This is a genomic window from Bifidobacterium sp. SO4 (assembly GCF_018555355.1).
Classification (GTDB): domain Bacteria; phylum Actinomycetota; class Actinomycetes; order Actinomycetales; family Bifidobacteriaceae; genus Bifidobacterium; species Bifidobacterium miconisargentati.
In genome coordinates this window covers 230,686-288,356 of sequence record NZ_JAFEJP010000002.1, presented here as the reverse complement: position 1 = coordinate 288,356, position 57,671 = coordinate 230,686, and the positions used below count along the sequence as shown (strand labels likewise).

Below are 57,671 nucleotides of genomic sequence, written 5' to 3'. Positions count from 1 at the left end.
GAGCAGCAGCACGATCACCAGTCCCAGCAGCGTGATGCCGGCGGCCGCGTAGAAGGCCATGCGATAGCCATAGGTCTCGGAATGCAGGCCGGTGGCGAGCCTCGGGCCGATCCATGCGCCCAGCGCGTAGCCGAGGAACATGATGCCGTAGTTGACGCCGAGGTGCTTGGTGCCGAAGGTCTCGCCGGTCAGCGGCGGGTAGATGACCAGCAGGGCGCCGAACGCGAATCCGAGCACGATCACACACACCACGAAGAACGCCGCGTTGTACGCGAAGGACATGGCCACCATGGCCAGCGCCGTGACCACCAGCATGATGGACAGGCACTTGAACGCGCCGAACTTGTCGTAGAGCGCGCCGAAAGTCAGTCGGCCCAGGAAGTTGGAGATGGTGGAGATGGACACGGCCATCGCACCGAACGCGGCGGCGGTCATGGTGCCCACCGCACCCACGTGCTCCTGGGAGATGGAGGAGACGGCGCCCACGAGCATCGTGCCGGAAGATGCAGCCATCGCATACACGGCAAGCAGCACGTAGAAGCGCGGGGAGGCGAGCATGGCCTTGAAGTCGAAGCTGCCGTCGTCATCGGAGACGGCGGACGCACCGGACGCGCCGGACGCCGTCGCGGCGGCGGGCTTGTCGGCAACGGGCGGGTTCCAGCCCTTCGGACGGTAGTCGGCGGGCGCGGGCTGCACGAATAGCGAGCCCAGCGTGATCGTCACCCAGAAGGTCACGCCGAGGATCCGCAGCGCATTGGACACACCGAATGCGCTGGACAGTGCGTTGGCCACGGGCGCGAGCGTGGCCGGGCCGATCGCGGCGGCGGCCAGCAGGATGCCGCTCGCCTTGCCTCGGATGTCCGGGAACCAGCGTTGCGCGGTGGTGAGGGCCGGGTTGTAGACCAGGCCGTTGCCCACGGCGGCGATGAGGCCGTGGCAGATGTACAGCATGGGCAGGCTGTCCGCCATGCCGGTCAGGAACCAGCCCAAACCGAACACGAAGCCGCCCACGAGCATCACCGTGCGCGGGCCGAACTTGTCGGAGATGCGGCCGGAGAAGATGCCGGTGACGGCCATGACGGTCTGGAAGATGGAGTAGGACAGGCTCACTTCGGCCGGGGTCCAGCCGTGCTGTTCGGACAGCGGGTTGAGGAACACGCTGAACAGGGCGATCGAGGCCACGAAGAACATGACCACGAATGCGGCGGAGAGGACGCCGTAACGGTTCGGTTCGTGCTTGGCGCTCATGCCCGGGCTCCTTCCGCGCTGGTCTCCGGCTCGTCGTCCGGGTTGATTTCCGGTCCACCTTCCGGCAGTAGGCCGCGCTGTTTGAGTGAATTGATAGCAAACTGGCGGCGGCCACCCGGTTTGGGCGTCAGGTCGCCCATCATGAGGTGGAAGCCGCCGTCCACGCTCACCTCGTCGCCGTTGACGAAGTCGGATCGCTTGGAGGCCAGGAAGGCCACGGCGTTGGCGATGTCCTGCACCTCACCAATGCGGCGGGAGGCGATGAGCCGTTCGCGTTCCTCGGTCACCTTCGGATCGGCGTAGAAGGAGGCGCTCATCGGGGTCTTCACGAAGCACGGGCACACGCAGTTGGAGCGGATGCCGAACGGACCCCATTCGGCGGCGATCATCTTGGAGAGCATGCCGAGTCCGGCCTTGGCGCACGAGTAGGCGCCGGAGAAGGTCTCGGGCGAGTGGGAGGCCACGGTGGAGATGTGTACGATGCGACCGGCCCGGTGTTCCAGCATCACCTTGCCGAATGCTTGGGAGAGGATGAACGCGCCGGTCAGGTTCACGTTGATGACGTCCTTCCAGTCGGACAGCGGCAGGTCCTCCAGCGGGGCGAAGCGCAGGATGCCGACCGTGTTGACGAGCACGTCCACCGTGCCGAACTCGGCGACGATCCTGTTCTTGACGATCTCCACGTCGTCCGCATCCGAGACGTCGCAGCCGTAGCCGCGCGCCTCGACGCCGTATTCGGCGGCCAGCTGCGCCGCATATGCCGCGGTGTGTTCCTCGCTGATATCCACCAGTGCGAGCCTGGCTCCGGCGTGGGCCAGTTCCGCGGCGATGGCGGTGCCCATGCCGCCCACCGCGCCGGTGACCACGCATACGTCGCCGGCCAGGCCCAGCCAACCGTTGTCCTTGTGCCCGTCGACCATGACGAACCTCCTGTTTTCTTGGTCCGGCGCGCGCCCATGCGTGCCGTTGTTCACAGCCATGGTCCGCCCGGCTCGACAGCCCACCCACTTGGCTCCCCTTGTCAGGGGAGCTGGCGCCAAAGGCGACTGAGGGGTAGTCAATTCCGGTTTGACCAAGCTTTGTTCATTTGTTCCATCTCGCCCGTCTCGGGCGCGACAGCTGCGATGCTAGACTTTGCCCCGAGGGTAAGGTCAAATCGGCGCAATGGCCCGCCGACCGCCGAAACGATGGACGAAGGAGTGCCGTCAATGAGCGATGACGACGAGTTGCTGACCATCGGAGAAGTGGCCAAACTGGACGGCACGAGCGCCAAGGCGCTGCGTTACTACGATGCGCACGGCATCCTCACGCCGTTCGAAACCGATCCGCGCACCGGATACCGCTACTACTCCCCCGACCAGATGCTGGAGATGGACGTGATTCGTCTGTGTCTGGACGCCGGCGTGCCGTTGCAATCGTTGGAGTCGTTCCGCGGCGAGGATGGTTCGCTTGATTGGCGGGCGTTGATGGAGACCGGCCGCGACCGCGTGGCCCGCGAGGCCGCCCGTCTGCGCACGTTGGAAACGAGCCTCGATGATTATCTGGGTGAGGTGACGCGCAAGGCCCGCACTCCCGAGGATGGCGTGGTGTGTTCCGACCTGCCGCCCACATGGATGGTGGGCAAGCCATGGCCATATTACGGAGGCCCGTTCATGCTGAAGCCGTACCTGCGGGCGATGACCGCGCTGCGCGCCGCCGTGCGCGAGGCCGGTTTGCCACGACTGCTTCGCCGCGGCATCATCGTCGATTGCCGCGAAGGCAAGGCCTATGCCTATCAGCAGTTCGAGGCGAGCGATACCGGACGTTCCGCCGACGGCCGCTCCCCCGACACGCCCGACACGCCCGACACGCCCGATGCACCCGTCACCGGAACCGCCGGCGCCACCGATACCGCGGATTTCGGCTTCGACCCGTCGCTGACCGTATTCCACCCGACCGGCGGCCCCGCGGAAGGCCGGGTTATCGAGCGGGAATCGCTGTCGGCTTGTTTCGACGAGGCGCTGGCGATGGTGGCCCGCAACGATCCGGCCGAATGGCCCCATGCCACGGTCTGCGAGATCTGGGGCAGCCACACCGCCGAAGGTTCGATTCGGGTGCGTTACACCCGCCACCGCTGCGATGCGGGCGTAGTCGGGCGCTAACCATGCGCATTAACCACCGGTTATATCTATCAGCCGTTAGCCAATACAAGCTGATTCAGCCACATCGTCCCGCACGCGCAACGTCTACGGACGCGATTCCCCTAAGACCGCAATTCCGCTGCGCCGAAGTCACCGGCGCGCAGAGGATCAAGCCGTCAAGACTTACTCCTGGAACACGTCCGGGTGGTTCGGGTCGCCGGGGATGTCCGCGAGCAGACCCTCGAGGCCCAGGAACTCCTTCCAGAAGTCGAGCGGCTGGCCGTACGGGGTGGCTTCGCGGCCGTGGGCCTGCAGGTTGGCCTTGGCCTCGTACACCTCGGACTCGGTGATGCCTTCGAAGTAGCTTTCCAGCCGGTCGCGGTTCTCGGGGATGTAGAACAGCGAGGAGACGATCTCCGTCAGTCGTTCCGCACGTTCGATGGGCAGCGAATCCCAGTGGCGCAGCTCGATGAAGTTCTTGAGGCGCACGTCGTTGAAGTGCGTGGAGATGATGTGGTTGATCTCGTACGGGTTAAGCTCGCGGTCCGGGTACACGTCGCCCGCGTTCTCGCGGAAGGCCGGGCGATGCAGTTCCTTCGGCGAGGCGCCGGAAGCCAACGCTTCGGGCGTGTGGGTCAGGTCGGCGAACATGAGCGGCGTGGAGAGCACGTCGATGGCATAGTCCTCCCAGCCGTAGCGCGGGTCGAACAGGCCGGGCAGCACGTTGGTGCGCTGGAAGTCGAGGAAGTCCCACATGCGCTGGCGCAGCAGCGGGTACGGGTTCGGCTGGCCCTCGAAGTACGGGGTGTTACGGAAGTAGTACGCCAGAATCGGGCCGATCACGGTGCCCAGACGCATCTTCTCGATGGCGTCGCGCTCGTCCACGAAGTCGATGCTGACCTGGGTGGACGCGGAGCAGCGCATCATACACGGGCCGAACTGGCCCACGCGACCGAGGTAATCGGTCATCGCATCGTAGCGGTCCTTGGGATTCACCGGCACATCGGCGAAGCTGGACTTGGGCTGATAACCGTAGTTGACGAAACGGAAGCCGAGCTCCTCCAGAATCGGGTCGGCCTCGCGACGGAACTTGGAATACAGCGTGATGAGATCGCTGGGCTTCCTGAGCACGCCGATCGAAGTCTCCACCTGACCGCCCGGCTCCAGCGAGACGGACACGCCAGGGCGCGCGAGACCCACCAGATGGCCGTTCTCCCAGTATTCCTTCTCCGGGTCATAGTAGGGGGCCAGGCGCTTGAGCAGCGTCTCAATGCCGTTGGGCTCGTAGTAGCTGACGGCCGTGTCGCTGCCGTTGTGCACGGGCAGGTGCTCGATCTCCACGCCGAAACCGCCGGTGCCACGCTGCGCGCGACCGTTCTCGAAGAACTTCAGCAGGCTCTCGACATGCTTCGGATTCGGCTTGGCCAGCAAATGGGCATAACTAATTCTCGGAGTAACCATAATCGGTATGGTATGCGAGCTGGGGCATTGCCGCGCCCGAACGCCCGCCAATCGGCTATACGAAAAACCGATAGCGGGCATGCGGTCTCGAGCCATTCCACCATGTGGCGATTCTTCCACCGTGTGGTCAGTCTTCCACCGTGTGGTTTCCCGGAATGGCTTCATTCCGCCAAAACGGCTTTATTCCAAGCATCCTTTACACCACACGGTGCGCAAACAACCACACGGTGCGGGAATGACCACACCGTGTGAATGGCAACGCTATGCCCTAGTCGGCGGAGGTGAAGCCCTGCGGCTCGCCGGCCTCCGCGAACTTGGCGTTGTGCGCCTTCTTCGCCGCCGCAATCATGAGCTTGATGCGGTTGAGCTGGTTGGCTTCAGAGGCACCCGGATCGTAGTCGATGGAGACGATGTTGGCCTCCGGGTGCAGGCGACGGATCTTGCCGAACATGCCGCGGCCGGTCACGTGGTTGGGCAGGCAGGCGAACGGCTGAGCGCAGATCACGTTCGGGCAGCCCTGTTCGATGAGCTCCAGAATCTCGGCCGTCAACAGCCAGCCCTCGCCGGCCTGCACGCCGATGGACGTGACTTCAGCGGCCTTCTTGACCAGTTCCGGCATCGGATCGTCCTGCTTGAACTTTCCGTGGGCGGTGGCGATGGCAGCCTTGATGGGCGCGTTGTACCGGTCGAGACCCCAGCGCATGAGCGCGTAGAGCGTCTGGTTGCCGCCCATGCCGAGGTTATGCTCGTTCCAATCCGTGATGTACGGACGGGTGGTCATGAACTCCATGATGCCGGGCACCACGGCCTCGCAATCCTGCGATTCGATGACGTCGACCACATGGTTGTTCGCGTCCGGCTGGTACTTGACGAGGATCTCGCCCACCACGCCGACACGCACCTTGCGCGGGGTGTCTTTCAGAGGCAGCGCGTCGAAGGACTTCACGATCTCCTTGGCGAGCGTGGCGTACGGCAGCCAGCCCTTCCTGAGCCATGGGGTCTTGGCCGCGGTCTTGGAGTAGCCGTGGTGCTCGATGGTCTCGCGCACGATGGTGTCCCACTGCTCGTACAGGTGGTTGGCCGAGCCCTTCTCCACTTCGTAGGGGCGCACGCGGTAGAGGCACTTCATGAGCAAGTCGCCCAGGATCAGCGCCTTGACGGCACGGTGCAGCATGGGCACGGTGGCCTTGAAGCCCGGATTGTCCTCCAGGCCCTGCGTGGAGATGGCGATGACCGGGATCTGCGGGTAGCCGGCGTCGATCAGGGCCTTGCGGATGAGACCGAAGTAGTTGGTCGCACGGCACATGCCGCCGGTCTGGGTGATGGCCAGGGCCACGTGATCCGGATCGTACTTGCCTTCCAGGATTGCGTCGATGAGCTGTCCAATGACCATGATGGCCGGGTAGCAGGCGTCGTTGTTCACGTACTTGAGTCCGGTCTCCACGTCGCCGCGGCTGGCGTGCTTGAGCACGTCGAACTTGTAGCCACCGGAACGAATCACCGCCTCCACGAGGGACAGGTGGATCGGGCTCATCTGCGGGGCCACGATCGTGTAGTCCTTCTTCATGTTCTTGACGAACTTCTCTCGGTGGGCATAGCGGCTCATCGTGGCGTTGTTGTGCGCGGACTGCTTCTTGCCGGAGGCCTTGGCGGACGGCTGGTCGACGGTGCCGTTCGAGCTGGCGAGCACGTTCCCGGTGTTCCGGGTGTTCGCGGCGGCCTGGATGTCACGCTGGGCGGCCTTCTTGGAGGCTTCGCGCATGGCCTTGGTGAGCTTCGGGTTGGCGGCCATCGTGGTATCGAGCAGCACCTGGCGGCCAGGGGTCGGCGCCTTGGTGCCGGTCTTGCGGAAGCCCATCGGCTTGGGGCCTGCGGGCTGTTCATCGGCCGACTGTTCGGCCTTGACCTTGGCTTCGGCGGCCTCCACGGCGGCCTGCGCCTCGGCGAGTGCGGCCTTGGCGGCGGCCAGATCGGCTTCGGCCTTGGCCTGCGCGGCTTCACGGGCCTTACGAGCCTCGGCGGTAGCCTCGTCATCGGCTGCAGCAGTATCCCCGGCCGCAACCACCTGACCGGCAGCTGCGGCCTCACGGGCCTTGTTGGCTTCGCGCTCCTCGACTGCGGCCTTGAGCGAGCGCAGACGGATCTTGGCGGCGCCGAGGTTCGAGACCTCGTCGATCTTGAGCAGCGTGTACACGTCCGCCTTGTCCGCGAGGATCTCGGCCACCTGGTCGGTGGTGATGGCATCGAGGCCGCAGCCGAACGAGTTGAGCTGCACGAGTTCGAGGCCGGGATAGGAGGCCACGAAGTGCGCGGCGGCGTACAGGCGGGAGTGGTAGGCCCACTGGTTGGTCACGCGCAGCGGCATCCTGGTCACGGTACGGTCGCCCACGTGGCGGAATCCTGCGGCGTTCTTGGCGCGCGGGCTCTGCTCGCCTTCGGCGAGGAATTCGGTGAGATTGAGCTTCTCACCCGGCTGCAGTTCGCAGATGGAGTCCTCGGAAAGCACCACCATGCCGAGCGAGCAGATGGTCTCGGGGATGCCGTGGTTGATTTCGGGGTCGATGTGGTAGGGGCGGCCGGCGAGCACGATGCCGCGGCAACCGTGTTCCTTCATGTAGGCGAGCGCGGCCAGGCCCTCCTGCTGTACGTCGTGCTTGAAGACCTTGTCCTCGGCGTAGGCGGCCTTGACGGCGGTCTCGGCCTCCTCGCGGGTCACGTTGGCCCAGGCGAACTCCTCGACGATGCGGTCCACCATGAGCTCGTGGTTGGCGAGGTTGAAGTAGGGGTGCATGTAGCGCACGCCGTCCTCGCGCAGTTCGGGCATGTTTGCGCCGACCACGAGCGGGTAGTTGGCCACCACCGGGCAATTGTAGTGGTTGTCGGTGTTGGGCACCAGGTTGTCCTCGTACGAGACGCACGGGTAGAAGATGGTCTTGATGCCCTTGTTGAGCAGCCATTTGATATGGCCGTGCACGAGCTTGGCCGGGTAGCAGATGTTCTCGGATGCGATGGATTCGATGCCGGTCTCGAACAGTTCGTGGGAGCTGCGGCCGGAGATCATCACCTTGAAGCCGAGCGAGGTCAGCAGCGTGAACCAGAACGGGTAGTTCTCGTACATGTTGAGCGCGCGCGGGATGCCGATCTCGCCGCGGGTGGCCTTCTTGTCCGTCAGGCGACGGTAGGCGAAGCAGCGCTTGTACTTGTAGTCGTACAGGTTCGGACGGTCGGAGCGCTTCTTCTTGGCGTCGCCGCCGCGCTCGCAGCGGTTGCCGGTCACGAAGCGGGAGCCGTCGGAGAACGTGGTGATGGTGAGCTTGCAGTGGTTCTGGCACAGCTTGCACACGTCGCGCTCGGTGGTCATGGACATGTTGTCGAGCGCTTCGCCGGTCAGGATGGAGCTGGCGGTGTGGGTCACGCCGTCGATGACGACGGTGTGCGTTTCGGGCTCGGCGGCGGTCTTCTTGAAGCCGTCGGCCGGGGCCTTGGCAGCGTCGCCGGACGCGGCGGCATCGGCAGGAGCGGCGGCATCGGACTGCGCCGATTCGCCCACAGCCGGGGCCGCAGCCAGAGCGGCCGGCTCCTCGGACCCGTCGGCCTTGACGGCCACGTCCAGATGATCAGCCTCGTCCTGGTAGTGCATGCGTGCGGTCAGGGCCGCGCCGAACGCGCCCATGAGGCCGGCGATGTTCGGACGGGTCACCTTGCGATCGGTGAGCAGCTCGAAGGCGCGTAGCACGGCGTCGTTGAGGAACGTGCCGCCCTGGACCACCACGGTGTCGCCGAGTTCGCCGGAATCGCGCAGCTTGATGACCTTGTACAGGGCGTTGCGCACCACGGAATAGCACAGGCCGGCGGCGATGTCCTCGATGGAGGCGCCTTCCTTCTGGGCCTGCTTGACGGACGAGTTCATGAACACGGTGCAACGCGAGCCCAGGTCCACCGGATGCGTGGAGGCGAGCGCCTTCTGTGTGAATTCCTGGATCGTCAGGCCCATGGACATGGCGAAGGTCTGCAGGAACGAGCCGCAGCCCGAGGAGCAGGCCTCGTTGACGGCGATGGAGTCGATGACGCCGTCCGTGATGGCCAGGTACTTCATGTCCTGGCCGCCGATGTCGATGACGGCGGTGACGCCGGGGCTGACCATTTCGGCGCCGCGGTAGTGGGCCATGGTCTCGACCACGCCCTCGTCCAGGTGCAGGCCGGTGGTGATGAGACCCTCGCCGTAGCCGGTGGCGCAAGAGCGCGCGATCCACGCACCCGACGGCAGTTCGGCCTGGATCTTCTTGACGATGTTGATGGCCGCGGTCAGCGGGCTGCCTTCGTTGTTGGCATAGGAGGACCAGACGATCTCGCGGTCGTCGTTGACGAGCGTGGCCTTGATGGTGGTCGAGCCGGCGTCGATGCCCAGGAAGTGGGGGCCATGCGCGCCTTCGAGCGTGCCGATGTGGATGTGTTCGCGGTGGTGGCGCTTGTTGAACGCCTCGCGGTCCGCCTCGGTGGGGAACAGCGGGGGCATGGTGGGCGTGTTGGAGGGCAGGTTCTTCAGCTCCTCCAGCGTGTGCAGGATGTCGGCGCAGGTGCGGGCCTCGAAGTGATGGCCTTCGTCGTCCGAATCGATGTCCGCCTGGAGCGCGGCGCCGTACGCCACATACAGGTGGGCGTTGGTGGGCACGATGAACTCGTCCACCTTGCCTTCGAGCGCGCGCTGGAAGGCGGCACGCAGTTCGGACATGAAGAACAGCGGGCCGCCGAGGAAGATCACGGTGCCGTGGATCGGACGGCCGGAGGCCAGGCCGGCGATGGTCTGCGTGGCCACTGCGGTGAAGATGGATGCGGCGAGATCCGGTTTGGCGGCGCCGTCGTTGATGAGCGGCTGCAGATCGGTCTTGGCGAACACGCCGCAGCGGGAGGCGATCGGGTACAGGTTCTCGTAGCTCTTGGCCATCTCGTTGAGGCCGGCCGCGTCCGTGTCCAGCAGCGTGGCCATCTGGTCGATGAACGCGCCGGTGCCACCCGCGCACGAACCGTTCATGCGCTGTTCGGGGGTGGGCTTCAGATACGTGATCTTGGCGTCCTCGCCGCCAAGCTCGATGATGACGTCCGCGGCCGGGTATTCCTTGTCGATGGCCTCGGTTTCGGCGATGACCTCCTGGATGAACGGCACATACATGTTGTCCGCGAGGGCCAGGCCGCCGGAGCCGGTAATGGCGAGACGGATCGGTTCGTCGCCGCGACCGAGTTCATCGAGCTGCTTGTGGATGTCCACGAGCAGGCCTGCCACGGTGGCGCGAACGTTGGCATGATGACGGCGGTAATCGGAGAAGAGGGTGCTGCTCAGGGAGTCGGACTGGTCCAGCACCACGGCCTTGACGGTGGTGGAGCCGATGTCGAGTCCCACGCGCAGGGGCTTGGCGTTGCCCGATACGGCCGCCGTGGTCGCGCTCGTGCTCGTGTTCGGCGCGGCGTTCACGCGCGCGTTCGCGGTGCTGGCGGCGTCCGTGGTCACGTTCGATGCGGTGTCAACCATGTATTCCTCGTTAGCTTCGGCCTCCGGGATAATCGCCTTTCTCACGGCACCGCAAGGCATCCCAAACCGTTTCGGACGGCTGGCAGGCACCCTGCGGACGGCTTCGCCCGGCTACTTCTCGCCCTAAGAATAGTCCGACCACCTGCCCAACATGACGCCCCGCAGGGTGATTTCGCTCACGGGAAGCATGTTTCCCGACACTTTTCAAGACTTTGACGGGCCTCTGCGCAGAATGTCCATAACCCCGCCGTGATGCCGTTCGCCGTCAAACCATGCGGCATCACTCCCTTACGCGACGATGGCTTCGTCCACATCCACCACGGAACCCACCGAACCGAATCTCTGCCCCGACTTGTCGGTCCATTGCGGTACTTCGCCGGTGACTGTGACGGTAAGCACGTAATCATCCTCGGGCAGTTCCGGCGAGACGTACCGGTAGCCGCAATCCGGCGATTTGGCGTACCAGCTCACGAAAATGGGGTCCGCCGCCATCACGGATTCCCCGTCCGCCCCGGCTCTGCGAATACCGACCCTCGCGTACGACCCCCACGGGTCAGCCCGTCCGGTCAACGCCACCCGCGAGCCATGGAATGGAACGGAGACCGATTCGCCGGCCTTGTCCGAGCGGAAACCGACTTTGATGCGCCGCCCTTCGAACGGCTCCGCCTCGCCCGAGGCCGGCGACCATGCCGGCCGGTAGTCCGCCAACCGCAGCCGCCCATGGTTCACGGACAACCGCTGCCAGACATAGGTGGCGGCGGAGGCCTGATGCGGGAACGACCAGCGGTCGCCCATGTACATCGCGATCTCGCCATGCTCGGTGTGCACCGGCAGCACGTACAGCGTCTGCGAATTGCAGGTCATCGTGCCTTCCGGCGCGAACAGGCCCTGATAGGTCCACGGGCCGCGCATCGAGGGCGCGGACAGGCAGTAGTTGTCGTTGCAGTCCCACGAGGTCTTGCCGGAGAACAGCATCCAGTACCGTCCGCCGAGTTTGGCGACGGCCGGCGCCTCGCCACCCAGCGCGACGCCCTCGCACACCAGCTCTTCAGCACTTTGGTAATCGGCCGCCAATCGGTAGACATCGCCTTCATGAACCAGCAGATAGCCGGTGCCGTCGTCATCCTGGAAGACGCCCAGATCCCAGCGACGAATCGGCTCGCCGTGGAAGGTCAGCGGACCGCGGAATTCGTAGTCGCCATCAATCGTGTCGCAAACCGCGTAGCAGATGTACGGATCGCGGTATTCCAGATCGTCGGCGTGCATATACATCACGTACCGGCCGGTCGCGAGGCAGCGCATGACTTTGACTCGCTCGCCGATGCGTCCGGGACCCATCGGACCGTTCTTCTGCTGCGGCAGCACGATTCGCCGGAACGTCCAGTGCACCAAGTCCGGCGAGGAGTAGCAGGAGAAGCCGGCGAACCGGTTCTCCTCGTCGGTCTTGTACTCACCGAACAGGTAGTACAAACCGTTCTCCCCGACGATACAGCCGCCGTGCGCGTTGACCGTCCGGCCATGGTCATCGAACCACGGGACACCGCTGATGATGAGTAACTGTTGCGACATGGCTTCATCTCCTTGAATGCAAAGCCGCCTTTCCGGTAGCACCGTCGACACTGCCGGACGGCACGCACCGGAAAGGCACTGCTCAGAAATGGAATCGATCATGCGCAGGATGGTTTCGGAAAACCGCAAGGACCAATCCCGCCTCCCGAATCACCCCTTCACCGATCCAGCTACCAGACCGGAGACAATCCAGCGTTGGCAGAAGATGAAGAAAATCACCACAGGCACGAGGGCGATGACCGTGATGGTCATGAACGCCGGCCAATCGGTGGTGAACTGGCCCATCGCGTTGTAGACCTGCAGAATCACCGTACGCAGATCGGTGGAGGTCAGGAAGATGTTGGGCAGCATGAAGTCATTCCATGTGGACAGGGTCTGGAAGACCACCACGGTGGCCAGAATCGGGGTGATCATCGGCAGCACGATCACTCGGAAGATCCTGAACGGGCCGGCACCGTCGATACGGGCCGCCTCCAGCACTTCCATCGGCAGCTTGCGCATGTAGCCGACCGTCAGCATGTAGCAGAAAATCGAATTGGCCATATACAGAATGATCAGACCGAGCAGCGAGTCGACGAGGCCGATGCTCGCCTCCATCTTGTACAGCGGGATGAGCGTGGCCTGCACGGGAATGCAGAACGCGATCATGAGCACGGCACCGACGGCCGCGGTGAACCTGCTGTTCCGCAGAATCATGCCATATGCGGCAAGCGCTCCGATCATGACCTCGAAGAACACGGCGAAGACCGTCACGATGATCGAATTAACGAAGCTCTGCGCGATAGGCAGCGTGCCGAACACGTCGATGTAATGCTGCAGCGTCCAGTGTTCCGGCAGCCCGAATGGCGATTTGGCCATGTCGAGCGTGGTCTTGAACGTGTTGATGACGATGTAGTACAGCGGGATGGCCATGATGATGGCCAAGCCGTTGATGACGATGGTGCGGACGATCTTGCCGACCTGTGCACGCTGTGACGGTGTCATGCGAACCTCCTGGTAATAGCGTTGCTGATGAGCTGCTGGCCAAGCACGACGACCATGCAGGCGACCGTGAACAGCACGGCGAGCGCCGAACCGAGACCGTACTGGGACTGCGAGATGCCATTGACGATGATGGCTTGCGTGATGGTGTTGGTGGCATAGCCTGGACCACCCTTGGTCATGCCAAACGGCAGGTCATAGACCTTCAACCCGTTGGTGATGAGCAGGAATGTGGAGACCACGATGCCTGGCACCAGCTGCGGCAGTGTGATGTGGACGAACTGCTGGAATCCGTTTGCGCCATCGACGGCGGCCTGCTCGTAGAGGTCCTTGGGAACGGCCTGCAGGCAGGCCAGATACAGGGTGGCGTGCCAACCGACGGCGGCCCATATGGCCACGAAGATCACCGCGCCGCGCGCGAGGTTGCTATCGGCGAGCCACGGCACCGAGTCGAGTCCCATCGAGATAAGCACAGAATTGAGCGCACCGGTCTTGAGCGGCGAAAGGATATACTGCCAGACCAGGCCGAGCACGATCAACGAGGGCACGCCAAGGAAGAAGAACAGGGAGCGGGCGAATGAGCGGCCGTAGAACTTGGAGTTGAGGGCGACGGCCAGCGGGATGGCGATTGCGGTGGTGATCAGCGTGGTGGTTACGGCGAACAGCACGGTGAAACCCAACCCGACCAGCAACGACGGGTCGGTGAACACCTTGCGGTAGTTGTCGAGCCCCACGAAATTCGGATGCTGTTGCAGTCCGTTGAAATCGGTGAAGGAGTAGTAGATGGTCTGCACCAATGGCACGGCGGTGAGTACGAGAAACACCACGATGATGGGGAACAGAAAGCCGGTTGATGATGCGGATTCGGCGAACTGCCGGGTTTTGTACCACGGTGTTGCGGCATTGCCCGTACCAGCCGATGATGCACCGGCGGGCATGTTCCGCGACTGGTCATGAGTGGTCATGTCAGCATTGCCTTTCGTATTGCATGTGAGAAGGAAACCGAAATGAAGAAGAGGAAGGGCGGCCGGATCCGGTTGGAGGAACCGACCGCCCGGGATGAGGAGGAGAGGGAAGGTACGTCCGCCGCTCGCCGGCGCCTATGCGGAAGCTACATGGGCATGGGTTTCAGGCGCCGGCTTCATACGGATACGCGAATGCGAGGATGCGCTCGGATGACAGCTATGACTTCGATGGGTCCTACTTCGCGTTGTCCGCCCACTTGGCGTCGAGGTCCTTGGTCACGTCGGCCACGCTCGCCTGTCCTTGAACGAGCAGTTGGAACTGCGAAGCCATCTCCTGGCCCATGATCGTGCCGCTGCGCGTCCAGTTGACCCAGTAGAAGTCACCGTTGGTGATGTACTGGTCGTACAGGTCCTTAAGCTGCGGGGCCACATTGGCCTTGTAGGCAGGGGAAACGGAAATCTGGTTGATGTACTTCTCCTCAAGCTTGAGCCCGTCCGCGCTGTTCATGAAGGCGAGGAACTTTTTGGCTGCCTCGAGCTTGGCGCCATCGATCTTGGAACTGATCACGAACGGGGAATCGGGGCCACCGCCGACATACGGCTTGCCACCATCGACCGCGGGGAATGCCGCGACGCCGTAATTCACGCCGGAGGAGTCAAGGTCGGCGAAATCCCACGGACCGGAGCGGAACATGGCAAGCTGGCCGGTCATGAAGTTCTGCTTGATGTTGTCGGCGCTCACGCCTACGGACTCCTTGGGTAGGGTACCGGAATCGACCAGTTTCATCCATTGCTCGAGCACCGGGGTCCACTGCTCGGAGAAGGTGCCGCCCTGGTCCTGCTCGGGCCACTTCGAGGTGTCGATGCCCTGCTTGGAGTAGTAGCCGCCGAGCATAGGCTGGAAGGAACCGGAGACCACGCTCATGTCCTCCATGTACGGGGTGATGTTCGCCGCCTGGAGTTTCTTGCCAAGCTTGATGAATTCATCGAGCGTGTCCGGCACCGTGTCGTAGCCGACCTGCTTGAGTAGATCCTTGTTGTAGACGATGCCGCCCACCCATGCGGTCGGACTCATGCCGTATACCTTGCCGTCGCGCGTATAGAGGTCGGTCTGGGATGCAGGCAGGTTCTTGACGAAGTCCTCGTCGGTGATATCGCGGGCAAGGCCTGCGTCGAGCACTTCATTGCGCGTTTCGATGGACATATGGAACACATCGGGCAGCTGGTTGCCGGCGGCGCGTGTGGTGAGCGTCTGCGCGTAATCGTTGGCCTGACCTTGAGCAGCGCTCAATTCGACCTTGATATCCGGATTGGCTTTTTCAAAGGCCTGCACAATCGGGGTCATCATCTTCTCGTTGTTCCACGAGAAATACGTGATGGTGGTCTTGCCGGAGCCAGCCGATCCGCTGCCACACGCGGCCAGGGGAATGATCATCGTCGCCGCGGCTACGGCCGCGATGACGGTCTTTGAGAACTTCATGGTTCTTCTTTCCTTCCTGCGGCACCCGCTTCGGCGTCGCGAAGAACACGGCCAAGCCCGGTTCGAACCTCGGGGCCACCATGCCCCTCCATTGTGCACCGTCTTGATTTGTTAATACGTATTAGCAAATACGTGACTTCAGTATGCCACCAAGGAGCCATGGCGGCAAAGCGGCGTGTCGCAATGATATCAATTCCCCAAAAGGCCGAAATAACGCTATTTAGAGCAGTGCACACCTCGGCAATCACCCTCCGGTTCATCTGAAGAGAAACACGCCACGCCGGGATTTGTAAATCGATACCTTCGTCGTAATAATACGTATTAGGTACACGCGGCACCGCAGCTGCGTCAGACGTTTACCGCACATAGGAAAGACCGATCATGAACAACACGGCTCAATACACAACAATCGACCTTCTTCCCAATGAATTCTGGTGGGGAGGCCGAGCGGCGGACGGACGACTCATGCCATTCGGCGCACAGCCGTTCTCCTGCGACCTGGCCACCTGGAAGCACGAGGACGGTCAGCTGCCCGAAGCCTCGAACCAGAGCGCGCCATTGCTGGTCTCCACCTGTGGCCGGTATATATGGTGCGACAAGCCGTTCGCGTTCTCCTTCGACGGCAAGCACCTGACCGTGCAGGCCGATCATGCCGTCACCGTGCACGGCGATGGCAACGGCACGTTGCGAGACGCCTTCCTCGCCGCAAGCCGGAACCACTTCCCCCCGTCCGGCGCGACTCCCGCCAAGGCCATGTTCGCCAAGCCGCAATACAACACGTGGATCGAAATGCCCTACCGCCCGACCCAGCAGGCAGTGCTTGCCTACGCCGATGCGATGCTGGCCGCCGACATGCCCCCGGGCGTGCTGATGATCGACGACAAGTGGAGCCCCGACTACGGAACCTGGACCTTCGACCCGGCCACATTCCCGGATCCGCAGGAGATGCTTCGTCAGTTGCACGGCAAGGGATTCGACGTCATCGTCTGGCTGGTGCCGTTCGTCAGCCCCGATTCCGCGGTGTTCCGCAAGCTCGAGGCGCGTGGGCTCATGCTGCGCGACCGCCACGGCCGCACGGCCATCCGCCGCTGGTGGAACGGATTGAGCGCCGTGCTTGACCTGAGCAACCCTGAGGCGAGGCAGTGGATTCGCAGCCGGCTCGACGCACTGTGCGAGCTCGGCGTGGACGGCTTCAAGTTCGACGGTGCCGACCTGTACGACTTCCACGACGACGATCTGCCGTCCACTCCGATGACGTCCAACGACATGTGCGAACAGTGGGCAGCGATCGGCGTGCACTACCCATTCAACGAGTTCCGTGCCTGCTGGAAGATGGGCGGTCAGCCGCTCGCGCAGAGGCTTCAGGACAAGCCCGCCACCTGGGACGAGCACGGCATCGGCTCGCTGATTCCGGAGATGCTGGCACAGGGCATGATCGGCCAGCCGTTCGTCTGTCCCGATATGATCGGCGGCGGCGAAGTCAATAGCACCAAGCATTCGGACGTGGACCAGGAGTTCTTCGTCCGCTACGCGCAGATTGCAGCGCTTTCCCCGATGATGCAGTTCTCCACCGCCCCCTCCCGCGTGCTGGACGCCGATCATCTCGAAGCCGTGCGCAAGGCTTTGGCCATTCGTGAGGAATACCTGCCGACGATTCTGCGGCTTGCCGATCATGCGGCGCATACCGGCGAGCCGATCATCCGCCCGATGGCCTACCACTTCCCCGATATGGATACCGTCACCGACCAGTTCCTTCTGGGCGACGACATCATCGTCGCCCCTTGCACGCAGCGCCATGCGGTCTCCCGGCGAGTATCGATTCCCGAAGGGCGATGGCGTTCGGATGACGGGCAGGTCATCACGGGACCCGCCGTCATCGACACACCTTGCCCGCTCGACAGACTGCCGCGCTTCACGCGCGAAGGCTGATCGCATGACTCGCACAGACCATCCCTTCAGTCAGTCGGATAACGTCGGCCCAGAGACCGGCAACGTAAGGGGTTAGCCGCACGGGCTAATATCGAATAGCGACGTGGCGACGACGCGACCGCCGGCGCATCCCACCAAATACAACGCAAGAGGACCTCATGACCACCAGACAAGCCGGAACCCGACCGCCGACCAGCAAGGACGTCGCCGCCTTGGCGGGCGTATCCCAGAGCACGGTGTCGTTCGTCATCAACGGCAAGAACACCGTGTCCGAAGCGACGCGACGGCGGGTCGAGGAGGCGATGCGCAAGCTCAACTACCAACCGAACGCCGGTGCGCGCACGTTGAAGACGAACCGCACCAACATCATCGCGCTGTTCGTGGAGATGAGCGAGACGATCGACGCCAACGAGACCACGCCGTACATCGATGCCATCGTGCGCAGCGCACGCGCACGCGATTATGACGTCATCATCACCACCACGCACGACGGTGTGGCCGCGCTCAAGCGCATGGCCGGCAAATCGATCTGTGACGGTTTCATTCTCATGGATGTCAGCCGCGAGGATCCCCGCATCCCCATCGCCGCCGAACTCAGCCAACCTGTCACGCTTGTGGGCCGTGCGACCAATGCGCGCGGGCTGGACTGCGTGGACGCCGACGCCCGCAAGGCCGCCCTGTTGGCCGTGGACGAGCTCGCCGACACCGGGCATCACCATGTGACGATGGTCGGTACGCAACTGGGCAGCGACCCGAATGAATACAACTTCGTCGACGAGTTCTATAACACCGCGCACCAGCGTGCGGACGAGCGCGGGTTGGGATTCTCCATCGTGCAACGACTCGGCGAAGGCTGGCCCGGCATCGAGAAGACCGTCGACCAACTGCTGCTGCATGCCGACGATCGGCTTGGCATCATCGTCCGTCAGCCTCAACCGACCGAATGGCTGCTGCGCACGTTGCGCCGGCACGACGTTATTCCCGGGCAGGATGTCTCCGTGGTGTCGTACTGCTCGGACTACGCCGCAACATCATTCGAATGGCAGGTCACCAACGTATCCACCACGCCTGAGCGGCTGTCCGAACGAGCCGCCGGCCTGCTTTTCGACCGTCTCGAAGGCAATCGCGACCGTGATGCACGATGCGAGCTGATCGCGCCGGCAGGCATCACGCGACGCGCCACCACCATCGATTGGAATGCCCGCGATTAGGTCGCTCCTTTTTGTTCCATCATCCGCAATGGAACCGCCGGGTACCGGTGGGAGTCGGGTTGGACGGTTCCGAACCATCCTCTTATATGGCCTTATATGATTCAGGACGCCTGCGAACCTTCGCCGGCCTCGCGGTCCTTGAGGTAGATCTCGGGGATGTCTCGCTCCTGGTCGTGGAGCTTGGCCCAGATGACGGGTTTGCCCGCCTCCAACGACTTGGGCACGTCGAGGATGCGCTGGTTGGCGGAGCCGCGGAACTGCAGCAGGGAGTTCTTCTGGTCCTTCAGGTACCGGCCGTCCACGAGGATGTCGATGAGCTTGAGGAGTTCGAGCTTGTCCGGAGTCTCGCCGGAACGCATGAGCTCCTCCCATGTGTATCCGGTCCAGCACCAGATGTCCTTGGCATGGCCGAATTCTTCGCGGATGCGCCGCGCGAGCGGCACCAGCACGGGGGTGTTGAGCAGGGGTTCGCCGCCGAGGAACGTGATGCCCTGCACCCACGGGGCCTTGAGATCCTCGATGATCTTGTCCTCGAGCTTCTGGGTATACTCGTGACCGGCCTGGAAGTCCCAGATGGAGGCGTTGAAGCAGTCCACGCAGTGGAACGGGCAGCCGGAGACATACAAGGAGTTGCGTACGCCTTCGCCGTCGGTCACGATGAAGGTCTTGTAGTCGGCGATCATCCGCTTGGACATGCGTCGGCCGTCCCATTGGCCGGCCCTGGGATCGTTGGCAAGCCCATGGGAAGGCACGGAGGGGCCTCGCCCTGTCTCACCCACCGCAAAGTCATGGCGCTTGATTTCACGCGCCGCAATCTGCTGGAACTCCGACATGTCCACCTCCGTATTTGCCGACAACACGCAGGCTCCCCTCTCTGAGGGGAGCTGTCGCCTCTAGGCGACTGAGGGGAGTTCCCGCACGATTGCAGGACTCCCCTCAGTCAGCTTCGCTGACAGCTCCCCTCGGAGAGGGGAGCCGACTCACGCTATACAATTGGCTCTGTTAAACCAAGATTGACGTATCCCTTTTCTTGGCTCCCCTTGTCAGGGGAGCTGTCGGCGAAGCCGACTGAGGGGTAGTCCGATGGAATTCACGTCAATCTTGGTTTAACAGAGCCATACGATTACTTGGCCTCTTCGAACCACTCGCGGGTGGTGCCGTCGTCCAGGGTCACGCGACCGGTCTCACCACTCATGTGCTTGACGCGGTGGGCGATCTCCTCGTGACGGCCGTGGACCATCGGACGCTGGACCGGGCTGCCGAGGTAGCCGCAGGTGCGCTTGGTCACGTTGCACTTGTCCGGGTCGGAGTTGCCGCACTCCGGGCACTTGAAGCCCTCCTCGGTGGGCTCGAAGTCGCCCTGGAAGCCGCACACGAAGCAGTGGTCGATCGGGGTGTTGGTACCCAGATAGCCGATGCCGATGTTGTAGGCGTAATCCCACACGGCCTCGAGCGCCTTCGGGTTGTCCTGCAGGCACGGGTACTCGCAGTAGTTGATGAAGCCGCCGGAGGCGTAGTACGGGAAGTCCTTCTCGTAGTTGAGCTTCTCCATCGGGGTCGGCTGCAGCCACACCGGGTAGTGGAACGAGTTGGTGTAGAAGTCGTGGTCGGTCACGCCCTCGATGCGGCCGAACTTCTCGCGGTCCATGCGGTTGAAGCGGTCGGTCAGGGACTCGGCCGGAGTGGAATACACGGAGTAGTGGTAGCCCTCCGACTTGCTCCACTGCTTGCACAGCTCGTTCATGCGCTTGACGATGGACAGCGCGAACTCCTTGCCTTCCGGATCCCAGCCGTGGTCGCGGATCCAGTTCTTGCCGTAGAAGACCGCGGTGGTCTCGGCCAGGCCGATATAGCCCAGGGACACGGTGGCGCGCTCGTTCTTGAAGAGCTGGTCCACATTGTCGTTGGCGCCGAGGCGGCCGAAGGCGCCGAAGCGGAACAGCGTCGGGGCGTTGACCGGGGTGGCCTCCTTGCAGCGCATGATGCGGAACTGCAGGGCCTGATGTGCCACTTCCATGCGCTCGTTGAACAGCTTCCAGAAGCGGGCCTTGTCGCCGTGGGACTCGATGGCGATGCGCGGCACGTTCACGGTCACCACGCCGAGGTTCATGCGGCCGTCTTCCTCATCCTTGCCGGTCTCCGGGTTGATCCAGCCCTGCAGGAAGGAACGGCAACCCATCGGGGCCTTGAAGGAACCGGTGATCTTGACGATGTTCTCGTAGAACACCACGTCCGGGTACATGCGCTTGGTGGCGGACTCGAGGGCGAGCTGCTTGAGGTCGTAGTTCGGGTCGCCCGGGTCGGCGTTCACGCCGTGCTTGACGGTGAACACGAGCTTCGGGAAGATGGCGGTGTGGTGCTCCTTGCCGAGGCCGCGGATGCGGTTGAGGAGAATCGCGCGCTGGATCTCACGGGAGAACCAGTCGGTGCCGAGGCCGAAGCCCACGGTCACGAACGGGGTCTGGCCGTTGGAAACGCGGTTGGAGTTGATCTGGTACTCCATGGTCTGCATGGCGTCGTAGATGGCCTTGCGGGTGCGGATCTTGGCCAGGATCTCGCGCTCCTGCTCCAGCTCGTCGACGTCCGTATGGAACGGGGTGTCCATCGGCAGCGGCTCGCGGGAACCGAAGTGGAGCTTGGCGGGCTCGTTCTTCTTGGCGTTCTCCACCTGACGGCGGGCGAATTCCACCGGCATGCCGTCGGGGATGGTCTCGCGGGCCTCCTCGAGGAACTTCTCGTAATCCTTGCGGGCGTACTGCGCCAGGTGCTCGTCGGCGCGGTTGGCGGTCTGGCCGCCGTACTGGCTGGAGGCCACGTCCTTCATGATCTGGGTGATCTGGGTGGCGGCGATGGCGATGGACTTCGGGGAGGCCATCGGGGCGTTGCCGAGCGTGAAGCCGTTGGCCAGCATGTCCCAGAAGTTCGGCAGGGAGCAGTTGGATTGGGCGGTGAACGGCGAGTAGTCGGCGTCGTGGAAGTGGATGTCGCCCTTCATGTGGGCGTTGGAGACGGCCGGGGGCAACATGTTGAACGCGGCGGCCTTGCTCACGGCGCCGGCCAGCAGGTCGCGCTGGGTGGCGTAGACGTTGGAGTCCTTGTTGGCGTTCTCGTGGATGAGCGTCGGATCGTGGTTGATGAAGCGGGCCACGGCCTCGTTCACGTCGGTGGCCTTGGCGCGCTCGATGTCCTTGTCCAGACGGTAGCTGGTGTAGGCACGGGCCACGTCATACAGGTGGGCGTCGATGAGCGCATGCTCCACGAGGTTCTGAATGTCCTCGATCTTGGCCGGGCCGTTGTAGCGGCCCTTGATCTCGCCTTCCACCTGGTTGGCGAAGCCACGGATCATGGCCTCCTCTTCGGGGCCGATTTCCTTGTTGAGGTCGCCGAAGGCGGACTTGACCGCGGAGATGATGTTGATCGGGTCGAAATCGACCACGCGACCGTCGCGCTTCTCGACGAGAACGGTGGAGGTCTTGGCGACCTTCTTGATCTCGCTGCCGGCGACGTTCTCTTCCAGCACCTGTGCGCTCATCGGGAACCTCTTTCCTTGGTGTGCGGGCCTGTTTCCAGTCCCGTATTTTGGCCGCACTTGACGTGGGCCACACGAATTACATGGATGTCGTTTCTTGAACCTTTAGAAGGATACGGCAACCCCAACCCTATATCTAGTGCCCAGCTATGGCGTGTTGACCTATTTATAGTGATTATCGGCCATATTCCGCCAAAATCGAATCTGTGTGATTCACGTAACGGTTTTCCCCGAGCGTGTCGCCGGTTGATGATGCCCATATTCGACCTCCCCTCATGCTATGTGGTTCCATCTGCATCCGATACGGCTCATCATCGCATGGGTTTTTCGTGTCGGTAAAATTTTTCCCTCCCCGAAAACCGCATTTATAGTGGAGGGCATGACTACTGCAATGGGCTATTCCTCGAGCGGCGCACCGACCGCCGCCTCCCTGGCTTCGGCCGGCTTCACCCCCGGTCAGGGGGCCGGAGCCGGCGAGCCGGGCACCATCAACCTGCCCGCCGGCCCGCGTCCTGTCGACCAGCTGCCGGCACGGGCGGGCGAGACCACCGCCCAGAACCCCTGGCCGGTCAGCGTGCTGAGCCAGAAGTTCTATGGTGCGGTGGAACGCTGGCCGGCGGCCTGGGTCACCGGCCAGATTACCCAAATCAACACCCGTCGCGCCGGCTCGGCGTACATCACCCTGCGCGACGATTTCGAGGACATCGCCATGGAGGTCAATGGTTTCGGCCGTTTCGCCGCCGCCGCCAGCCAGTTCGTGCAGGGCGACCGTGTGGTGATCCACGGCAAGGCGAATCTGTGGATGAAGCGCACCTCGCTCTCCCTGAGGGGGGACACGATCCTCAAGGTCGGCGAGGGCGGCAGTCTCAAGGCCATGATCGACGAGCTACGCAAGCGGCTCAAGGGCGAGGGACTGTTCGACGCCGACCACAAACTCCCCCTCCCCGAATTCCCCAAGACCATCGGTCTGGTGTGCGCACCGCAGGCCCGAGCCGAGGGCGATGTGATCACCAATGTGAACCTGCGCTGGCCCACGGTCTCGTTCAAGGTGGTGCATGTGCATGTGCAAGGCGAGCAATGCCCTGCCGAGGTGGTCGAGGCCATCGCCAAATTGGATGCCGATCCCAGCGTGGATGTGATCATCGTGGCCCGTGGCGGCGGTTCCTTCGAAGACCTCATTGGCTTCTCGGACGAACGGGTGGTGCGCGCCGCATACGCCTGCTCCAAACCGTTGGTCTCCGCCATCGGACATGAGGACGACTGGACGCTGCTGGATCTGGTGGCGGATCTGCGCGCCTCCACCCCCACTGATGCCGCCAAGCGCGTGGTGCCGGACGTAAACGAACAGTCGCAGCTCATCGAAGGCGCCATCGACCGTATGCGTCTGCGCGTCCGTTCCCGCGTGGAGAACGAAATCCGGCTCATCGAGGGATATGCCAACCGTCCGAGCCTGACCCAGCCTCATACCATGCTGGAGCCGCATCAGCGTCTGATCGATGATTCATTGCAGCGGCTGGACATCGGATTGCGCCGCATCGTGGATGACGCACAGCTCACCATCGAGAAGGCGCACGCCTCATTGACGGCCTTAAGCCCCCAGTCCACCCTCAATCGCGGCTATGCCGTGGTGCAGTCGGCGGATGGACACGTCGTGGACAGTTCCACGCAGGTCTCCCCCGGAGATGACATCACCGTGACGTTGAAGCGGGGCGTCATCACCGCGACTGCCACGTCCATCACCGAATAACCGCATCGTCATTCATATATTCATACCGATACACGCATAACTACCGTATATATAGTAAGGAGCGTCATCATGACCGATACTTCCAACACCTCCGAGAACACCGCCCCCGCTTCCGCATTGACGGACAAGGAACGCGAACTCATCGCCCAGATGCCGTACGAGGAGGCGCGAGACAAGCTCATTCAAGCCGTGCAGGCATTGGAGACCGGCGGCCTGAACCTTGACCAGTCGATGCGTCAGTGGGAGATCGGCGAGGCCCTGGCCAAGCGCGCGCAAGGCCTGCTCAACGATGTCCGTGCCAAACTCGATCAGGCCCAGGCCGACCAGGCCGCCAATCAGGCCACTGCTGGTACTCAGTCGAATCTCGACTGAGTATCCAGACAAACGCCTTGGCTCCCCTTGTCAGGGGAGCTGGCGCCGTAGGCGACTGAGGGGTAGTCCTCACCGGTAGGTGCACCTACTTCTTCAGCGGCACGTAGATCACGTTGTCGATCAGGTCCTGATAGTGCTTGACGATCTGCGCACGGCGGGTCTTCAGGCTCGGGGTCAGCATGCCGTTGGCCTCGGTGAACTCGTCCGGCAGGATCTCGAACTTGCGGATGGATTCGGCGCGAGAGACGCCTTCATTGGCGGCGTTCACCGCACGCTCCACTTCGGCGTGCACGATCGCGTTGCCGGCCAACGAGGCCAGGTCAGGCTCCGGCTTGGCACCCTGTGCTTCCAGCCAAGCGTTGGCGTCGGCAAGATCCAGCGTGACCAAGGCGGCCACGAACGGCTTCTTGTCGCCGATCACGAGGCACTGATTGACCACGGGCGAGGTCATCACGGACGCCTCCAGGAGGCCCGGCGAGACGTTTTTGCCGCCTGCGGTGATGATGAGATCCTTCTTGCGGCCGGTGATGGAGATGAACCCGTCCTCGTTGATGTCACCCAGATCGCCGGTGTGCAGCCAGCCGTCGGTGATCTGCTGGGCGGTGACCTCGGGGTTGTTGTGGTAGCCCTTGCACACCAGCGGACCCTTGACCACGAGCTCGCCGTCCTCGGCGATGCCGGCGGTGATGCCGCACATGGGCATGCCGATGGTGCCGATGCGGTTGTCCTCCGGCAGGCTCACGCACACCGGGCCGCAGGTTTCGGTCATGCCGTAGCCCTCCAGCACGGGCATGCCGATGCCGTTGAAGAAGTGCGAAAGCTCGGAGTCCATGGGAGCGCCGCCGGTGATGGCGAAGTCGGCGTTCGGACCGAAGATCGTGCGGATCTTCTTGTACACCACCTGCTCGTAGAAGGCGTGGGCGATGCGGCCACCCAGCGACAGCTTCTCGCCCTTCTGCTCGGCACGGGACCAGTCACGGGCGTTCTGCGCGGCACGCGCGAACATCTTGCCTGCGAATCCGGTACCGGCGCGCTGGGAAGCGGCATTGTAGACCTTCTCGTACACGCGCGGCACGGCGAGCAGCAGTGTGGGACCGAAGGTCTCGAAATCCTTGACCATGGTCTTCATGTTGGAGCTCAGGGCCAGCGTGATGGTGCCGCCGAAGCTGAAGAACTCCATGAACCGGGCGAACACGTGGCTCAACGGCAGGAACAGCAGCAGGCGGCGGTCCGGCCATGCGCCGGCGCGCGGCATGTACTGCAACGCGGAGAGCACCAGGAACGCGAAGTTGCGGTGGGTGAGTTCCACTCCCTTCGGTGTTCCGGTGGAGCCGGACGTGTAGACGATCGTGGCGAGGTCGTCGCCGTGGGCGGCTTCCTTGTATTCCCAGAATTCGGCGTCGGTCACGGATTCGCCATATTCCTTGATGGCCTCCAGACCTCCCGCCTCGATCACGAACACGTTGCGCAGGGTGGGCACCTGTGAGCGCACGGACTCGATCTTGTCACGCTGACCGTCATCCTCGGCGATGGCGATGGTGACTTTGGAATCGTTGAAAATCCAGCTGACCTGGCTGGCGGAGTTGGTCTCGTACACCGGCACGGTGAGCGCGCCGATGGACATGATCGCCAGATCCAGCGCGGTCCACTCCCAGCGGGTGTGGGACACGATGGAGACCGAATCGCCCTTCTTGACGCCGAGGCCGATCAGGCCCTTGGCCAAGGCGATGACCATGTCGCGGAAGACCTGCGCGCTGTAGGGGTGCCAGGCGCCGTCATCGCCCTTGTATTCGATCATGGAGCCATCGGGGTCACGCTGGGCGCGGCGGTCGAGTAGATCGAACAGATTGATGTCGCTGTCGATCGGCTCTTTGACCGGGTTGGTGAACTGCTTGACGATCGTGGTCTCATTCCGGGCCACATCAGCGATGTTTTCAGTCATAGCCCCTATGTAACTCCATCGTTGCTACAAACTCGTTGCCGAGGTCCGTCCATCCGTCAACATGGCCAATATGTCTACGGCCCAACGAATGAAATCCCAAGCTCCGGCCAAACCGGATAAACCGGACAAGCCCGTGAGCCCGGTGCCGCAAGACGAGTCGAGGCGGCCCGGTCCTCTCTGTCCGAATCGCCTCGCCCCGTCGGGGCCGCCCATCAGAACTGGATGTAATCGACTTCTGTATGCTCGCCGGTTTCCAGGTATTTGGCCACGTCTTCGGGGCCGGAGAAGACCAGTTCGACGGCCTGCGCCACCATGAGGTTCACGCGGTCCATCGGCGTGATGCCCTCGTAATACGCATACACCGGCATGCCCAGCGCATGGGCGTATCCGATTTCGAACATGGTGCCCGGATCCTCGTCCATGAGGTTCGCGATCACCGCCTTGGAGGAGTTGATGCCGCGAATATCGTCCGCGAAGCAACCTTCCGGACCGACCTCCTCGATCTGGCTGACGAACCGCGGCTTGAACAGCTTACGGCCATGATCTTCCAGCACCTTCTCCAGGCGCTCCATGCTGCGCGTCTGCTCGGGATCGAAGAACGGACCGGCCACGTAATAGTCATATTCCTTGTCACTCATGGCTTCCAGTCATACCGCAGCCTTGCGGAACATCATGTATATAGCTCAAGGTGTGGACAAGATATCAGCATGCGAACATTTTGCTGCACATACCGCATTCATGCCGCATAATGGCGCGAATTTCACGCCTCTTCAGTCACGTCTCAATCATGATAGCCAGTGACGAGAAGGGGAAATCGACATGGCGGATACGTCACATCCTTGGACCTTCCGCCAGCACAAGTGCCCGAGATCGGATTCGAACCGACGACACCCGCTTTAGGAGAGCGGTGCTCTATCCACTGAGCTACCCGGGCAACGACGTTCCATTGTACACGGTCAGCACCCCAAACGAACACCCATCAAGGCATATCGGTGACCAAGCACGTCACGGCAGGCCCGATGAACCGGCACACATACGAACAAATCGTGCCGGTTTGGTGCGGAACATGGGCCTTGCGGCGGAAAAACGGACGCCTGTCAAGACGAACCCGCTACAGTGGCAAATCGCAGAAAATCGGATGGCATGGAGGGGATCGTCATGGCGAGGTCACGAAGCACGGCATATGGCAACGGCAACGCCACCGGCGCAAGTCGCGGCGGGACGGCTTCCGGCCGCACCCGGACACGATCGCAGGCCACCGGCAGCACCGGAACCAAGGCCGGCAGAATCGACGGAACCTACGGATCCGGCAGAGACGATTCGTTCTACAGGACCAGCGCACGCCCGGCCAAGGTAACCGGCAAGGCTCGCCCCGCAACCGGAAAATCCGGCAAGTCCAGCAAATCTGGCAAATCCAAGTCCAGGAAGAACACAGCTCCCGACCACCGTTATCGGAACCGGCTGCTCGGTCTGTTGTCCGCGCTGTTCGCGCTGGCAGCCCTCATCGGCACCGCCGCACGCGCGTTGCCCGGTGATTTGCAGGAACTGCCGTATGTGCCGATCGCGGTCTCGGCCACGCCTTGGTTCGCGTTGCTGGCCCTGATCGCCCTGCTGCTGGCGATCGTCTCGCACCGCATCCTCGCCGCGCTGCTCGCCGTGGCCGCTATCGGACTGAACGGGTACTGGCAGTATCCGTTCTTCTACTCCCCCAATCCGTTGCCGCAGGCAGCGCTGAACGCCGTGGCCGCCTCCGAGGCCAATACCGAGGATGCCTTCGCGCGCGTGATGACGTTCAACGTATACAAGGGCCAGGCGGACCCGCAGGCCATCGTGGATCTGGTGAGCGACCAGCGTGTGGAGGTGCTGGCCTTGCAGGAAACCACCGACGACTTCGTCAAGCGGCTCAAACAGGCCGGCATCGAGCATTACCTGCCATATTCGCAGGTCTCCTCGTCCGATGGCGTGTACGGCAACGGCCTGTGGTCCGCCACTCCTCTGGCCGACCCGGTGGATGACGAGGTGAATTCCAGCGCCTCGTTCATGCCGGGTGGCACCGTGGATCTGGGCGGGTATCGGATTCGATTCGTTTCGGTACACACCACGGCACCGGTGCCCGGCTATTGGCGTCAGTGGAAGCGCTCTCTGGATGAGCTGGGCCTGATGCGCGAGCACACGGACACCCGGTACATCTTCATGGGCGATTTCAACGCCACATACGACCACACGCCGTTCCGCGATTTCCTGGGCACGCGGTTCCAGGACGCCGCCTATGCCTCAGGCCATGGGTTCACGTTCTCCTGGCCCACGAACCGCCCATGGGTGCCGATGTTCGCCGGCATCGACCATGTGGTGCTCGATCAGGGCATGCGGGCCGGCCAAGGCAAGGTGGTGCAGGTGGAGGGTTCTGACCATGCGGCCCTGCTCATGACCGTGGACGTGATGCAGTAGCATCATCCTGTCCCGGGACTCTTCCCGCCGAGGGAAGCCGTCCCGAAGACGGCGTCGAAGATGAGACCCGCGAACCCGTCCGCGCACCAACCGACAGTCTCAGAACCCCAGCCGCGTGCGACCGAACTGGTCGAGCCAGCGCAGGATGGCGCCTTCGCGCAGCGCCCACGGGCAGATCTCGACTTCCTGGATGTTGAGCGCCTTCATGATCTCGTCGGCCACCACGCCGCCGCCCACGATCTGCATCGTGCGTTCCGGGGTGATGCCGGGCAGAGCCACGCGCTGTTCGGGCTCGATGGCGGCCAGTCGCGGAATCCAGTCCTCAAGCTGCTCACGGGTCATGATCCACGTGTCCTCGCGGCCGGGCTGGCGCACCACGGCACCGCACAGGCGGGCCAGCGAGCGGAAGGTCTTGGATGTGCCCACCGCGTGGTTCGGATGCTTGGACTGCGGGAACACCTTGACCATCGGCTCCAGGATCTTGCGCACGTTCTTGCGCACTTCCTCAAGCTCCTCGGGCGTGGCGGTGCCGGAGGGCAGGAACTCGGTGGTCACGCGGCCCGCGCCGGCCGGCACGGACAGTGCCACGGTCGGCTCCTCATCGGAACCCATCGCCACTTCCAACGAGCCGCCGCCGATGTCCAGCACGAGCAGTCGGCCGGCGTCCCAGCCGTACCAGCGGCGGGCGGCGAGGAAGGTGAGTCGGGCCTCGTCGTTGCCGGACAGCACGGTCACGCCCTGGCCGATGCGTTCCTCGATCTTGTGAATCACCTTGTTGCCGTTGGGCGCCTCGCGCAGGGCGGAGGTGGCCATGGCGAGCAGCTGCGTGATCTCGTACTCCTCGGCGAGCTTCATGCACTGGTCCACGGCTTCGAGGATCGCCTCGACGCCGGCCTTCTTGATGGAGCCGTCCTCCTTCAGGTATTTCATGAGGCGCACGGTGGACTTGGTGCTGGCCTCGGGATCGGGGCGCGCGCCGGGAGCGGCGTCAACGATGAGCATGTGGATGGTGTTGGAACCGATATCGAGCACGCCGAGTCGGGTGGTGTGCGAGCGCAGATTGACCATAGTTCTTGACCTTATCACCTAATGACAGGCCGCTCACGCCAGCGCTGCCATGAACCGGCCGAGTCGTTCCAATCCCTCGCTCAGCGCCTCGCGAGAGGCGGCGTAGCTCAGGCGCACGTGCGTGTCCGCGGTGGCGGCACCGAAGTCACGGCCCGGTGTCAGGGCCACGTGCGCCTCGTCCAGCGCACGTTCGCAGAAGGTCCAGGCATCCAGACCGGTGCAGGAGATGTTGAAGTAGGCGTAGAACGCGCCGTTCGGCTCCACCTCCACCGGCAGGCCAATGCGCTTGAGCCCATCGATGACGATGCGGCGGCGGGCCAGCAGTTCCTGACGACGCGCCTCGCATTCGGCCAGGCTTTCCGGCGTGAAGCAGGCGAGCGCGGCGTGCTGGGTGGGCGTGTGGGCGCACAGGTAATAGTTGGTGGCCAAGTCGTCCACGGCCTCCAGCACGGTGGGGTCGTCCGGCAGTACAGCCCAGCCAAGGCGCCAGCCGGTCATGCCGAAGAACTTGGAGAAGCTGTTGCATACGATGGCACCCGGGTCGCAGGCCAGCACGGACTTGACTTCGGTGCCGTCCGGTTCGCGGTCCGCCAGGTCGAGGTAGGTTTCGTCCACGATGCGCCACGCCTTGCGTTCAGCGGCGAGCGCGCACACCTCGGCAAGCACGTTGAAGTCGATGGTGGTGCCGGTGGGGTTTGAGGGGGACGTGACCATCACGGCCTTGGTCTTGTCCGTCCAGTATTTCCGGCACAGGTCGGAGTTGAGGTGGAAGCGGGTGGCCGCGGAGGTGGGGACGTCGATGACGTTGCCTTCGAAGGAGCGGATCAGCTCGCGGTTGCACGGGTAGGAGGGGTCGGCCACGATCACATCGTCGCCCGTGTCCACGGTGAGCGCGGTGGCGAGCAACAGTGCCGCGGAACCTCCGGCGGTCACGCAGATGCGCTTGGGATCGATGTCAAGGTCGTGCCGGTCACGGTAGAAGTCGGAGATGGCCTGGCGCAGTTCAGGCAGACCCATGGCGGCGGTGTACGGCAAGGCGCGGCCGTCATACTGTTCGCGCATGGCGTCGCGCACGGCCGGCGGAGCACCGAAATCGGGCTCACCAAGGCTCAGTTTGATGACGCTGACGCCCTGGGCAATCATGGTGTCCGCCTTTTCGCCGAAGACCATGGCTCGGAAGGGATTGATCTCGCGCGCACGGCGGGACATGATGGGGAGTTGCAGCTCTGCTTCGTTTTCCATATCTCGGTTCTATCCGCGTGCTGGGACAAGGGTTTCGCAACGCTCCCATGCATCCGATATCCAGCGGCATCAGGCATAAATGTACCGACGGGCACGGCACACCGCCTTCCCGCGCAATCCGCTCTCGCAGGGTCAGCTCCCTCTATAATCGCCAATAGGTTCAACGACCGAACTAACCCATGTTCAAGGAGGAATCATGAGCAGGCTCAACAACAATCGCGCGGCGGTCGAGGCCGGCGAGGCCAAGGTCAACGTGGCGATCCTGGGCGCCGGCGGCATCGCGCATACGATGGCCGACACCCTGACCAAGATGGCGGCCGACCCGCGTTACGCCAGCTGGATCCACCCGTACGCGGTGGCGGCCCGCGACCTGGACCGCGCGCAGGCGTTCGCCGACCAGTGGGGTCTTGACAAGGCGTACGGCTCATATGAGAATCTGATGGCCGACCCGGACGTGGATCTGGTGTACATCGCCACCCCGCACAGCATGCACGCCGAGCATGCGATCCTGTGCATGAAGGCGGGCAAGAACGTGCTGGTGGAGAAGTCGTTCACGGCCAATACCGCGCAGGCGCGCGAGATGCTGGCCGTGGCCAAGGAGACCGGGCTGCTGTGCACGGAGGCGATCTGGACGCGGTACATGCCCAGTCGTGGTCTTATCAATGAGATCATCGATTCCGGCGAGATCGGCGAGGTCCAGTCCGCAAGCGCCAACCTGTGCTATCCGGTGGTCGGCAAGGCGCGTATGACCAATCCGGCATGCGCGGGCGGCGCGTTGCTGGATGTGGGCGTTTACCCGCTGAACTTCCTGGACATGGCCATCGGCGCCGATCATGGCCGTACGGTGGATCATTTCGAAACGTCGATGGTGGCTTGGCCCGAGACCGGCGTGGACTCGCAGAACAACACGACGCTGTACTACAGCGACGGCACGATGGGCGTCTCCACCAGCTCGATGCTAGTCACGTCCGACCGCGGCGGCTACGTGTGGGGTTCCAAGGGGTACCTGGTGGTCACGAACATCAACAACCCCGAGGCCATCGCCGTCTATGACAACGACCACAAGCTGGTGCGCAACGTCGAGGTGCCGGCCCAGCTGACCGGCTACGAGTACGAGGTGGCGGACGCGGCCGCCGCGCTGCTGGACGGCAAGACGGAGTGCGAGGCCATGCCGCACGCGGACACCATCCGCATCATGGAGCTCATGGACGCCATCCGCGAGCGCTGGAACCTCAAGTTCCCGTTCGAGGAGTAGCTCACTCCGCTTCCCCGACGATCTCCTCATACAGCCGCGCGAGCCTGTCCGCCCGCGCGGCTTTCGTCAATTCGCATTCCCACACGACGATCACCCGCCAGCCAGCGGCCTCCAGCTCGGCGTGCTGGGCCTTGTCCCGCTCACGGTTGCGCAGCAGCTTGGCCTGCCAGAATTCCACGTTCGATTTCGGCATGGCATGCTTCGTGCATCCCTCATGCATGTGCCAGAAACAGCCATTGACGAACACGATGGTGTGGTATTTGGGCAGCACCACATCCGGATGGCCGGGGTAACGTTTGTCGTTCTTGCGGAATCGCAGCCCGCGACGGAACAGGTAGCTACGCACCAGCACCTCGATTTTCGTATCCTTGCCGCGGATGTGCGACATGGTGTACGAGCGGGTGCCCTTCTCGTATTTCTCCGGCTGCTGCTTGCGACTCACGGCATCCCAGCCTACCGTGCCGCTCCCCACGGCAACGACACATTCATTTCGAGATCACCAGACCATCAGAATCAAGCGCATCGCCTCGGCCCGGCCAACTTGCACATCTCTTCGTCTCCTCCGACTCGCGCGTTTCTTCAACCCGGCCGACTAAGGCACTCCCCCACTAGATAGCATGACGTACATCCCACCGCCAAACGAACATCATGCAAACACCGCCACTCCCCCGCGATTACACTGATTTGCTTATGAGTGATTTGACGATTCGCAGGGCCACGGCGGCCGACATGCCCACCATCGACGACCTGCTGCTGCAGGTGGCCGAAGTCCATCATCAGGGCCGGCCCGACCTGTTCAAGGGCGGTGCCAGGAAGTACACGGACGACGAGCTGGCCGGCATTCTGGCCGACGATGCCACGCCGGTGTTCGTTGCGGCCGATGCCGACGGCCGGGTGCTGGGGTATGCGTTCTGCATCTTCCAGCAGCATCCGGGCAACCATGTGCTCACGGACATCAAGACGCTGTACATCGACGACCTGTGCGTGGACGAGACGGCGCGCGGCATGCACGTTGGTTCCGCGCTCTACCGGTATGTACTCGATTTCGCCCGCGAATCCGGTTGCTACAACGTGACGCTTAACGTCTGGTCCTGCAATCCCAGCGCCCAGGCCTTCTACGAACGCATGGGCCTGACCCCCTACCGCATCGGCATGGAGCAGATTCTGTAGTCCGCTATCCCAACAGTCCCATCAAATCGTCCTTGGTCAACGTGGCGATGGATGCGGTGCCGGTCGCGCCCGCGACGCCCAGCTCATTCGCGTCGTCCGCAGCCAGCGAAGCATCGGTGAACTGGCGTGCCAGCTCGCTTTTGGTGTGCTGCAACTCCAGAATCCGCTCCTCGATGGTGTCCTTGGCCACCACCTGATACACGTTGACGTTCTCGGTCTGGCCGATGCGGTGGGCACGGTCCGTGGCCTGATCCTGCGCGGCGGCGTTCCACCACGGGTCGGCATGGATCACCACGCTCGCGCCGGTCAGGTTGAGACCGGTGTTGCCGGCCTTCAAAGAGATCAGGAACGCCGGGGTGTCGTCCGCATTGAACTGGTCGACCAGTTCAAGACGCCGTTTCTTGGGCGTGGACCCGGTGATGGTGTAATACCGGAGGCCTTGCGCGTCGAATCGTTCGGCGATCAGGTCCAGGAAGCTGGTGAACTGGGAGAAGATCAACGCTTTCTTGCCTTCGTTCACGCAGGTCTCCACCAGTTCCGCGATGGCCGCCAGCTTGGCCGACTGGTCCTTGGCGTCCGCATACAGTAGTCGTGGATCGCAGCAGATCTGGCGCAACCGGGTCAGTTCGGCCAGAATCCGTATCTTCGACGTGTTGAAGTCGCTTTGGTCGCTGTGCTCCAGTTGCATCCGCAACCTTTGCTCATGGGCGGCGTACAGTTTGCGCTGTTCGCCTTCCAGCCGCACGGTGAGCACGGTCTCCATCTTGTCCGGCAAGTCGGTGAGCACCTGGGACTTGAGACGACGCTTGATGAACACACCCACCAACGATTGCAGTTTGTGGGCCACGCGCGCCGCTTCCGGGTTGACCTGCGCCGCGGCACGTCCCTCTTCGGGGGTCTGGTCAGCCGCACGGCCGTTGGCGATGGGAAGCTCGTATCGTTCGCGGAACCGCTTGTATGATCCCAGCAATCCGGGCATGAGGAAGTCGAAGATGCTCCACAGCTCGGACAACCGGTTCTCGATGGGCGTGCCGGTGAGCGCGAACCTGTGCTCGGCGGCCACCGATTTGACCGCCTTGGCGATTTTGGTGGTGTGGTTCTTGATGTACTGGGCCTCGTCCAACGCCATGACCATGAATCGGCGCGGTTCGGCACCGGTCCCGCTCCCAGACGCGCCCCCGCCCGCAATCTCAGTCGCCGTATAGTCCTCGACATCCCGGCGCAGCAGATCGTACGACGTGATGAGCACGGTCGGCCCGTCCGACTGGAACGCCCGGGCGATGGCCGCACGACGTTCGGCTTTGGAGCCGGCGACCACCACGGCGTTGAGATCCGGCGCGAACTTGGCGAATTCGGCGGCCCAGTTGTAGACCAACGATGCCGGGCATACAATCAGCGACGGCGACGAATCCGGCTGGTTCGCCGCATCCATCGTCCGCACCGAATCACCACTCGTTGCCAGTTCGTTACCGCTTCTCCCGCTTCCATCGATGCGGTCAGTGCTGGCAGCATCAAAGGTCTGTGGCTGATCGTTCCGGTATTGCTGATACCGGGAGACCAGCAGCGCGATGAGCTGCACGGACTTGCCCAGTCCCATCTCGTCGGCCAGGATGCCGCCGAATCCCTTGTCGCACAAGGTGTTGAGCCAGCGGAAGCCTTCCGCCTGATACGGGCGCAGCACGTGCTTGAGACTGTCCGGCACCTCGTAACGCTGCGGGTCGATGATGGCCAGATCGTCGATATATTCGGTGAATGAGGAATCCTTGACCACATCCGAACCGTCGTCCGGCAATTCGCCGTCCAGCAGGAACGCCTGGCTGCCTGGCAGTTCGATGAGCCCGGCGTTGAGGTCCTGCTCACTCAAGTCGAGGTCCCGTGCGAGTCGGTCCAAGGTGTCGAGTTTGGCACCGCCGAGTTTGACGAGCGTGCCGTCCTTGAGCTGATGATATTGCTGGCGGCGTCGATAGGAGGCCAACAGCGAGCCCACCTCATCCGGCGGCACTTCGTCCGCAATGGGTGAGATCTCCACCAGATTGCCCTTGATGGACAATCCCACCTTGACGCTCGGTGCCGCAGGTGCCACCAGACGGTCAAACGCCGGGGTGGTGAACACCTTGCCGACCTCATGCAACGCCGTCAGGCCCTCATCGAACAAACGGACCAGCTGCGTGGTGTCGTCCCGATTGATGACCGCCGCACCGGACACCGAGCGGACGGCATTCCCAACCGACCTCGAAGCCTTGGAACCAGAAGCACTGGCCCGTTTTCCGGCCGCCGGTCCTCGTCTACGCCCAGAAGTCTGAGTCGCCGTCGCCGACGGCAACGACGCCGACAACACCCCCATGCGCGTATCCGGCATGGTGAAGAATTCACGCACCACATCCAACGCCAGATGTTCGGCATCGAAGTCGCGCCCGACCACGACCCCAACGCCATAATCCGCAGAGCCGGCACCGGCACCCGATGAGCCGCCGGACATCCCACCAACCGAATCGTTCCGCTCTACCGGCCCCGCAGGCAACAGCGGCACCACGGCATCGCCATACCGCGCCTTGACTTCGCACTGCACACCGTGCTCGTCACGATCCAGGTAGAATTCGGGCTCGCAGTCCACCGGCTGCAACGAGACCAACTCGCGAGGCAGCTCGCCCGCATCCAGCAATCCCGCACCCACCAGTTGCGGTAGCAGCGTGCGCGCGAACAACGCAATATCATCTCCGGCGATGACCTGGCCCGGCGAATCAGGAGCGAACAACTCATCCAGCAATCCCAATAACGGGAGCACCCGCCTCGGGCAACGCACGAACCGGCACCCGGCGGCGCTGATACGCTGCGAGCCGGCCATCATGGCGGAAACGGCCCCCGGCACCGCACCCGTGGGGGCAAGCAGCAGCCACGCGCCCGTTCCGCCCTCGACCACCGTTTCAATCGGCGGCATTCCGGATAGCAGGTAACCGGCATCCGGCCCATGCACCTGGAAGTCACGGCGCATGATGCGCATGGCCAATTCCGGTTCGCCGTCTTCCACCGGCACCGTGGCGGGCTGGCCGGCGAACCAGGTGTCCAACACCAGTTTCACGCTGCCGCCCGCACGGGAATCCAGCAATTTCGCCACTTCGGACTTGGAAAGCGTCATATGCCGGTCGATGGCGATGTGCCCGTAATACCGATCCTGCTGTTCGGCGGCCTGACGGATAGCAAGCGCCGATTTCAGGAAACCGAGCAACGGGCGCGACGTATCATCGAACATGTCCACCGTATGGGTGAACGCGAGTTTCTGACCGTAGCTTTCATATGTACCGGCAGCAATCGCAGCCACGAACTGCGGAATCGACTTCAGCACATAATCGGAACCGTTGGCCGGGGCACCGATTTTGAATTCCACACCCCATACGCCATCGATGAATCGCAGGATGGGCGTGAGCCTCACCTCGCCGGGCGCCACGGTGTCAGCGAAACGGTATCCGTCCGTGTTCGCGCCGGAACGCGCGCGTCCGCCATTCGCACGGCCAAATCGACCTGACGCAGGGGCACCGCCGTCCTTGCCGAATCGTTGCATCACGGCAAGCCGACGCCGTGATTTGGCTTGGGCGTCGCGCTGATCCATACGTTCCATGTAGCTGAGCACCGCACGCGATGGTCGCACCGCTCCGGCCTTGTACCCGGCGAATCGCTGAGGTTCGTCGCAGAACGCCAAGGCGAGCGCCGCCATGTGCTTGCACATGCCGTATCCGCGCCCGTACGCGGGGCATGTGCAGCTGCCGCCGTTCACCTCGCCCGTATCCAAATCGAACTGGACGTTGGTCCGGTATCGGCTGCCGGGACTGGTGGTGCCGCGCAGTATGGCGTCGAGCTCGGCGTACCGAGCACGCTGATCGGCCTGATAATGCGGGTCGATGAGCATGGTGTCGGCCAGACGCACGATGCCGCGGGCCCGGTCCAGCACCGCGTTGGAGACGGATGTGGTCACGTCGCGGCGCAACTCGGTCAGCGGGACCGGCTGCGTTCCCCGCGACCTGCCCAGTGAGACCGTTCCCCCGCCCCCGGCTTTTCCGACGGCCGCGTCCTCATCGTCGCCGAACCAGACGCTTTTGCCCTGCCGATACGGGCGATACGGTATGACCGCGTCAGCCGCGGTGAGGCTTCCACCAGCACCGAACGTCACATCGGAGACACCGTCTCGATCAGCGTCCGAAGTATCGGTATTCCCGGCATCAGGGTCCTCGATGTCCATGTCAGCATCGGCAACGACATGCCCTCCCATGCGCCACGAACCCTGCCTGCGCAGGCGATGCCCCCATGAGGCAGCGGCATCGTCGTCGTAACCGCCCATGCCGTCGGCGTCATCGATGCCATCGACAAGGTCGTCGTTGTCCGAATCCGCACTGCGCCATCCCTTGCGCCGTTGCAGACCGGACGAATAAGACCGCTCATCGCGCAGGTCATCCGAATCGTCGGAGACATGCCCGAACACGCCATATCCCCCGCCCATGGGCATCCTCCTTTCCGAAAAACAGTCATGTATGGGCCGCTCAATCAGCATGCAATCAACCCAACATTTCCATCCTAGACGACACGCGCGGTAGCCTTGATATATGGAAGCGGACACTCAGGCCAAACGCAAGACCTATGCGGGCAACGCCACCCTCGAAATCTTCGAGGTGCTATGGCGGCACACCTACTTCGGTCACGGCCTGTCCGTGCGCCAGATTCTTGACGAACTCGGCAAGATGCATCCGTACGCCACTCCGGACGAGCTGCCCACGGAAAAGACCGTGCGCAACCAGCTCAGGAAACTCGCCACCACACGCTTTCTTGGCCGTGGCATAGGCCATCTGACCGAGAGCGACCTGATCGGCGTGGAGTGCGCCGACCCGCAGCCCGGCTGGTATATGGACGCCTTCCTGTCCACAGCAGAGATGCGGCTGTTGGCGGACAGCCTCACCCTCTCGCGCATCAGCTTGGACACGCTGGACGAGCTGGTTGGCAAGATCCGCGAGCTCGCCGGAGCCGCCGGGGACACCATCGACTATCTCGACCACGTGGCCACGTACACGCATATCAACGGCGAATTCCTCTCCACCATCGACCAGCTCAACCAGGCTATCGAGGACGGCCACGGCGTGACCTTCCAATACCGTGACTACGGGCCGGACGGCACATTGGTGCCACACAAAAGCCGGACCGGCACGGGCAGCACCTACACGGCGGATCCCTATCAGATGGTGTACAAGAACGGCCGCTACTACCTCATCTGCCACCTGCATGGCGAAGACCATCTGCGCATCTTCGTGGTCAACCGCATCACCAACGTGAGCACCAAAGGGCTGCACGGCAGCGTACCGTTGGAGAGGCCGGCGCCCGAAGGCTTCGACGCGGTGAACTTCATGCGTCACCGTCCCTACCCCGTAGCAGACGACCCGGTGCGCATCCGCATGCTCGTCCGCGGCGAATCCATGCTCAACAACGTGTTCGAGTGGTTCGATGATCCGCAGATCACCCCGCTCGGCAGCGGAGGCCAGTTCGAGGTCGCCGTGAACTCCCCCGAACGTGCGGTGTTCTGGTGGGCATTGCAGTATTCGTGGGACGGCCGCGTGACCATTCTCGAACCAGATTCGCTCAAGCGCAAACTGTACGATGCCGGCACCCGCATGGCCGCCTCCTATGCGCCCGAAGATTCCGCTCCGCCTGAGCATCATTGACACCAGAAGCCAAAGCACCGCCACGGCAATGGCCGGCAGCCCCACTGCCGCCAACATTGACACAGTCATCATCGCCTCCCAACCAATAACGGCAATCCTTTGCCGGAGCCGCCAGCAACATCGTCCCGTCATCATCGCACAGGTTTTCGAAAGCGGTAAATTTTTACCGAACCTCACGAAAACAAGCCATTCTCAAGCATTTCTGAGCAATCAACGCTCAGTCAGACCGTCTTACGGCTATGGTGGAAACCATCGGAAACCTCGATCATCGCCAATGAATAAAAGGAGCAAGTATGAGCGAAGCACGTACCGCATGGGGCTGGGGCCTGGCCAGCATCGACGCGGCCGGCAACACCCTGGACGTCTGGTATCCCGAACTGACGCTGGGCCCGGCACCCGCCGAGGTCGACCGCCCGAACCACAACTTCGGCACCCTGGTCACCGAGGAGGCAGACGCCCGCGGTGTCCGTCGCGTCCCGGTGTTCACCGTCAGCCAGCTGGACGAACCGATCACCAACGCCGCCGAGGCCTACCTGAAGCTCCACCTGCTGAGCATGCGTCTGGCCAAGCCGAACACCCTGAATCTGGACGGCATCTTCGCCCAGCTCAACAACGTGGTGTGGACCAACTACGGCCCGTTCGCCGTGGAAGACTTCACGCTGCGCAAGGCCGATGTGGAGCGCGCCGCCACGGACGCCGCCCAAGCCTTTGCCACCCAGGTAGGTCTGCCGGCCGCGGCCCCCGCCGCCACCGTGAACGTGTTCGGCGTGGACAAGTTCCCGCGCATGATCGACTACGTGGTGCCCACCGGCGTGCGCATCGGCGACGCCGACCGCGTGCGTCTGGGCGCTTACCTGTCCGAGGGCACCACCGTGATGCACGCCGGCTTCGTGAACTTCAACGCCGGCACGCTGGGCGTCTCCATGGTCGAAGGCCGCGTCTCGCAAGGCGTGGTGGTCGGCAACGGCTCCGACATCGGCGGCGGCGCCTCCATCATGGGCACCCTGTCCGGCGGCGGCAAGCTGCGCAACTCCATCGGCGAGCACTCCCTGCTCGGCGCCAACGCCGGCATCGGCATCTCCCTGGGCGACAACTGCACCGTTGAGGCCGGCCTGTACATCACCGCCGGCACCAAGATCACCATCTGGGACAAGGCCAAGGCCGCTGCCGGAGAACCGCTCGAAGTGGTCAAGGGCGCCGAGCTGTCCGGCAAGAACAACATCCTGTTCATCCGCAACTCGGTCAACGGCCGCATCGAGGCCCGCTACCGCAAGATCGGTATCGAGCTCAACGAGAAGCTGCACAAGAACTGATTCCATCGGCTCCTTGAGCCGTGCGGCACAGCTGCTCATTTTCACCTGCGGAGAGTCCCATGGGACTCTCCGTTTTGCGTTTCGGCGCGGAAATCGAGGCCGGTCTCTGAAACCGCTCTAACACACGGGAATCGCAACTCCGTTCATATCGCAGCTCTCATATTGATTCAGAAGCTCCTAGCCACATCCATCAGATTCAACTCGTTTCCGATACTCTTTGCGCACGACTATGGCAGAAACAGCCAGCCCAGCCCCGCAGGCATTCATTCTCAATGAATGCCTGTTTCAGCGATTGTTTGAGGCCAGAAGAGCATGCTTTCTATCACCAAGCAATCGCAAATTGCCCGCCCAACGATTGTTTGATGCTAGAAGCATCTTTCTTCTATCACCAAACGATCGTAAATCGTCCGTTCAGCGGCCGTTTGACGTCAGAAAGGCCCGCCTTCTATCACCAAACAATCGCAAACATCCGCTTCAGCAGTCCTTTCAGTCCAAAAACCACATGTTTTTCCCGGATGCAAACGGCCGCGAAACACCTTCCGGCAGCCCATCAAAATCCGGAAAGCATCTGTTTCCATGCTGAAAGAACGCAAACCACTTTTGCCGAGGGCCTTCCGGAACCAGAGACACAAGCCCATCCGACATGCGACCACCAATGAACTTGCATGCGGACGCCGTGCGGATTCAGCCCGTGAAATCCGCCGAAAAGCCATGTCATATCAACAAATCCTGTGCAACCTCACCGCTACTCATCACGAAACCCCGAATCAAATGAAAGAACACCGCACAAAACCCAAAGAAGCCACGACAACCAACAATCTCCAGAGCGGCATCCCTACCACGACACCAAACAAACAACGAAAAGGCCGACGCGCAGAATCACGCATCGGCCTCGAAAGCCACACCGAAAGCGGAAGCCTACCGCTCCTCCAGCGGCACGTAATCGCGCTTCACCGGCCCGGTGTACACCTGGCGCGGACGGCCGATCTTGGTGTTCGGGTCGGCCAGCATCTCGCGGTACTGGGCGATCCAGCCAGGAATGCGGCCCAGTGCGAACAGCGTGGTGAACATGGCCGGATCGAATCCGATGGCGCGGTAGATCAGGCCCGTGTAGAAGTCCACATTCGGGTAGAGGTTGCGCGAGACGAAGTACTCGTCATGCAGGGCGATGTCTTCCAGCTCGGTGGCCACATCGAACAGTGCGCGCTCGTCGGCCGGCAGCTTGGACGTGTCCTCGCGCTCCATGATCTTCTCCAGATACTGCTTGGCGATGGCCGCGCGCGGGTCGTAGGACTTGTACACGCGGTGTCCCAGACCGGAGATCTTCTGCCCGTTCGCCTTGGCGTCGGTCACGAACTCGCTCACTGACTTGCCGGAATCACGGATTGCCTTGAGCTGGCGGAGTACAGCCTCGTTCGCACCGCCATGCAGCGGGCCGGAGAGGGCGTTTACGCCGGCGGCCACCGCGGAATACAGGTTGGCGTGGGCCGAACCGGCGATGCGCACCACGGAGGTCGAGCAGTTCTGCTCATGGTCGGCATGGATGATGAGCAGTCGGCCGAGGGCGTGCACGTACAGCGGGTCGGATTCGAACGGCTCGTACGGCACGGCGAAGCACATGCGCAGGAAGTCGTCCACGTAGCCGCGCGCGTAATCGGGGTAGAGCATCGGCTCATCGCGGCGGCGGCGGAAGATGTAGGAGACGATGGTGCGCACCTTGGCCATGATGATCACCGCAGCCTCGTCCAACTGGTCGGAATCGGTGATGTCCGTGGTGTCCGGATAGAACGTGGCCAGCGCGTTGATGGCGGAGGCAAGCACGCTCATCGGGTGCGCGGTGCGCGGGAAGGAGCCCATGAACGTACGGAAGTCCTCACCCACCATGGTGCGGTGGTTGATGGCGGAGACGAACTTCTCGTACTGCTCCTTGCTTGGCAGCTCGCCGTGGCGCAGCAGCCATGCCACTTCAAGGAAGTCGGACTGGTCGCACAGCTGCTCGATGGGGTAGCCGCGGTAGCGCAGGATGGAATGCTTGCCATCGATGAACGTGATCTTCGACTCGCACTGCGCGGTGGTCAGGAAGCCGGGATCGAGCGTGACCCAGCCGTCGTTACGCAGCTTGGAGACGACGATGCCGTCCGCCCCCGCGGTGGCCTTGACCACCGGCAGGGTGTATTTGCTGTCATCCACATTCAGCTGGGCTGTTGCCATACTTGTGCTCCCTCATCAACGGGCCGATGCCGACGGAACGGGCCGTTCGGCTCAAAGCTCAAAAGTATGGCTCACTATATGGCATGCGTGTTTCGGTGCAAGCCGGCGTCTCAAAAACAGCCGGGCGGCAACGCACGGCACCGCCGGGCATAACAAAAGGGAGCCTCCGCGTGGTGCAGAAGCTCCCCTCAGTCCGCTTTGCGGCCAGCTCCCCTCAAAGAGGGGAGCCAGAAAACGCTATTCGCTACGGTTCAACCAGCGGCAATCACAGATTGGTGCGGTCGGTGAAGATGATCGGGCCGTTCTCCGTGATAGCGATGGTGTGCTCGGAGTGGGCACCGCGCGAACCGTCGGAGGAGCGCAGGGTCCAGCCGTCCTTCTGATCCTGGTAAATCTCGTCCGTGGTCTTGAGGAACCACGGTTCGATGGCGATGACCAAGCCTTCGCGCAGCTTGTAGCCGTGGTGGGCGCGGCCGTCGTTCGGCACGTGCGGGTCGCCGTGCATGATGTGGCCCACGCCGTGGCCGCCGAACTCAAGGTTGATCGGGTATCCGTATTCGCGCGCGATGTCGCCGATGGTGTTGGAGATATCGCCGAGACGGTTGCCGGGCTTGGCCACGTCGATGGCGGCGGCGAGCGCCTCCTCGGTGCACTTGATGAGGCGCAGGTCCTCGGGGTCGGGGTCTTTGCCCACCACGAAGCTCACGGCGGAATCGGCGACCCAGCCGTCCACGGAGATGGCGAGGTCCAGGGAGACCAGGTCGCCGTCCTTGAGGCTGTAGTCGTACGGGACGCCGTGGAGCACGGCGTCGTTCACGGAAGTGCAGATGTAGTGGGCGAACGGGCCGGTGCCGAAGTCCGGGGCGTAGTCCACGTAGCAGGATTCGGCGCCCTTGCGGTCCACGATCTTCTTGTGGACGAATTCGTCGATCTCCAGCAGGTTGGTGCCCACCTTGGTGGTCTCCTGCAGTTCCTTGAGGATTCCGGCGACGAAGCGGCCGGCAGGCTTCATTTCCTCGATTTCACGAGGGGTCTTCAGTTCGATCATGCCTGCCAGCCTACTCAGGCCGCCCTACTTGCGCGGCTTGCCGAAAGTGAACGCGCGAATCACGGCGGTGATGCCCATGACCACCATGGCGCAGCCGCCGAAAATCACCATGAACACGGTGGAGCTCAACGGGCTCATCAGCACCACGAATCCGGCGATGATGGAGATGATCGCGTAGGCCACGGCCCATCCGGAGCGCGGGATGCGCCACGATTCCACCAGTGCCATCACGCCCTCCATGATCCAGCCGAAGCCCGCCATGAGGGTGATCATCAGGGCCAAGGTCTGTCCGGTCAGGCCGTAGTTGCGCACGACCACCACGCCGCCGAAGGTGAGCAGGATGCCCACCAGCACGTCCAGCACGCGCCAGCCACCGGGCAGTCCGGGCTCGACCAGGGCGCTGACGATGCGCACCACGCCGGAGATCACGAAGTAGACGCCAAGCAGCAACGCGGCCAGGGCCAGCGTCTTGGACGGCACAAGCAACAGCGCCAAGCCCAGCGCGACCGCGGCCACGCCCACCACGCCGTACACCACACGGATGGTGGTCTTTGCCTTCTGCGGCAGCCATTCCTCGATGAGGCGGAACGGGTTGAAGTCGCCGGCATACCAGCCGGGTTGCGCGCCAAACGGATTCCGGCCCTGATCGTCCTGGCCGTTCTGGTTCGGCTGGTTCTGACCGTACGCGCCGTACGGTCGTCCGTATCCATACGGCTGACCGTACTGTCCGTACTGCTGGCCGTTCGGATTGGTGGCGTACGGCCCGTAATAGGGCTGGCCATAACCCTGCTGCGACTGCGGACCATCCTGCGGGCCGCTCTGGCCAGACTGCCCGTCACCCTGCTGCGGCGGATACTGACCACCGTGGTTGCTGTCGTACGCACCGTACTGCGGCTGCTGGTTCGGCTGGTACTGCGCACCGTTCTGGCCTTGCTGGCTCTGGCCTTGCGGATCGAACGGGTTCTGGCTGTTGTTCGGGTCGCTCATCATGACTCCTTATGTACACGGTTCACCCCACATTTTAGACAGTCTGCCTAATTCACACCATGAGCAGAACTAGGCAGACTGTCTAGTAACAGCCACGCCCATCACAGGCAATCAGCCCACAGCCAAGACGACAGCCAGTGCTTCTCCCCCACGCCGATTAGGCTGGGGGCATGACCAACGAAACCGAAACGCTGAAGTCGGGCATCGACCCGTCCTCGTTCTCCTCCACCATCAAGCCGAACAACGACCTGTTCCGCTACGTCAACGGCCCCTGGATCGACACCTACCGCCTGCCGGATGACCGTTCGCGCTACGGCTCCTTCGACAAACTCGCCGAGGACGCCGAGAATCAGGTGCGCGAAATCCTCGAGGACGAGGACTGCCCCGCCGCCAAGTCGCAGGCCCTCTACCGCTCCTTCCTCAACACCGACGCCATCGAGGCCGCCGGACTGAAGCCGATCCGAGACGAACTCGACCTCATCGACTCCGCCATCGACAAGCCCGCCCTGACCCGGGTGCTCGGCACCATCAACCCCGCCGGCGGCCCGGACCTGTTCGGCCTGGCCATCTACGGCGACCCGGGCAATCCGGACCTCAACATCACCCACATCGAGCAGTCCGGCCTGATGCTGCCGGACGAGGCCTACTACCGTGAGGACCACTACGCCCCCGTGCGCGAGGCGTACGTGACGATGGTGGCCACCCAGCTGGTGAACGCCGGGTACGCGCCGGCCGCCGAAACCGATGACGCCGACGATTCCGATTCCGTCGATATCGCCGCCGCCCCGACCGTGGTGCCGAGCGAGGCCGCCCTCGCCATGGCCCGTCACTTCCTCGACGTGGAGACCCGCATCGCCGCCAACCACTGGGACAACGTGGCCACCCGCGACTCCGTGAAAACCTACAACCCCACCGATTTCACCGATCTGGCCGCCACGCTGCAGCATTTCGACCTGAACTCCTGGATCGAGGCATGGCAGTCCGCCTATGACGCCACCGAGGCCGCCAAGGCGCAGCCCATCGATTTCAAGGCCGTCTTCGCCCGCACCATCGTGCACGAGCCGAGCTTCCTGAGCGGACTCGACAAGTTCTGGGACGAGGCCGACCTGGCTGATCTCAAGCTGTGGGCCCGTGTGCACATGATCGTGGGCTCCGCGAGCATGCTGTCGCGTGCGTTTGACACCACCAACTTCGACTTCTTCGGCAGGGTACTCTCCGGCGCCAAGAAGCAGCGCGACCGTTGGAAGCGCGCGGTGAGCCTGGTCAACGGCGTATGCGGCGAGGACGTGGGCCGCGAGTACGTGCGTCGTCACTTCCCGGAGAGCGCGAAGCAGCGCATGGAGCAGCTGGTGGCCAACCTCATCGACGCCTACCGCGTCTCCATCGCCAACTCCGACTGGCTCGGTGCCGATACGCGCGCCAAGGCCCTGGAGAAGCTCTCCAAGTTCACGCCGAAGATCGGATACACCAACCACTGGCGCGACTACTCGGCGCTGGACGTCTCCCCGGACGCCCTGCTCGCCGAAAACGCCAAGGCCGCGAACCTGTACGAGACCGGCTACCAGCTGACCAAGGTGGGCAAGCCGGCCGACAAGGACGAATGGCTGATGAACCCGCAGACGGTGAACGCCTACTACGAGCCGAGCATGAACGTCATCGTGTTCCCGGCGGCCATCCTGCAGCCCCCGTTCTTCGATCCCGATGCCGAGGACGCGGCCAACTACGGCGGCATCGGCGCGGTGATCGGCCATGAGATCGGTCACGGCTTCGACGACCAAGGCTCCCAGTACGACGGCGACGGCAGGCTCAACAACTGGTGGACGGACGAGGACCGCAAGAACTTCGAGGATCGTACCAAGGCGCTCATCGAGCAATACAACGGCTTCGTGCCGCAGCAGCTGGCCGAGAAGTACGCGGATGAGCCGGACAAAGCCCCGCACGTCAACGGCGCGCTGACCATCGGCGAGAACATCGGCGACCTGGGCGGCGTGAACATCGCCCTGAAGGCGTATGCGTTCGCGCTGGGCAAGGCATCCGGCGCGATTGCCGGCAACGGCGACGAGGACGGCTCCCCGGCCGCCATCAAGGCTCTGCTCGGCACCGCCCCGGAGATGGACGGCTTCACCGGCCTGCAGCGCTTCTTCCTGAGCTACGCCTCCATCTGGCGCACCAAGAACCGCGACGAGCTGGCCGAGCAGTACCTGCAGATCGACCCGCACTCCCCCGCCGAGTTCCGCACCAACGGCATCGCCCGCAACGTGGATCTCTTCTACGATGCGTTCGGCGTGACCGAAGGCGACGCCATGTGGCTCGCCCCCGACGCCCGCGTGCGCATCTGGTGACTCCGGCCGTGACTTCTTGCCTTGGCTCCCCTCTCTGAGGGGAGCTGTCGTCGTTAGACGACTGAGGGGAGTACCACGAGTAGCGCTCCCCTCAGTCAGCTGCGCTGACAGCTCCCCTCAGAGAGGGGAGCCAAGCTAGTACTTCATCTAGAACGGAACGTCGTCTTCGACTTCCTCGTCAAATTCGCCGTTATACGGCTGTCCTTCCGCCGGCGAATCCGTCTGCGGTACTTGCTGGCCGGTCTGTTGCAGTGACTGGCTTGCGGATTGGCTTTCTGTCGACTGGTCGGCAACTCCCAAATCAACCGGCTGCGCCTGCCGCGGCACCACCTCACCTCCCGTGGCCTGATACGGGTCGATGCCGGGACCATTGGCGACATCATATCCTTGTTGCGGATTTCCCGCTCGCTGGAACTGCGCCTGCTCCCCCTGCGCGAGCTGGGCACCGGTTCCGGCTCCATTGCCCGCACCGGCAACACCGTTGGGCCCGTTCGCACCATTGCCATTGACGACGTTGCCTCCGCCGCGCGACACCTTGGTCAGTGCGGTGGTGCCGAACGTCAGATCATGGCCGATGTTTGTGGCCTCAATGACGGTACGGCTGCGCAGCTCACCGGTCGGCGTGGACCATTGCTCAGTGTTGAGCACTCCCACCACGATGACCCGGTCGCCTCGCCGCACCGATCGCTGGGTGTTCTGGGCCAGCACCCGGAAGGCCTTGACCGCAATCCATGCGGTGCCATATTCCTCCCATTGACGGGTGTTCTGGTTGAAACGACTTCGCGTACTGCCCATGCGGAAATTCAGTACGGGGAAGCTGTCCGTACCGCCCATCATCGGGTCGCCCGCCACGAAGCCCGTGATGGTCACCGCCGCCTGCTGATTTGCCATGATCGGTCCTTTCATTCGCATTGCCATGGATGGACCGCCGGGGTTGCCTGCGCGTCCTTGCGGGCAGATCAGCCGGCGGTATTCTCCACTGTGCTGGACCTGAATCGGTCGGGACAAGCCCAACCGACGAATGTGGATACCGTGACGCAGTTGGGTTCTTGACCTCTGTGGACGGATTTCGATTATCCACCGTTAGGTAAACAGTCTTTGCATTTGTTCTGGCTCCCCTCCCTGAGGGGAGCTGTCAGCGAAGCTGACTGAGGGGAGCATTACTCGTGGCACTCCCCTCAGTCGTCTAACGACGACAGCTCCCCTCAGGGAGGGGAGCCAAGAACAGCAAAAAGCGCCATCCCACAGATGCAGGATGGCGCTTGTGCAGCTACTCAGGTCTCAATCACAGACGCTCAAGCAACGTCTCCACGGCCTGATCGGCGGGCACGGCGACCTTATTATCGCCGTTGCGGTCACGAATCTCGATCGTGCCGTCGTTGACGAAGTCGCGGCCCACCACGGCGATGGTCGGCACACCGATGAGCTCGGCGTCCTTGAACTTCACGCCCGGGGAGACCTTCTTGCGGTCGTCGTACAGCACCTCGACGCCCTTGGCCTCCAGCGCCTCGACCAGCTTCTCGGCACCCTCGAAGGCCTTCTCGTCCTTACCGGTGGCCACCACATGCACCTGGGCCGGCGCGATCACGGACGGCCATGCCAAGCCGGCCTCGTCGTGATGCGTTTCGGCGACGCATGCAAGCACGCGGGACACGCCGATACCGTAGCAGCCCATCCACACCGGCACGGCCTTGCCGTTCTGGTCGAGGACCTTGAGATCCAGGGCCTTGGAGTACTTGAGACCCAGCTGGAAGACCTGGCCGATCTCCACGCCGCGCTCGAAGCTCAGCGGGCCGGAGCCGTCCGGGCTCATGTCGCCGTGGCGGACCTCGACGGCCTCCACCACGCCGTCGGCCTTGAAATCACGGCCGTAGACGAGGTTGTAATAGTCGACCTCGTGCTCGTCGGCACCGGTGAACCATGCGGAACCCTTGACGACGTGCGCGTCCACGAAGTAGCGCAGCGGTTCCTTGACGCCGGCGGCCTCGGCCTGCGGGCCAAGCACCATCGGGCCGATGTAGCCCGGCACCAGCTCGGGATGCTTCTTGAGATCCTCTTCGGTGGCCTCTTCGAGCTCGGACGGCGCGAACTGCGCCTCGAGACGCTTCATATCGACCGTGCGGTCGCCCGGCACGCCGACAACAATCAGCTCGCGCCACGGCTCGTCGTGCTCCGAGTCCTCCGGGTGCTTGACGGCGATGACCACGTTCTTGAGGATGTCCGAAGCGGCCCACTCGCGGCCGTCCGCACGCAGGTGATCAGCGTTGGCGCGCTCGATCATCTTGTCGATGGTCTTGGCGTCCGGCGTGCTCTCCTTGGTGGCGGCCGGGGTGTTGGAAGCATCGATCTCCGGCAGCTCCGGCGTGTGCAGGGCCTCGACGTTCCAGGCCTTGCCGGAGGGGGCGAGCGCGAAGGTGTCCTCGCCGATCGGCATCGGCGCGAGGAACTCCTCGGACGCGGAGCCGCCCATCGGGCCGGACATGGCGAACACCGGCACGTACTTGAGGCCGATGCGCTGGAACACACGCTCGTAGGCGCCGCGCTCATCCATGTACGCCTTGCGCATACCTTCCTCGTCCACGTTGAACGAGTAAGCGTCCTTCATCACGAACTCGCGGCCGCGGATCAGGCCGGCGCGCGGGCGGAACTCATCGCGGTACTTGGTCTGGATCTGGTAGAGGACGACCGGCAGGTCCTTGTAGGACGAGTACATGTCCTTGACCAGGAGGGTGAACATCTCCTCGTGGGTGGGGGCCAGCAGGTAGTCGGCCTGGTGACGGTCCTTGAGGCGGAAGATGTTGTCGCCGTACTCCTCCCAGCGGTGGGTGGCCTCGTAGGGCTCGCGCGGCAGCAGGGCCGGGAAGTGCACTTCCTGAGCGCCGATGCCGTTCATCTCCTCGCGGATGATGGCCTCGATCTTGTTGAGCACGCGCAGGCCGAGCGGCAGCCACGTCCAGATGCCGGGGGCGGCCTTGCGGATGTAACCGGCGCGCTGCAGGAGCTTGGCGGAATCGACGTCCGCGTCCGCCGGGTCTTCGCGCAGGGTGCGCAGGAACAGGGTTGACATACGAAGGGTATTGGAAGTCATGTGTTCCAAGATATTCGTGTGAACCGACAATGAAGAAGCGGCCCCGAATCATCTCACCCATGCCGATTTTGTCTATGGCTGGTTGTCTCCGGATACCAGTGCGCACTTGACATTAGCTTGGTTTTCGTCTGCGTGCATGCGACAATGATGAGGGGGATAGATTTACCGTGAGGGGGCACCGATGACGCAGCCGACCAATCCGCAGGAGCATCGCACACCAGACGATTCCGAACGACAGGTTCCGCCGGCATCACCTCCCGCCGCCGGGACCCAAACACCGACGACAAGCAACGCATTCATCCAATCGCAGTCAACGACGACTGCCGAATCACCGTTTCATCCTGAACCGCGCGAGCGGCAGATTTCACAGACCGTACCGCCCGTAATGCCGGGCCAACCATATCCGTCGTATTCCGATACCCCGCAACCGCCGAATTTCGCGCAGGCGGGCTCGTTTTCACCGTATTCGGCCACGACCGGCGCGCCGATGATGACGCATACCATAGGCCAGGAAGAGCAGTATCCGCCATTCACCAATGGCTTGGGCGTGCCCATAATCTTGCCTTCCGCGCAACCGGAACCGGAACGGCCTCGTCATTCCAGCGTGCAGATTCTGCTGCTGATTCTGGGCGTGGCGCTGGTGACCATTGCGGTGCTCGCGTTCGCTCTGGTGGCATACAGCACTTTGGGCGATATCGGACGAGCCGCGGCCATCGGATGTATCGGCTTGTTGTCGCTGGGCATCGGCGTGGCATTGACCCCGCGACTGCGGGCCACCGCCGAAGGACTCGCGTGGGCAGGACTCGCGGCGCTGACCATTGATGCCGTGCTTATCGGCCATATTCCCGCGGTGGCGTTGCATGTGCCGCAGGGTACCGCGAGCGGCCTGATCATCGTGCTGGTCACCGCGTTCGCTTTGGGGTTGCGGTTCATCCGCATACCTTCCCATATGCCCATCAGCAAGGCCGATTCCAGCTCCCAAACGATCCAATCGGTTTCCGTTCCCGCTGGTTCCCCGGCACAGAATCCTTCGGTTCGGAATGTCTCCACGCAGCATTCCCCTACATCGGAATCCAGCGCGCCGGCCCTCTCTACGCAGAGTAATCCCGTGCAGGGCTCTGCTGTGCCGGGTTCCGCTGCGCAGCCGGTCTTGCCATTGCGCGCCTATACGTTGTATGCAACCTTCTCATTGCCGTTTGCGCTGATCCTGCTCATGACTGATTTGCCCGTGGTGGATTCTGAGTTGCGCGATACCGTGGCTGTGGCCGCAGGCGCGTTGGTCATGGCACTGAACGCGGCGTTCCTGAAGCCGAGCAAACTATCCCGTCACGCCGATTTTGAATGGGTTGCCTCGGCTATTACGTCAATGGCTTTGCTGGCGCCCATATCCTTCATCATGTATACCGTAATGTCATCGGCCGAACCGTTCCCGCTGGCGGCTTCGCTCTGCGCTCTTATCCCCGCGGCATGGGCAGCGATACTGGTGACTCTGCATGTGCGGGTTTTGGCCCATACCGGCAAAACCGTGCATCCGCTGCTCTGTGCCATACCGACCGCGGGACTCGTATGGACGTGCGCTTCGGTGTCCGTGCCGCTGAGCCGCGGCCTTGAGATGGTAATGGCGAATCAGGACCTCGCCCGCATGTGCGCCTATCTAGCCACGGTGTTGGTATCGGCCGTCGCCATGGCCGCAGGCTGTCTGTTGCCGCGTTCCGGCGGGTTCAGGCGGATCGGCGAGCCGGCCCGCACCACAGCAAGCATCATCGGCGCGTTCCTGTTGATGGTCCTGACGTTCAGCGAATTCGATCGCAGGGATATTCCCGCGTTCATCACCGCAATGACGGCGTTCGTACTCATGCTGGCGGTCTGCACCGCAACCGGCGTGCTCGCCACCAAGCCGCAATCGGGCGAACCCGAAGAAGCAATTTCCAAGGTCAATGCGCCCATACCGATTTCAACCATTGAGCTCAGGCCTCAATCGGCCTCCCATGTACAAGTCCCGCATCCGCAGAACGCACCATCCACGTATCAACACAGATATATCTACGCTTCAGCTCTGTTCGCATACTGTTTCGCGATTTTCACCGCTGTGGTATTGATGCTTTGGACGCTTGCGGACCATCATCCGTATATTTCGGTCGACGTCATCGCCATCATCACAGGTTCGGCGGCGCTGATTGTGGGGGCATACCGGCTGCATGTCAACGCGCAGGCACGAAGCTGGCCTGTGCTCTGGGCTCCTCTGACGCTACTCATGGTTCCCTCATTGCTGGCAAGCCAGCTGGAACCGGTCAATTTCCCGCGTATGCTTGCGCTGCTCACCATCTCGCTCGTCACGCTGCTGCTGGGCGCACTGCTGGGATTGCAGGCACCGCTGATATACGGCGCAGTGGTGCTGACCATTCACATCCTCACGGTGATCTGGCCATGGCTTGCGGAATTTTCACGCCATTACTGGTGGGTATGGCTACTCATCGGCGGCATCATCCTCATCGTGACCGCAGCCCGATATGAGGCCAGTCTCAAATCCATGCGCACCATCGCCGCCCGCATCAGCGACCTACGCTAGCACCTATAAACCGACCATTCGATTCAACTGTGCGAAAAGCACATTGCGACAGCCGAACCGGAAGCAGTCGCATCAAAAGCGCCTTTTATGCGAATGCACATCCCGCCCAATAACGTAGGCTCTGTTAAACCAAGATTGACATGAATTCCATCGGACTACCCCTCAGCCGGCTTCGCCGACAGCTCCCCTAACAAGGGGAGCCGAGAATAAGGGGCATGTCAATCTTGGTTTAACAGAACCATAACGTATGCGGAACTATCCCGACAAGGAATAATTCCGCATACAAAACATCACCAGCGGCCGGCGATGAGGGTGCCGCAGTCGGGGCAGCGACCGTTGCCGCCGTTTGCCGAAGACAGACGGTCTGCGATGATGCGATACCAGTCACGTTCGATGAGTTTCGCATGGCATGACGGGTTCGGACAGTAGGTGGTGTCCCCTTCCCGGTCGTGGACGTTGCCGGTATAGACATAATGCAACCCCTCACTGAGCGCGATTGCACGAGCACGGGTCAAGGTCTCATGCGGGGTGGGCGGCACGTCCATCATCCGATAGCTGGGGTGGAAGGCGCTGAAGTGCAACGGCACGTCCGGTCCCAGATGCTCGCGAATCCACGCGCATTCGGCATGGAGTTGGTCATCGTCGTCATTGAGGCCGGGGATAAGCAGGGTGGTGAGCTCCACCCACACATGCTCGCCGCTCGGGGTGCGGGCCTCGTTGACTGCGTATTCGATGGTGTCCAGCACATCCTGAAGATGCGTGCCAGTGACTTTCCAATAGAAATCCTCGGTGAAGCCCTTGAGATCGATGTTCGCCGCATCCATGACCGCATAGAAGTCGGAACGTGCGATCGCGCTCATATATCCGGCGGTCACGGCAATCGGGTGAATACCGCGCTCGCGGCAAGCGACGGCCGTATCGATGGCGTATTCGACGAACACGATCGGATCGTTGTAGGTGAACGCCACCGAGTCGATGCCGCGGTCCGCCGCCACCTGCGCGATTTTCTCCGGACTCGCCTCCACGCCAAGCCGATCGAAGCTGCGTGCCTTGGCGATGTCCCAGTTCTGGCAGAACCGGCAGCCGGAATTGCATCCGGCCGTGCCGAAGCTCAGTACGCTGGAGCCGGGATGGAAATGATTGAGCGGCTTCTTTTCCACCGGGTCTACGGCGAAGCCGGAACTGCGGCCATAGGTATCGGACATGATGACACCGTCATGGTTCGACCGCACGAAACAGAAGCCACGCTGTCCGGGCTTGAGCACGCACCGGCGCGGGCACAGTTCGCAGCGTGCGCGGCCGGAGCCGTCGTCAAAGCGCGTCTGCCACCGGCCGATTGCGGGATTTGACTTATCGTCTCCCGAATCCGAGGGAATCGCGGCACGGGGAAGACCGTCGATTTTCCCCGCCGCATCCGCATCAACCGGGTTACGGAGCGTGGTCTGAGTCCCGGTAAAACGGTTTACGGTGTCAGAGACGCGGACGCCCACATCATTCCTCGGCATAGGCAGTCACCTCGTAGCGCTGGCAGTCGATCTCGCCATCGGACCAGTCGTATCCGGGTCTGATACCGGCCTTGGCCAGCAGATGGGCGACAAAATCGTGCGGATCAGGAAGCTGTTCCCAGACCTGCGGCAGGAATGTGGCACTCCGACCGCCCTGGTCGGAGATGATCAGCCCATCCCGGCCAGGGCGCAATGCCGATTCAAGTTCGGCACGAGACCGCACTGGCCTGTCTGAATGCCTCGGCTCCCGGCTTACATTCGTGGTTGCGGGGCGGCTCCCGTCAGCCAAAGCATGCCGATAACCCTGCTTCGCTTCCCTCTCGTCCTTCCCGTCCGCTGATATTTCGTCATCCGCCGTCACGACAACAGGTTCCGGCTCGCCCAATACCGAGACTTCCACGCTGAGCAGCGGGTATTCGGCCACCGTGACCGGGTTAAAGCGAGGGTCATGAACCGCCGCGTCCACGGCATGCTCCGCAACGTCGCGTCCCAACGAGCGGTAGGCCACCAACGAGCCGATGCATCCACGCAGTCGGCCGTATTCGGTAAGGGTCACAAAGCTCGCACCCGACTGCCACAGCCAAGGATGGGCCGCGATGATGTCGCTCACCGACGATTCGATTGCCCCAGTCGGGCCAGCGTCTGATTTGGAAATATCGGTAACGGGATCGACGTCAGCATTGACACCAACACTGGTATCGGAGACAGTAGGCCGTCGCGTATCCGTGTCGATACCCAATCGCTCTTGGATGGCGGCACGGGCAAGCGCCAACAACACGTCGCCGCGTTCACTATCCGCTGGACTCGTGTCAGTACCAGAATCTTGAGAGCCGCGATCCGCACCATCAATGGCATCAGCGCTGCCAGTGACACCGAACCCGCCGTGGATATCGGCGCCATCATGACGATCGGTGCAATCATGACCAGCTTCATCCGGCACAGCATCATCCGATGCACCATCGTTCCGGCCGTCCTCCCACGCGGCGAACGAAGCATACCCGACCACCGGCTCATCGGGGTCGCGCATGGCCGGACGCGGCTGCCCGGCGAGCGCCACCACGCCATCATCTCCCGAAGTGGAGCAGCCAAGCTTGAACAGATGCATGTCATGGCGTTCGGTCAGCACATCCAAGAGCCCGTTGATCGGATAGGCCCCGCAGGCACGGCGTGGATGGATGGGCTTGCGCAGCGCGAGGATGTCCTCGATGGTCTGGTCATCCAATGCGCGGGCGTAGGCCTGAGGATGGTAGTGCGAGAGGTCGGAACTGATGACGATGACGGTTTCGGAATCACCCCACAGGGCACGCAACACGTCGCCGACTTCCTCGGGGGTGGCGTCGCCCGCATTGAGCGGAACGATTTCAAGGTCCGGGCCGAAGATGGTCTGCAGGAACGGAATCTGCACCTCCACCGCATGTTCCTGGGCATGCGTGGGGTCGTTGACGATCAGTGCGGGAGCGGGAGCACCCGGCCGGGCACGCATGCCGGAGCGCAGACCATTCCGTGAAACACCTCGTGAAACATTACGTGAAACGCCTTGTGAAACATCAGTCGACCCCGTGGCATCGGTGGTATCGACCGCGCCCATTCCCAACGCCCGACGCTCAGCCGCGGTATCCACGCGAGCCGCACCCAGCGGCGTCTCGAACGCATCCCACGTGGAGCAGGCCACGCCGCGGACCGCCACGCGATGGGTCGGCCCCACGATCACCGCGCGCTTCACCATGCCGCGGCCACGCTCCAGCAATGCGTAGGCAAGCGCCGCCGTGGTGCCAGAATACACGTATCCCGCGTGCGGTACGATCACCGCTTTTGGCGCGCCCGCCGGAAGCCGCGACGCCAACTGCCGTATCAACGCACGCCCATAATCAAGATGCCGGTTGACGAGCTGCTTCAACGTCACCTGGTCGGCCGGGTAGAACGAGCCGGCCACCGCCGCCGGACGCACCGCAACCGGACCTGCAGCGCCGGTTTCGAGCGGTTCATGAACCCCGTTGTTCCCGTGGAAGATATCGGAATGCACCATAACGACCACCTCACCTCCATGGTAGTCCGATGGCATCAGATGCTTCATTACATCACAATTGGCATAACCTGAGCTACCCTTCAGTCGGCTTCGCCCGATAGCTCAGCGGACAGGGGGAGCCGAAAGTTAGCCCACATCAATATTGGGGCACCAGCGCAAAACCCGATTCAGAAAAGGGCGTCCTGATCGAATTCGTCGTCGCCGGCGGCAAGGCCGGTGGGCTTGAAGGCGGCGGCTCCGTCCGCGGCCAGTTGGTCGGAAGCGGCGGCCGAGGCCTCGCGCAGGTCTCCGTCGAGCATCACGGCGTCCGGCGAGACCAGGAACATGCGTTCGTTGCCACCGGCCAGATACAGTCCATCCAGCGATTCCACGCGGGAGAGCGCCACATAGCCCATGCCGGGCGCGAAGGTGCGTCGCAGGTCCATCACCGCACGGTCGAGCGTCATGCCCTGCGACTTGTGGATGGTGATGGCCCACGCGCACCGCAACGGCACCTGCCGCACGGAGGCGAGCACGGTGTCGCCGTCCATCATCTCCCAGTCGGCCGGTTTCATCGTGACGATATTGCCATTCTCGAACTCCACGATGGGCCAGCCACCCTTGGCTTCGGGCGCAAACCCGCGCACGGTGCCAAGCGAGCCGTTGACGAACTGATGGTCGGAATCATTGCGCAGCGCCATCACCGCCGCACCGGTCTTGAGCACCAATCGTTCCGGGGCGAGCATGTTCTTCCTGAGTCGGTCCACCAGATTGGCAGGCCCTGCGGTTTCGGCGTGGAACTCATGCTCGTCAAGCGCGATCTGGGCCAGTCTCATATCGTTGAGCCCGTCGGCCTGCCGGTTGACGGGGAACAGGTGAACGGCCACTTGACCGGGTTCGGGCATCCGCCCCAGTCGGGTCAGCAGCACCTCGCGGTCGTGCTGGGTCACGCCGCCGGCGCGGATGTCGGTGAGTACGGTGAGCAGGTCGCCGGTGTCCTGACGGTGTTGTTCGGTCAGGTAGCAGACGGCGGGATTGAGTTCGTCCCACACCAGTGATTCGGTGACGAAACCTTCCGGATTGCGTCCGGCCTTGGCATAGCGTTCGCGTGCGGCCACGAATTCCGGGGTCGGGGCAATCAGGTCGTTGTTGCGACCGGATACGGAGACGGGCGGCAACTGGAAGAAGTCGCCGGACAATACCACTTGGATGCCGCCGAACGGACGCGGGTCGTGACGGACCAGCCGGCAGACCTGATCGACCATATCGAACAGCCAGGCGTGCAGCATGGAGACCTCGTCGATGACGAGGATGTCCGCGGCCTGAATCTTGCGGCGACGACGGGAACGAATGAGTTTCAACAGGTTGGCCGTCAGACTCGTGGCCACACCCACGCCGCTCCACGAATGGATGGTCTGGCCGTTGATGTGCGTGGCGGCGATGCCGGTGGACGCGGTGACGGCCACTTCGGCGCCGTCCGCCCGCGCCTGACGGATGAATTCGTTGAGCGTGTACGTCTTGCCGGCACCTGGGGCACCGGTCAGGAACACGTTCGCGCCGGCGTTCAGGATGGCCAAGGCCTCGCTTTGGCGCATTGGTGTTCCTTTCGATTCCCGTGATATCCGATGCCCGATTGA

General features: G+C 62.9%; 36 protein-coding genes and 1 tRNA gene (1 of these 37 running past the window's edge). 12 read left to right on the top strand and 25 right to left on the bottom strand.

The annotated features are described in order from the left end of the window. Both JS536_RS02680 and JS536_RS02675 read right to left on the bottom strand, forming a co-directional pair. Positions 1–1,248, bottom strand: the 5' portion of a protein-coding gene (locus JS536_RS02680) for an OFA family MFS transporter (RefSeq protein WP_214355648.1). Its footprint begins 48 nt before the window's first position; only the first 1,248 of its 1,296 coding nucleotides appear in the window; its start codon is at positions 1,246–1,248; its stop codon lies beyond the left edge, outside the window. Continuing rightward, positions 1,245–2,168, bottom strand: a complete 924-nt coding sequence (locus JS536_RS02675) for an SDR family NAD(P)-dependent oxidoreductase (RefSeq protein WP_214355647.1) — start codon at positions 2,166–2,168, stop codon at positions 1,245–1,247. The genes JS536_RS02680 and JS536_RS02675 overlap by 4 nt, the downstream gene beginning before the upstream one ends. A gap of 288 nt (positions 2,169–2,456) precedes the next feature. Here JS536_RS02675 and JS536_RS02670 point away from each other — a divergent pair, with 288 nt between their 5' ends. Beyond that, on the top strand, positions 2,457–3,389 hold the full coding sequence (locus JS536_RS02670; RefSeq protein ID WP_214355646.1) for a MerR family transcriptional regulator: 933 nt from the start codon (positions 2,457–2,459) through the stop codon (positions 3,387–3,389). A 162-nt stretch (positions 3,390–3,551) separates the two neighbouring features. On the opposite strand, the gene JS536_RS02665 is transcribed toward JS536_RS02670, so the two are convergent. The 6 genes from JS536_RS02665 to JS536_RS02640 form a co-directional block, all read right to left on the bottom strand. After that, on the bottom strand, positions 3,552–4,829 hold the full coding sequence (locus JS536_RS02665; RefSeq protein ID WP_214355645.1) for a glutamate-cysteine ligase family protein: 1,278 nt from the start codon (positions 4,827–4,829) through the stop codon (positions 3,552–3,554). Between the two features lie 268 nt (positions 4,830–5,097). After that, positions 5,098–10,356: an acyl-CoA dehydratase activase-related protein gene (locus JS536_RS02660; protein ID WP_240544210.1), complete on the bottom strand. Its 5,259-nt coding sequence runs from the start codon at positions 10,354–10,356 to the stop codon at positions 5,098–5,100. A 288-nt stretch (positions 10,357–10,644) separates the two neighbouring features. After that, on the bottom strand, positions 10,645–11,925 hold the full coding sequence (locus JS536_RS02655) for a family 43 glycosylhydrolase (protein WP_214355644.1): 1,281 nt from the start codon (positions 11,923–11,925) through the stop codon (positions 10,645–10,647). Positions 11,926–12,075: 150 nt separating this feature from the next. After that, positions 12,076–12,909 carry a carbohydrate ABC transporter permease gene (locus JS536_RS02650; RefSeq protein WP_214355643.1) on the bottom strand — a complete coding sequence of 278 codons (834 nt, stop codon included), beginning with the start codon at positions 12,907–12,909 and terminating at the stop codon, positions 12,076–12,078. Then, positions 12,906–13,871: a sugar ABC transporter permease gene (locus JS536_RS02645; protein ID WP_240544209.1), complete on the bottom strand. Its 966-nt coding sequence runs from the start codon at positions 13,869–13,871 to the stop codon at positions 12,906–12,908. The genes JS536_RS02650 and JS536_RS02645 overlap by 4 nt, the downstream gene beginning before the upstream one ends. 235 nt (positions 13,872–14,106) lie before the next feature. Then, a complete protein-coding gene (locus JS536_RS02640; protein WP_214355642.1) occupies positions 14,107–15,351 on the bottom strand; it encodes an extracellular solute-binding protein in 1,245 nt (414 codons plus the stop codon). 465 nt (positions 15,352–15,816) lie between these two features. Between JS536_RS02640 and JS536_RS02635 the strand changes: the two genes are divergently transcribed. Together JS536_RS02635 and JS536_RS02630 are read left to right on the top strand one after the other, a co-directional pair. Then, positions 15,817–17,280, top strand: a complete 1,464-nt coding sequence (locus JS536_RS02635) for a glycoside hydrolase family 31 protein (RefSeq protein WP_214355641.1) — start codon at positions 15,817–15,819, stop codon at positions 17,278–17,280. Between the two features lie 158 nt (positions 17,281–17,438). Next, positions 17,439–18,491 carry a LacI family DNA-binding transcriptional regulator gene (locus tag JS536_RS02630; protein ID WP_214303794.1) on the top strand — a complete coding sequence of 351 codons (1,053 nt, stop codon included), beginning with the start codon at positions 17,439–17,441 and terminating at the stop codon, positions 18,489–18,491. Positions 18,492–18,592: 101 nt separating this feature from the next. On the opposite strand, the gene nrdG is transcribed toward JS536_RS02630, so the two are convergent. Together nrdG and nrdD are read right to left on the bottom strand one after the other, a co-directional pair. Then, the gene (gene nrdG / locus JS536_RS02625) at positions 18,593–19,324 is read right to left on the bottom strand and encodes an anaerobic ribonucleoside-triphosphate reductase activating protein (protein ID WP_214355640.1); all 732 of its coding nucleotides are present in this window, start codon (positions 19,322–19,324) and stop codon (positions 18,593–18,595) included. Between the two features lie 290 nt (positions 19,325–19,614). Further along, positions 19,615–22,023, bottom strand: coding sequence for an anaerobic ribonucleoside-triphosphate reductase (gene nrdD / locus JS536_RS02620; RefSeq protein ID WP_214303792.1), 2,409 nt, complete (start codon positions 22,021–22,023; stop codon positions 19,615–19,617). A 376-nt stretch (positions 22,024–22,399) separates the two neighbouring features. Between nrdD and xseA the strand changes: the two genes are divergently transcribed. Both xseA and JS536_RS02610 read left to right on the top strand, forming a co-directional pair. Beyond that, positions 22,400–23,767, top strand: coding sequence for an exodeoxyribonuclease VII large subunit (gene xseA / locus JS536_RS02615; RefSeq protein WP_240544208.1), 1,368 nt, complete (start codon positions 22,400–22,402; stop codon positions 23,765–23,767). A gap of 69 nt (positions 23,768–23,836) precedes the next feature. Continuing rightward, positions 23,837–24,139, top strand: coding sequence for an exodeoxyribonuclease VII small subunit (locus tag JS536_RS02610; protein ID WP_214355639.1), 303 nt, complete (start codon positions 23,837–23,839; stop codon positions 24,137–24,139). Between the two features lie 85 nt (positions 24,140–24,224). Here JS536_RS02610 and JS536_RS02605 read toward each other — a convergent pair whose 3' ends face one another. The 3 genes from JS536_RS02605 to JS536_RS02595 form a co-directional block, all read right to left on the bottom strand. Further along, positions 24,225–26,081 carry an AMP-dependent synthetase/ligase gene (locus JS536_RS02605; protein WP_214355638.1) on the bottom strand — a complete coding sequence of 619 codons (1,857 nt, stop codon included), beginning with the start codon at positions 26,079–26,081 and terminating at the stop codon, positions 24,225–24,227. Positions 26,082–26,293: 212 nt separating this feature from the next. Continuing rightward, complete coding sequence (locus JS536_RS02600; RefSeq protein WP_109057401.1) at positions 26,294–26,719, bottom strand: nucleoside 2-deoxyribosyltransferase; 426 nt, start codon at positions 26,717–26,719, stop codon at positions 26,294–26,296. A 223-nt stretch (positions 26,720–26,942) separates the two neighbouring features. Further along, positions 26,943–27,015 (bottom strand) — tRNA-Arg (locus JS536_RS02595). 548 nt (positions 27,016–27,563) lie between these two features. On the opposite strand from JS536_RS02595, the gene JS536_RS02590 reads away from it, so the two are divergent. Further along, on the top strand, positions 27,564–28,529 hold the full coding sequence (locus tag JS536_RS02590; RefSeq protein WP_217625094.1) for an endonuclease/exonuclease/phosphatase family protein: 966 nt from the start codon (positions 27,564–27,566) through the stop codon (positions 28,527–28,529). 99 nt (positions 28,530–28,628) lie between these two features. Here JS536_RS02590 and JS536_RS02585 read toward each other — a convergent pair whose 3' ends face one another. Both JS536_RS02585 and JS536_RS02580 read right to left on the bottom strand, forming a co-directional pair. After that, the gene (locus JS536_RS02585; protein ID WP_109057403.1) at positions 28,629–29,597 is read right to left on the bottom strand and encodes a Ppx/GppA phosphatase family protein; all 969 of its coding nucleotides are present in this window, start codon (positions 29,595–29,597) and stop codon (positions 28,629–28,631) included. A gap of 33 nt (positions 29,598–29,630) precedes the next feature. Then, positions 29,631–30,839, bottom strand: a complete 1,209-nt coding sequence (locus JS536_RS02580) for an aminotransferase class I/II-fold pyridoxal phosphate-dependent enzyme (protein WP_214355637.1) — start codon at positions 30,837–30,839, stop codon at positions 29,631–29,633. Positions 30,840–31,035: 196 nt separating this feature from the next. On the opposite strand from JS536_RS02580, the gene JS536_RS02575 reads away from it, so the two are divergent. Next, a complete protein-coding gene (locus JS536_RS02575; protein ID WP_214355636.1) occupies positions 31,036–32,094 on the top strand; it encodes a Gfo/Idh/MocA family oxidoreductase in 1,059 nt (352 codons plus the stop codon). Position 32,095: 1 nt separating this feature from the next. Here JS536_RS02575 and JS536_RS02570 read toward each other — a convergent pair whose 3' ends face one another. Next, the gene (locus JS536_RS02570) at positions 32,096–32,536 is read right to left on the bottom strand and encodes a DNA mismatch endonuclease Vsr (RefSeq protein WP_214355702.1); all 441 of its coding nucleotides are present in this window, start codon (positions 32,534–32,536) and stop codon (positions 32,096–32,098) included. Between the two features lie 248 nt (positions 32,537–32,784). Here JS536_RS02570 and JS536_RS02565 point away from each other — a divergent pair, with 248 nt between their 5' ends. Further along, a complete protein-coding gene (locus tag JS536_RS02565; protein ID WP_214355635.1) occupies positions 32,785–33,264 on the top strand; it encodes a GNAT family N-acetyltransferase in 480 nt (159 codons plus the stop codon). 4 nt (positions 33,265–33,268) lie between these two features. Here JS536_RS02565 and JS536_RS02560 read toward each other — a convergent pair whose 3' ends face one another. Continuing rightward, a complete protein-coding gene (locus tag JS536_RS02560) occupies positions 33,269–37,756 on the bottom strand; it encodes a DEAD/DEAH box helicase (RefSeq protein ID WP_214355634.1) in 4,488 nt (1,495 codons plus the stop codon). Positions 37,757–37,859: 103 nt separating this feature from the next. Here JS536_RS02560 and JS536_RS02555 point away from each other — a divergent pair, with 103 nt between their 5' ends. Both JS536_RS02555 and dapD read left to right on the top strand, forming a co-directional pair. Then, entirely contained in the window at positions 37,860–38,966 is a 1,107-nt protein-coding gene (locus JS536_RS02555) for a WYL domain-containing protein (RefSeq protein ID WP_214355633.1), read from the top strand. 293 nt (positions 38,967–39,259) lie between these two features. Continuing rightward, the gene (gene dapD, locus JS536_RS02550) at positions 39,260–40,279 is read left to right on the top strand and encodes a 2,3,4,5-tetrahydropyridine-2,6-dicarboxylate N-succinyltransferase (protein WP_214355632.1); all 1,020 of its coding nucleotides are present in this window, start codon (positions 39,260–39,262) and stop codon (positions 40,277–40,279) included. Positions 40,280–41,197: 918 nt separating this feature from the next. Here dapD and JS536_RS02545 read toward each other — a convergent pair. The 3 genes from JS536_RS02545 to JS536_RS02535 all read right to left on the bottom strand — a co-directional run bounded on the left by JS536_RS02545 (position 41,198) and on the right by JS536_RS02535 (position 44,525). Next, positions 41,198–42,490 (bottom strand): citrate synthase, encoded by a 1,293-nt coding sequence (locus tag JS536_RS02545; RefSeq protein ID WP_214355631.1) that lies wholly within the window; start codon positions 42,488–42,490, stop codon positions 41,198–41,200. A 265-nt stretch (positions 42,491–42,755) separates the two neighbouring features. After that, positions 42,756–43,538 (bottom strand): type I methionyl aminopeptidase, encoded by a 783-nt coding sequence (map, locus tag JS536_RS02540; protein WP_109057411.1) that lies wholly within the window; start codon positions 43,536–43,538, stop codon positions 42,756–42,758. A gap of 24 nt (positions 43,539–43,562) precedes the next feature. Then, positions 43,563–44,525: an HdeD family acid-resistance protein gene (locus tag JS536_RS02535; protein WP_214355630.1), complete on the bottom strand. Its 963-nt coding sequence runs from the start codon at positions 44,523–44,525 to the stop codon at positions 43,563–43,565. A gap of 170 nt (positions 44,526–44,695) precedes the next feature. On the opposite strand from JS536_RS02535, the gene JS536_RS02530 reads away from it, so the two are divergent. Further along, positions 44,696–46,867: a M13-type metalloendopeptidase gene (locus JS536_RS02530; protein ID WP_214355629.1), complete on the top strand. Its 2,172-nt coding sequence runs from the start codon at positions 44,696–44,698 to the stop codon at positions 46,865–46,867. A 147-nt stretch (positions 46,868–47,014) separates the two neighbouring features. Here the strand turns inward: JS536_RS02530 and JS536_RS02525 are convergent, their stop codons facing one another. Together JS536_RS02525 and JS536_RS02520 are read right to left on the bottom strand one after the other, a co-directional pair. Next, positions 47,015–47,758 (bottom strand): single-stranded DNA-binding protein, encoded by a 744-nt coding sequence (locus tag JS536_RS02525; RefSeq protein ID WP_214355628.1) that lies wholly within the window; start codon positions 47,756–47,758, stop codon positions 47,015–47,017. A 394-nt stretch (positions 47,759–48,152) separates the two neighbouring features. Further along, positions 48,153–49,955 carry a proline--tRNA ligase gene (locus JS536_RS02520; protein ID WP_214355627.1) on the bottom strand — a complete coding sequence of 601 codons (1,803 nt, stop codon included), beginning with the start codon at positions 49,953–49,955 and terminating at the stop codon, positions 48,153–48,155. A gap of 181 nt (positions 49,956–50,136) precedes the next feature. Here JS536_RS02520 and JS536_RS02515 point away from each other — a divergent pair, with 181 nt between their 5' ends. After that, a complete protein-coding gene (locus tag JS536_RS02515; protein ID WP_214355711.1) occupies positions 50,137–52,524 on the top strand; it encodes a hypothetical protein in 2,388 nt (795 codons plus the stop codon). 290 nt (positions 52,525–52,814) lie between these two features. Here the strand turns inward: JS536_RS02515 and amrS are convergent, their stop codons facing one another. The 3 genes from amrS to JS536_RS02500 form a co-directional block, all read right to left on the bottom strand. Beyond that, positions 52,815–54,029: an AmmeMemoRadiSam system radical SAM enzyme gene (amrS, locus tag JS536_RS02510; protein ID WP_240544207.1), complete on the bottom strand. Its 1,215-nt coding sequence runs from the start codon at positions 54,027–54,029 to the stop codon at positions 52,815–52,817. Then, complete coding sequence (gene amrB, locus JS536_RS11750) at positions 54,016–56,055, bottom strand: AmmeMemoRadiSam system protein B (RefSeq protein WP_240544206.1); 2,040 nt, start codon at positions 56,053–56,055, stop codon at positions 54,016–54,018. Before amrB ends, amrS begins: the two co-directional genes overlap by 14 nt. A gap of 167 nt (positions 56,056–56,222) precedes the next feature. Then, positions 56,223–57,629, bottom strand: coding sequence for a PIF1 family DEAD/DEAH box helicase (locus JS536_RS02500; RefSeq protein WP_214355626.1), 1,407 nt, complete (start codon positions 57,627–57,629; stop codon positions 56,223–56,225). Positions 57,630–57,671 lie beyond the last annotated feature (42 nt).

Excerpts from the sequence above, each read along its gene's own strand:
- JS536_RS02675 (WP_214355647.1), bottom strand. The coding sequence starts at position 2,168 with ATGGTCGACGGGCACAAGGACAACGGTTGGCTGGGCCTGGCCGGCGAC.
- JS536_RS02670 (WP_214355646.1), top strand. The coding sequence starts at position 2,457 with ATGAGCGATGACGACGAGTTGCTGACCATCGGAGAAGTGGCCAAACTG.
- JS536_RS02665 (WP_214355645.1), bottom strand. The coding sequence starts at position 4,829 with ATGGTTACTCCGAGAATTAGTTATGCCCATTTGCTGGCCAAGCCGAAT.
- JS536_RS02660 (WP_240544210.1), bottom strand. The coding sequence starts at position 10,356 with ATGGTTGACACCGCATCGAACGTGACCACGGACGCCGCCAGCACCGCG.
- JS536_RS02655 (WP_214355644.1), bottom strand. The coding sequence starts at position 11,925 with ATGTCGCAACAGTTACTCATCATCAGCGGTGTCCCGTGGTTCGATGAC.
- JS536_RS02650 (WP_214355643.1), bottom strand. The coding sequence starts at position 12,909 with ATGACACCGTCACAGCGTGCACAGGTCGGCAAGATCGTCCGCACCATC.
- JS536_RS02645 (WP_240544209.1), bottom strand. The coding sequence starts at position 13,871 with ATGACCACTCATGACCAGTCGCGGAACATGCCCGCCGGTGCATCATCG.
- JS536_RS02640 (WP_214355642.1), bottom strand. The coding sequence starts at position 15,351 with ATGAAGTTCTCAAAGACCGTCATCGCGGCCGTAGCCGCGGCGACGATG.
- JS536_RS02635 (WP_214355641.1), top strand. The coding sequence starts at position 15,817 with ATGCCATTCGGCGCACAGCCGTTCTCCTGCGACCTGGCCACCTGGAAG.
- JS536_RS02630 (WP_214303794.1), top strand. The coding sequence starts at position 17,439 with ATGACCACCAGACAAGCCGGAACCCGACCGCCGACCAGCAAGGACGTC.
- nrdG (WP_214355640.1), bottom strand. The coding sequence starts at position 19,324 with ATGTCGGAGTTCCAGCAGATTGCGGCGCGTGAAATCAAGCGCCATGAC.
- nrdD (WP_214303792.1), bottom strand. The coding sequence starts at position 22,023 with ATGAGCGCACAGGTGCTGGAAGAGAACGTCGCCGGCAGCGAGATCAAG.
- xseA (WP_240544208.1), top strand. The coding sequence starts at position 22,400 with ATGACTACTGCAATGGGCTATTCCTCGAGCGGCGCACCGACCGCCGCC.
- JS536_RS02610 (WP_214355639.1), top strand. The coding sequence starts at position 23,837 with ATGACCGATACTTCCAACACCTCCGAGAACACCGCCCCCGCTTCCGCA.
- JS536_RS02605 (WP_214355638.1), bottom strand. The coding sequence starts at position 26,081 with ATGACTGAAAACATCGCTGATGTGGCCCGGAATGAGACCACGATCGTC.
- JS536_RS02600 (WP_109057401.1), bottom strand. The coding sequence starts at position 26,719 with ATGAGTGACAAGGAATATGACTATTACGTGGCCGGTCCGTTCTTCGAT.
- JS536_RS02585 (WP_109057403.1), bottom strand. The coding sequence starts at position 29,597 with ATGGTCAATCTGCGCTCGCACACCACCCGACTCGGCGTGCTCGATATC.
- JS536_RS02580 (WP_214355637.1), bottom strand. The coding sequence starts at position 30,839 with ATGGAAAACGAAGCAGAGCTGCAACTCCCCATCATGTCCCGCCGTGCG.
- JS536_RS02575 (WP_214355636.1), top strand. The coding sequence starts at position 31,036 with ATGAGCAGGCTCAACAACAATCGCGCGGCGGTCGAGGCCGGCGAGGCC.
- JS536_RS02565 (WP_214355635.1), top strand. The coding sequence starts at position 32,785 with ATGAGTGATTTGACGATTCGCAGGGCCACGGCGGCCGACATGCCCACC.
- JS536_RS02560 (WP_214355634.1), bottom strand. The coding sequence starts at position 37,756 with ATGGGCGGGGGATATGGCGTGTTCGGGCATGTCTCCGACGATTCGGAT.
- JS536_RS02555 (WP_214355633.1), top strand. The coding sequence starts at position 37,860 with ATGGAAGCGGACACTCAGGCCAAACGCAAGACCTATGCGGGCAACGCC.
- dapD (WP_214355632.1), top strand. The coding sequence starts at position 39,260 with ATGAGCGAAGCACGTACCGCATGGGGCTGGGGCCTGGCCAGCATCGAC.
- JS536_RS02545 (WP_214355631.1), bottom strand. The coding sequence starts at position 42,490 with ATGGCAACAGCCCAGCTGAATGTGGATGACAGCAAATACACCCTGCCG.
- map (WP_109057411.1), bottom strand. The coding sequence starts at position 43,538 with ATGATCGAACTGAAGACCCCTCGTGAAATCGAGGAAATGAAGCCTGCC.
- JS536_RS02535 (WP_214355630.1), bottom strand. The coding sequence starts at position 44,525 with ATGAGCGACCCGAACAACAGCCAGAACCCGTTCGATCCGCAAGGCCAG.
- JS536_RS02530 (WP_214355629.1), top strand. The coding sequence starts at position 44,696 with ATGACCAACGAAACCGAAACGCTGAAGTCGGGCATCGACCCGTCCTCG.
- JS536_RS02525 (WP_214355628.1), bottom strand. The coding sequence starts at position 47,758 with ATGGCAAATCAGCAGGCGGCGGTGACCATCACGGGCTTCGTGGCGGGC.
- JS536_RS02520 (WP_214355627.1), bottom strand. The coding sequence starts at position 49,955 with ATGACTTCCAATACCCTTCGTATGTCAACCCTGTTCCTGCGCACCCTG.
- JS536_RS02515 (WP_214355711.1), top strand. The coding sequence starts at position 50,137 with ATGACGCAGCCGACCAATCCGCAGGAGCATCGCACACCAGACGATTCC.
- amrS (WP_240544207.1), bottom strand. The coding sequence starts at position 54,029 with ATGCCGAGGAATGATGTGGGCGTCCGCGTCTCTGACACCGTAAACCGT.
- amrB (WP_240544206.1), bottom strand. The coding sequence starts at position 56,055 with ATGGTGCATTCCGATATCTTCCACGGGAACAACGGGGTTCATGAACCG.
- JS536_RS02500 (WP_214355626.1), bottom strand. The coding sequence starts at position 57,629 with ATGCGCCAAAGCGAGGCCTTGGCCATCCTGAACGCCGGCGCGAACGTG.